We start from the raw sequence: 44,560 nt of genomic DNA, 5'->3' as shown, positions 1-44,560 counted from the left end.
CGTCCGCCGCTCGTCAGCGGGGTGCAAGCACCCCCTGTTACCGCTCGACTTGCATGTGTTAAGCCTGCCGCCAGCGTTCAATCTGAGCCATGATCAAACTCTTCAGTTTAAATCATACAAGAACCCGTAAGTTCTTAATTCTTGCTCAAGACAAAACTCAATTTCGACGAGTCACTGTCCTGATATTTCGCATCCGAAATACCTCGGCCAGCGCCCACACGAATTACTTGGTTAACTTGTTAAAGAGCGTTTGAGCTGCTGCCCAATCAAGGCCGCGTATTCTACATCGTTCCGCCGCCTTGTCAACCGTTGATTTCGAATAATTTCTGAAGCAATTTTTCGAATACTTTCAATCGGTTATCGCTGAGGTTTTGCTCCGTTTCCGGCGTTGCCCCTCAAGCGAGATGCGCATTCTACAGACCTGGCCGCAGGAGTCAACGGCCAATTTGAAAAAATTCAGACTGGCCGTTCACCCTCCTTATTCAGGCAACAATTACCACCCGCGCGATCTTCTTCTTGCCCGCCTGGATAACGCAGTCATCACCTTCGGCAAACATCCGCTCGCCTTCAAACTGGGCACCATCTATATAAACAGCACCGCGACCCAACACATCCCGGGCGGCCGCGCCGTTCTTGACCAACCCTGCCAAACGCAGCACCGCCGGCATTGGCAGACCTTCCTGCCCTTCCAGCGAAACTTCGACTACCGGAACATTTTCCGGAATCTCACCCAGGGCCACCCGGTTGCCCGCCGATTTATGCGCAGTTTTTGCAGCTTCCTCATCGTGGAAGCGAGTGATCAACTCTTCGGCCAACACCTTCTTATAGTCCTGGGGATTGGCCCCTGCCGCTACAGCAGAACGATATTCTTCAATTTCCGCCATCGGGCGGAAGCTGAGCAATTCGAAATAACGCCACAGCAATTCATCCGGCATGGACAACAGCTTGGTGTACATCTCACCCGGGGAATCACTCACACCTATATAGTTGCCCAGAGACTTGGACATCTTCTGGACGCCATCAAGCCCTTCCAGAATAGGTACTGTGAGAATCGCCTGCGGTTTCTGGCCATAGTGCTTCTGAAGAATCCGACCCATAAGGAGGTTGAACTTCTGGTCGGTACCGCCGAGCTCGATATCAGCCTTCAACTCGACCGAGTCATAGCCCTGGATCAGCGGATACAGGAACTCGTGGATTGCAATCGGCTGCTCGGAACGGTAGCGCTTGGTGAAATCGTCCCGCTCCAGCATCCTGGCGACGGTGTACTGCCCCGCCAGCCGGATCATGTCAGCCGCAGACATCTTGCTCATCCACTCGGAGTTGAACACAACCCGGGTCTTGGCGGGATCCAGGATCTTGAACACCTGCTCTTTATAGGTGATCGCATTCTGGCGCACCTGATCTTCGGTGAGCGGCGGGCGGGTAGCACTTTTTCCGGTCGGGTCACCGATCATGCCGGTGAAGTCGCCGATCAGGAAAATCACCTCATGGCCGAGGTCCTGGAACTGACGAAGCTTGTTGATAAGCACGGTGTGGCCAAAATGGAGATCCGGCGCAGTGGGATCAAAGCCGGCCTTTACCCGCAAAGGGCGACCTTCCTTTAATTTTTCAACCAGTTCCTCTTCGGGAATCAGCTCGTCAATACCGCGCTTGATGATAGCCAACGCTTCGTCTAGTGATGCCATGAACCTTTTGTCCCCAGTTTTTAGGTGCAACAGGGCCTGCCGGTTACAGAGATCTACAAAAGAAATCTGCGCGTTACCGGCTCCCTTGGTAAAGTAGCCTTTGATCACAAATCGATCAGACTGTATATAATAAGGCCGGCATTATATCAGCGGCATAGCAGGTTGTACGACCAACCAAAGGCGCGAACTGTAATGTTGCGCACTGTCCTGTTTATGTCATATGCGGTAATCTGATGGTCTATACTTGAACTGGCGCTTTAATTAGCCGGCACAAATTACTGGAATACCGATTAAAACGGGTGAGCCACGTGCTGAAAAAATTTCCCAAGACACATATTACTCTGGCTGCAGCCGCCACCGTGGTTGTTACCACCGCTGCGCTCATGAGCCCCAGCGCCGATGTTGAAGCCCGGCGCATGTCTTACACCATCGACCTTGAACAGGGTGCCGCACTGGGTAACCCGGTTCCCATCAAACAAGCCGTCAAACAACCGGAGTCTGCCGAAGCTGCCGCAGAAACCGCAGCCGAGACAGCCGAACTGCCGGCCACCAGCGAAGTGCCCGCGGTTGTTGGTGCCGAGCCGACGCTGAACTGGAAAGAGTTTGATATCAAATCCGGCGAGACGCTGTCGTCCCTGTTCAAAAAGGCCGGCTTTAACGATGGCGTGATGCTTTCCGTCATTCACGGTGACGGCGAAGCCGACAAGCTTCAGCGCCTGTACGCCGGTGAGCATATCCGCTTCGGCATCGATGACGAAGGCAGCCTGGCCGCTATCGAATTGCAACGCAGCCTGCTGGAAACCCTGAAGATTGAAAAGACCGATTCCGGCTTTGTTGGCGAAACCGACATCCGCGAACCGGAAGCCCGTCCGGCGTTTGCATCCGGCGTTATCGATGGCTCCCTTTACCTGGCAGCCCGCGATGCCGGCCTTGATGACCGCCTGACCATGGAACTGGCCGGTATTTTCGGCTGGGATATCGATTTTGTTTACGATGTTCGAAAAGGCGACATCTTTGAAGTGGTCTACGAAGAGCTGTATGTAGACGGTGAAAAGTTCAATACCGGCCGCATTCTGTCTGCCCGCTTTATCAACCGGGGCAAAGAAAACGTTGCCCTGCTGTACACCGACACCAACGGTGACAGCGACTATTACACGCCGGAAGGCCAGAGCATGCGCAAGGCGTTCCTGCGGGTACCGATCAATGCCCGGTTATCGTCGCCCTTTAACCTGCAGCGCCGGCACCCGGTTCTGGACGTGGTTCGCCCCCATGAAGGCACAGACTACGCAGCGCCTCCGGGTACACCGATCAAAGCCGCCGGTAACGGCCGTGTTCAGTTTGCCGGTTGGAAAGGCGGCTATGGCCGCACCGTTGTTCTCCAGCATGGTGACAACATTTCCACCCTGTACGCCCACATGAGCAAGCTGGGTAAAGGCATCAAGAACGGAACCCGTGTAAAACAGGGTCAGACCATCGGCCACGTTGGCTCATCCGGCATGGTTACCGGCCCGCACCTGCACTACGAGTTCCGGATCAATGGCGTAGCCAAGAACTCCCGGACCGTAAAACTGCCAGACGCCCAGCCGGTGCCCAGCACCGAGATGGCCCGCTTCAAGCAGTTTACCGAACAGCGCCTGGCGCAGTTCAATGTGTTCCGCGAAAGTGGCCGCCAGCTGGCACTCGCTTCGGATAACTGATCATGACACTCTGGCTCGGCCTGATGTCAGGCACCAGCATGGACTCAGTCGATGCTGTGCTGGTGTCCTTCGGCGAGCCAGGCGTAAACATCCACAGCACGCTCTCCCTGCCTTACCCTGAACAGCTTCGCCACCGCCTGCTGCAGGCGGTGCGCAATCAGGCCGACCCGGATGAAATTGGCGAACTGGACACCCTCACCGGCCAGCACTTTGCCAAGGCCGCCAGCGACCTTACCCACCAGTCCGGAGTCAACCCGCAAGAGATCCGCGCCATCGGCAGCCACGGGCAGACTATCCGCCATCAACCGTCCGGCGCCGCGCCTTTCTCCATGCAGATTGGCAATGCCGCCTGGATTGCCGAGGCCACCGGCGTAACCACCGTTGCCGATTTCCGTTCGCGGGACATGGCTGCCCATGGCCAGGGTGCCCCCCTGGTTCCGGCCTTTCATCGCTGGCTGTTCGGTTCGGCGCAGCAGGATCGCTGCATTTTGAATCTTGGGGGCATTGCGAACATCACCTGGCTTCCTGCCGGGCAACGCAAACCGGTGATCGGTTTTGATACCGGGCCGGCGAACGCACTGCTCGATGCCTGGTGCCTGGACCAGACCGGCCGACACTATGATGAGAACGGCCACTGGGCCCATGAAGGCGCCACTAACCCGGACCTTCTGGCCAGCCTGTTATCAGATGCCTATTTCAGCAAGGCTCCGCCCAAGAGCACCGGCAAGGAGCGCTTCAATCTCGACTGGATTCACACCCACCTCCAGCGTTTTCCGGATTTGCCACCGGAAGACGTGCAAAGAACCCTGCTACAACTGACCATAACCACCATCCTCCAGCAACTGCCCCAGGAGAATGCCGACATGGCAGTGTTCGCCTGCGGCGGCGGCACCTTCAATCCGGTATTGATGAATGAGTTGAGACTGGGTTTGGGGTCGGTACACCTGGCCACAACTGCAGAGCTGGGGCTGGATCCGCAATGGGTGGAACCGGTAGCGTTTGCCTGGCTGGCCCGGCAAACCATAGCCGGCCTGCCGGGAAATCTGCCTGAGGTAACAGGCGCTTCAGGGGAAAGAATTCTGGGCGCGATTTACCCGGCCTGAATGCTCAGATAGAGAAGGAACTACCACAACCGCAGGTGGAACTGGCGTTCGGGTTTTGTACCACGAACTGAGAGCCCTGCAGTCCTTCCTGGTAATCGATGGTTGCGCCAACCAGGTACTGGTAGCTCATGGAGTCCACCAGCAGTTTCACGCCATCCCGCTCGATCACCGTATCGTCGTCTTCCTGGTTCTCATCAAAAGAGAAACCATACTGGAATCCGGAGCAACCACCGCCCGTAACAAATACGCGCAGCTTGAGACCAGGATTCTCTTCTTCCTCGATCAGCTCACGCACTTTGGCAACGGCGTTGTCACTGAAGAACAACGGGGTGGCCATTTGTTGGACTACACTCAAGATCTGCCTCCGGCAACGTATGACTGACTCACGATTATGGTATTCCTGACTAAAACAATCAACTATTCGGATTTACCCTCATCGGCTTCGGCCTTTGCGCCGTCATGAGTCAGCAGGCCACTGTTTTCGGTTTCCCGAACCAGGTTGCCGTTTACCGAAGCCCCCATGGCCATTTCGACCAGTTTGTAATAGACATTACCGGTGATCGACGCTTTTTCCGCCAGCTCAAGGTGGGCAGAGGAACGCACGTCACCCTTCACCTGGCCATTGATGATGATGTGCGGGGCAATCACATCGCCGGTGATCTCGCCAACTTCCGATACCCGGACTACCGCGTCGCTGCCTTCCTCGGCAATGACGCGGCCGTGAATCTTGCCGTCCACATGCAGGCCACCGGAAAAGTGCACATCACCTTCGATGGTGGTCCGGGACGAAATCAGGGTATCGAACTGCCCGGTCGCGCGGCGCGGTTTCTGTTTTTTCTTGCCCATCATCTATTCAGTACTCCGCTATCTGTTGCCAGTCGAAGGTGCGTTCAGCCTGTGACGCCTTGCGCCCTTCAGCCTGAGCCACTACCTGGATTTCAAGGGGTTCAAAGTTTTCAGGAAGCATCAGGCTGCCTTCTACATCCTGAAAATACCGGAACCGGAATGCCACGCCGAGGTCTTCGATTTCATCGGACAGGTCCCGCAGCGCGATCACTTCTTTTTCGCCGTCAAGGTTACCGATAACATTCACCGCCACAACCCCGGAAATGTAGCTTTTGTTATCTCCCACCTGGGTCAGCACCAGCTTGAAATCGAAGGCCCGGTTGTCCCGCCCGGGCAGCAGGGTAAAGCGGTCCACCTGCAGGCCCTCGGCCGCTTCTGAGGGTGCCATGATGTTGCGGTAGAAGGTCAGGTCCGCTTCCAGCTCGGAAATCCGGGTTTCCAGGTTGACCATAGTGTTCCGGGCTTCCCGGAGCGCGTGCTCGTCAATCGCCCGACCCCGCTCCAGGTTGACCATGTTCTGCCGGGCCTCACGATATTGACCCCGCAACGTCTCTACTTCTTCAACCAGTTGCTCGCTGGATGCCTCGACCGAAGACAGCCGAAAGCCGCCCTGTGCCAGCCCGGCCACGTAGCCTGCCACGGCAGCAACCACGGTGAAGGTGAGCAGAATCACCGTCCGGCGCAGGCGGTGGCCCGGCCGGTGGCGGATAACAACATATTCTTCGGAAGGTTTGCGCGTGTCGCTCACAACTCAGAGCCTCAGGGCAGCAATGCCGGTGCTTGCAGCCCCAGGGTCTCATCCAGGCCGAACATGATATTCATGTTCTGCACCGCTTGCCCGGCGGCACCCTTCACCAGGTTGTCGATCACCGAGGTTACGATCACGATGTTGCTCTGTTCCTGGCGGTGCAGGGCCATTCGGCAGCTGTTGGCGCCGCGCACACTGCGGGTTTCCGGGTGGCTGCCAAAGGGCATGACATCCACGAACGGCTCGTTGCGGTACCGCTCTTCATACAGCGCCTGCAGGCGGTCGAAATCAGCGGCATCAGACAACTCGGCGTACAGTGTTGCTTCAATACCGCGAATCATCGGCACCAGGTGGGGCACAAAGGTAACACCCACGCCGGTTCCTGCGGCTTGGCTCAGGCCCTGACGGATCTCCGGCAGGTGACGGTGCCCGGAAGCACCGTAGGCCTTGAAGCTTTCCCCGACTTCACCATGCAACATGCCGATCTTGCCCTGCCGGCCGGCACCGCTGGCACCGGACTTGGCATCGGCAATCAACCGGGACGGATCCACCAGCCCGGACTCCAGCAATGGCAGGAAGCCAAGCTGCACGGCTGTCGGATAACAACCGGGATTAGCCACCAGCTGCGCCTGGCGGATTTCATCACGAACCACTTCCGGCAGGCCGTAAACGGCTTTCTCGGCCCACTCCGGGCTTTCATGGGGCATGCCGTACCAGTCGGCCCAGACATCCAGGTCTTTCAGGCGGAAATCCGCCGAAAGATCCACCACCCGCACGCCGGCTTTCATCAGCTCTGGCACTGCGCGCATGGCTACACCGTGGGGCGTGGCGAAGAAGACCAGGTCGCACTCCGCCAGCACCGCGGGGTCCGGCTCGGAGAAAGCCAGGTCATAGTGACCACGCAGGTTGGGGTACATATCAGCCACCGGCATACCGGCTTCTGAACGGGAAGTGATGCAGGTAACTTCCGCTTCCGGATGAACTGCGAGGATTCTCAGCAGTTCCACACCTGTGTATCCGGTACCACCCACAATGCCTGTCTTTATCACACTAATCTCCAAGGTGTTCTGGCCAGAATTTGCCTGTAGTCTACCATGATAATCCAAGGACTTATTGCAGCCTTCAGACCCGAAGCTACAATGTCCGCCCAAACCCATTGACCAAGCCGTGTCAGCAACCGGAATCCCGCGCCAATGCGTAGTATCAGGCAACAGATTACCGAACACCTGATCCCCGTTTTCCGGCGGAGACTGTCCGGTGTGGATGCCCTGCCCCAACTGGCAGTTCTGGGCCTGTTATCCGGCATTGTCACCGGTGTGGTCATCCTGCTGTTCCGCCTCGCCATCGAATGGCCGCTGGAGCACTTCCTGCCGGGGACCGGTTCCGAGAACTTCGAGCAACTGGATATCCTTACCCGGGGCCTTCTGCCCCTGGCCGGCGCGCTGGGGCTCGGGCTGCTGCTGCACCGGCTCGCCATCCACGATCGCAAGGTCGGGATCGTGCACATCATGGAGCGCCTGAATTACCACCAGGGCTACATTTCATTCCGCAGTGCCGTGGTGCAGTTTGTCGCCGGTGTGGCGACCGTGGTCAGTGGGCAGTCCGCCGGCCGGGAAGGCCCGGCGGTGCACCTGGGGGCTGCGTTTTCCAGCCTGCTCGGCCAGTGGATGCGCCTGCCCAACAACAGCATTCGGACCCTGGTGGCCTGTGGCTGTGCAGCGGCCATTTCCGCCTCGTTCAACACGCCCATTTCCGGCGTTATCTTCGCCATGGAAGTGGTGATGATGGAATACACCATTGCCGGATTTACCCCTATCATCCTGGCCGCTGTGAGCGCCGCCATTGTCACCCAGGTGGTTTACGGTTCCGAACCGGCGTTCAGCGTGCCTGCCCTGACCATGAACTCGATGCTGGAAATTCCCTGGATTATCGCCATTGCGGTGATTATCGGCATTGCTGCAGCGGCGTTTATCCAGCTGGTGGACAGCATGGGGCGTTTCCATCACCGGCCGGTGCTGTTGCGCATTGCCATGGCCGGCCTGCTGATGGTGCCTTTTGCTGTATTCATCCCGGAAACCATGGGCATCGGCTACGACACGGTCAGCCAGACCATTCACGGCGAACTGGCGTTCTGGCTGCTGCTCGGAGTGGGTGCCGCCAAGCTGATCATTACCGGCATTTCCATCGGCCTGGGCATGCCCAGCGGGGTGATCGGCCCCACGGTGTTTATGGGCGCCACCCTCGGCGGTGCCATGGGGCTGATCGGGGCCCAGATTTTTCCGGAGCAGGCGTCATCTGTGGGTTTCTACGCCATGCTGGGAATGGGCGCCATGATGGGAGCCGTGCTGCAGGCTCCGCTGGCGGCCTTGATGGCGCTCATGGAACTTACCCGTAACCCGAATATCATACTGCCGGGCATGCTGATCATTACCACCGCCAGCCTGGTAACCAGTGAAGCCTTCGGCAAGAAATCGCTGTTCCTGACGATCCTGAAAAGCCAGGGGCTCAGCTACCAGAACTCCCCGGTGATCCAGGCCCTGCGCCGGGTTTCCGTGGGCGCCATCATGGACAGGAGCATTCTGCGCACAGAACGGGAACTGACGGTTGAGGAAGCCAGGAAGGCGCTCAAGTCCGAACCCAAGTGGCTGTTGATCGACGGCAGCAACGGCCCCACCGCACTGCTGCCGGCGGTAGACCTGGCCCGCTACCTTGAAGATACCGCCAAGCAGGTGGCCGAAGAAGGTATAGAGGCCCCGGAAAGCGTTGACCTGATGGAAATTCCAGCTAACCGGCGGGACGTTGCCCCGGTACAATACCAGGCCACCCTGGAAGAAGCCCTGAACGAGTTCGACAACTCCCAGGCCGAAGCGCTATACGTACAACGCCATGTGGCTCCGATGATCCAGCGGGTTTATGGTGTGGTACTTCAATCCGATATCGAAAGTTATTACCAATACCGACGGAGCTGACAGATGCTGTGGGTTAAAGCCTTCCACATAATTTCCCTGGTGTGCTGGTTTGCCGGCATCTTCTACTTGCCCAGGCTGTTTGTGTATCACGCAGCGTGCGAAGACAAACCCGGGCAGGAACGCTTCAAAATCATGGAGCGCAAGCTGTACCGCGGTATTACCACACCCTCGATGATTGCCACGGTGATCTTTGGTGTATGGCTGCTCAGCTATAACGTATCCGGTTATTTCAGCCAGGGCTGGTTGCACGTAAAGCTGTTACTGGTGACCCTGCTGATCGTCTACCACTTCTATTGCGGCCACCTGGTGAAGGTGTTCCGTGATGACAAAAACCACCGCAGCCATGTGTTCTACCGCTGGTTCAACGAAATCCCGGTATTTATCCTGCTGGCCGTGGTGATCCTGGCCGTTGTTAAACCTTTCTGAGGAGGCACAGCATTAACAATTACACCCGCCCCCACGTTCTTGTACTGTCTGGCCTGGATCCTTCCGGCGGTGCCGGCATCCAGGCTGACATCCAGGCCATTACCTCACTGGGCGGCCACCCGTTACCGGTTGTTACCTGCCTGACGGTACAAGATACCCACAACGTGTATGGCGCCGAAGCCGTTGACGCCCAGCTGATCCGCCAGCAATTGCAGTGCCTGGACAAGGACATCACCATCCACGCGGTAAAAACCGGAGCCCTGGGCAACGCCGCCATTGTCGCTGTACTGAAGGACTTCCTGGACAGCCAGGATGACGAACTGCCCCTGATTGTCGATCCGGTCATCAAGGCCGCCGGTGGTGGCGACCTGGCCGATGACGAGCTGGTCCAGGCCATGAAGGACAAACTGTTCCCTCGCGCGGAAATGATCACCCCGAACGGCGAGGAGCTGACACAACTCGGCGGCAGCGATGATGCCGACCAGGCCGCCTTGAACCTGCTGCAAGCCGGCTGCCGTTCCGTACTGGCAACTGGCGGCCACGGCACCGGCATTCACATTACCAACACCCTGTACAACCACTCCCCGGAACCCATGCACTGGGAAGTCGAGCGGGTTGGCAGTAACGAATACCACGGTACCGGTTGCACCCTGGCCGCCGCCATTGCCACCGGGATGGCCAGTGGGTTATCAGCCCGGGCGTCCATCTCCCAGGCCCAGAACTATGTACACCGCACGCTGCTGCATGCCCTCACCGTGGGTCAGGGCCAGCGGGTTCCGGACCGGGGCATCCTGTGGGAACGCTGAGCCAGAAGTTGCAACCGGGGCTGTATGCAATCACCGACAACCGGCTGACACCCCCGGAAACCCTGCTGGATTCCGTTGAAGCCGCGCTGCGCGGTGGTGCCGTGCTGGTGCAATACCGGGACAAGGGATCATCCTCTGCAGAACGGCTGCGCCAGGCTGCAGACCTCAACAGCCTGTGCCGCAACGCCGGCGTGCCCCTGCTAATCAACGACGACCCGGAGCTGGCACACCGGGTTGGCGCGGCAGGCGTTCATATGGGCCAGGACGACGGCGCTCCGGACGAAGCCCGCCGCCTGCTGGGCCCGGAGGCGATTATCGGCATCACCTGCCACCATCGCCTCGACCTGGCCCAGGCAGCAAAATCCGCCGGCGCCGATTACCTGGCCTTTGGCCGCTTCTACAACTCCGGCACCAAGCCCGGGGCGCCGGCGGCCGAAGCAACCGTGTTGACCGAAGCGAAAACACTGGCCTTGCCGATTACCGCCATTGGGGGCATAACCGCCGATAACGCCGAGCCGCTGATTCTGGCCGGCGCAGACCTGCTGGCCGTGGTCGGCGGTCTGTTCGGCGGCACTCCAACCGAGATTGAAACCCGGGCAAAGCAATTCTGCCAGCTGTTTGCCCGGCACCATCCGCTTTACACACATTCCGACTGACAGGAGCTCACTGTGACTCATTCTGAAGATCTGTTTGAACAGGCCCAGAAATACATCCCCGGCGGCGTTAACTCTCCGGTGCGGGCATTCCGTGGCGTGGGCGGCACCCCGGTGTTTTTCAACCATGCCGAAGGCGCCTACCTTTACGATGAAGACGGCAAGCGCTACATCGATTACATCGGCTCCTGGGGCCCGATGATCCTGGGTCATTCCGACCCGCGCATCAAAGCGGCACTGCACGCCCAGGTCGACCTTGGCGTTGGCTACGGTGCGCCCACCGCCATCGAAACCGAGATGGCCAAGAAGGTGTGCGAACTGGTGCCGTCCATTGAACTGGTGCGCATGGTCAACTCCGGCACCGAGGCCACCATGAGTGCCATCCGCCTGGCCCGTGGCTACACCGGCCGCGACAAGATTGTGAAGTTTGAAGGCTGCTACCACGGGCACGTGGACTCGCTGCTGGTGAAAGCCGGTTCCGGCGCTCTGACCCTGGGCGTGCCCAACTCCCCGGGCATCCCGGCCAGCCTGGCCGAGCACACCATTACCCTTACCTACAACGACATCGGCAGTGTGCGGGAAACCTTCAAGGAGATCGGCGACCAGGTTGCCGCGATCATCGTGGAGCCGGTGGCCGGCAACATGAACTGCATCCCGCCGGTCCCGGGCTTCCTGGAAGGTTTGCGGGAAGTGTGTGACGAGCACGGCACCGTGCTGATTTTCGACGAAGTGATGACCGGTTTCCGGGTCTCCCTCGGCGGCGCTCAGGGTTACTACGGCATCACCCCGGACCTGACCGCACTGGGCAAGGTAATCGGTGGCGGCCTGCCAGTCGGCGCCTTCGGCGGCAAGCGAGAAATCATGGAGCACATCTCTCCGCTGGGCCCGGTTTACCAGGCAGGCACCCTCAGCGGTAACCCGCTGGCCATGACCGCCGGCCTGACCACCCTGAATGCCATTTCCGAGCCCGGCTTCCACGACAAACTGATCGAGAAGACCAACAAGGTGCGGGACGGCTTCAAAGCTGCAGCAGACGAAGCAGGCATTCCGCTGACCGTGCAATCCGCCGGCGCCATGTTCGGACTCTTCTTTACCAAAGAGGACTCCGTTACCCGCTTTGACCAGGTCATGGAGTGTGACGTAGAGCGCTTCAAGAAATTCTTCCAGGGCATGCTGGCCGAAGGCGTGTACCTGGCACCGTCTGCGTTCGAGGCAGGTTTTGTGTGTGCCGCGTTGTCTGAAGAGGACATCGAGTTCACCATCGCCGCTGCGCGCAAGGTAATGGCTACCCTGTAACGGGTAAGCAATCAGTCCCGGCCCGGGTCATAACCGGGCCGGGGCAACCTGTTGCTTTCAGAATACCCCTTCCAGCGAGACCGTCAGCGTATGCCGGTCGTAGTCATACCGGTCAATTCCACTGTCCTGGTTGCGATACAGCCACTGGTTGCGCACCAGCCACTGCCGGTTCAGCCAGTATTCCGCCATCAGCCCCAGTTCCAGCCGGGTGTCCTTCCGCCTGCGCTCCACCAGCACATCCTGTTCCAGCCACTGGTGTGGTGAATCATAGCGGCTATGCCGCAGCGCGCTCTCTGCGCCTACCAGCAAATCCGGGTGTAAAGGGTATATCGCCTCGATGCCGATTTCATGGTGGCGTGGCGAGACACTCACCACATAGCCTTCCTGGCTGAAATTGTCCCGGTTGTTGGACTCCCAGCGGTAGAAACCCTCAAGCAACCAGCCTGCAAGGGTCCGGTCCGCCCGGGCTTCAAACAGATACCACTGGCCATCGTAGGCGCTATATCCGGGGCCGCCGTTTACCTGCTCTGCCGCCAGCTCAAAGGAACAACCGTGCAACAGGGCCGCCCCAGCACAGGCATCGGTGCGGGCCAGTAACGCTAGGCCGGCCCGGGTTTCCAGTTCATCGCCGCCAAGCCAGGCCCTGGTGCCGCCCCCACGTATTCCCAGTTCCCAGACATCGACCACCTGCAAAGCGGTTATCCGCGCCTGCAGTACCGAGGTGTCATAGTCGCTGTCGTGGTGATAGTCCTGGCCATAGAACACACCATCCCAAACCAGTCGCCAACGCTCCGTGGCCTGGTAGCCAAGGCTGCCAGCCGCCACCAGCTCGGCAAAGGCGCTGCCGCGATTACTGGGAGAATCCTCGGGCACCCCGGCCATGTTGCTGTCGTAGCCCAGACCCGCAGAGAGATAGCCCTGTCGGGCCAACATGGACTGTTGCCGGGAAGCGTTGTCCTGAACTGAAAGGTCCGCAAGCTGGCGCTCCGCAAGCTGCCGCACTTTATCCGGTGCGTCATCGGCTGCCGCCTGGCCAAACCAGTCGCGGGCCTGTCCGGGCTGGCCCTCAGCCAGTGCCACCAATCCGAGGTTATAACGGGCCAGGGCCTGGCTGTCACCATTGAGTAACGTCGAAAAATGATTACGGGCCGCAGCATAGTCGCCGGTTTTGTAGCAGACCACGCCCAGGTTGTAGCGGAGTGCGGGCGTGTCGGCACCCAGCGCCAGCGAGCGCTCAAAGTGCTCCCGGGCCAGCGGGTAATTGCCTTCGCGGAATTGTTCGATACCGGCGGTCATCGCTTGCCCGGCAGAGTTATCGTCACTGGCACAGGCAGCACCGGCCAGTACCAGCAGGCTCAGAACAAGCAGGAATCTGAACAACAGGAAACCCCGAGGCTAGTGATTAGCAGATAAGCCCGGGTAAGGCCGGGCTGTCAGGGTTTTGAGGTTACCATAAGTGAGAAATTACGGACGTGACGATTGTGGCGGCATATCTGGCTTGCGCTCACGGGCATCCAGAGCCGGCTGTGGCAGCCGGTCAATTCCCGGTTCCGGCTTTTTTTCCCGAGCTTCCCTGGCCCGTTCAGATACTGACTGGCCAAAATCACGGCCACGCTCGCGGGCATCTTTTGACACTTCACGCCCCGGAGCATCCGGACGAGCCTGTCCCTGGTCGCTTGCCTTGCCCTGCAACACCGGTAATTCCGGCAGGCGGATTTCGCGGGTAACCGAATTGGTCAGGTCTTCGCTGTCTTCCACCATACGCATGGTGACATCCAGGTCATTCGCCGCCGCCAGGGGCGCCACAACCAGCAAGCTGGTGGTCAGCAGCCAACCGCCAAACGTTAAGTTTTTACCAACACTCATGTTGCCGGCTCCTCCTGCTCATTGGGCACAATGTTGCCGGGATGCTGGGGCACAACCGCCCGGAACACCTTCTGTCGCCCGTTGGCATCCAGTTCTGCAATCAGCTCACCGGCACCGGGAAACAGGATTTTCAGGGGCAGGGCCAGCACGTTATCGCCCTGTTCAAGGTTGACCTGCCAGCTAACCCGGCGCTGGCCCGGCAATCCGGACAGTTCCACATGGGGCGGCAACGCCAGGGTAAGCGTGACATTATCCAGGGGCTCACCGGCCGTGAAGGCCAGCCGTACCGTTCTGTCCACGGGCTCCGGCATCGGGCCAGCACTCTGCTCCTCCGGCGCCGGCTCACTGGCCAGTTGCGGCACAGGGTCCGGCTCCGGCATTCCACGCCCCAGCATCAGCCCGAGTACCAGGGCGGCAGCTACCGCACCACCCCAGGCCAGGTGAACCTTGCGGCCCTGACCGGAACCGGATGCCGCGGCCAACACCCGGCTTTCGAAATCCGCCGAAGCGGCCGGTACCGCATAGCGACTGGCCAGCTCGTCGTTCAGGACCGCTTCGATCTCTGCCTGCCGGGCACAGGACTGACAGTGTTCCAGGTGCGCGCGCACCTGCTGCGCCTCCCCGGAAGCCAGCTGATTCCTGACAAAGTCAGGCAATTGTGATCGGATTTGCGAACAGGACATAGTCATCACCTCACAGTTCCTGACGCCCGGAACCGGGTTCCGGTTCCATGCATTCCTGAAGAAATTTTCGCAGGTTGGCCCGGCACCGGTGCAAGCGGGATTTTACCGTTCCCACCGGCACACCCAGCACCTCGGCAACATCTTCCTGGCGCCAGCCATCCACATCGTGCAGCAGCAACAACGTGCGCTGGTCCGGTGACAATCGTGCCAACGCCTTGTCCAGCATCGGGCCCAGCTGCGCCTGCCCCAGGGCCAGTTCCGGTGAATGGTCGTCCGCTTCCAGTGAATCCAGCCAGTCTGACTGGCTGTCGGCGTCCATCAGGTCACTCACCGGCTGGTCCGCCTGGCGACGCTTCTTGCGCAGGCCATCAATAAACTGCCGGTACAGAACCCGGTTCAGCCACGGGCGCAGCTGGTCTACGGATTCGAGTTCATCAAGCCGGGGGTAAAGTTTGACCACCACATCCTGCACAAGGTCTTCGGCATCCTGGCTGTTGCCGGTCAGTCGCCAGGCGAAGCTGTGCATAGCTTGCAGGTGCGGCTGCACCAGCCGCTGAAAACGCTTCTGGGCTGAGGGACGAAACGGAAGGATTGCCAAAAAACGACTGCCTGGTTGCGGTTTCGGGAAGCGCGCAGTCTATAACAGCTGCGCCCGCCATGCACTTGCCACGCACTATGGCCAAAACATGTGCAAATGTTAATCAAAGTGATGGAACCCCACCCGCAACGGCTTCGTGAGCTCAATACTGGCGACCACAACGCCGGACTTACAACGGAAAGAATACAAACCGGAGGATTTATGAAGAATTCAACCAAGGTATTCGCAGTTTCCGCCCTCGCCGGCGCCCTGGCTGCCTGCGGTGGCAGTGGCAGCGACGGAGGCAGTACCGGACAAACAGGTACAGTTTCGGTAGGACTGACAGATGCGCCTGTAGACCATGCCGAGGCCGTAAACATCGAAGTCACAGCTCTTGTACTCAAGCACCAGGATGGTTCTCCGGTGAGATACGAGCTGGAGATTCCCGAGCCGGTCAACCTGCTTGATTACCAGAATGGTCAGGTAAAGGCACTTCTGGACCGGGAAGAGCTGGATGCCGGCGAGTACCAGTGGGTAAGACTGGAAATCGGCGAAAACAACAACATCGTGATTGACGGTGGGGAATACCCGCTGACCACTCCCTCAGCCCGGGGCATTCAAACCAGTGGATTCACTGTGCCTGCTGGCGGCGAAGTGGCAATCACCATTGATTTTGACGTCAGGAAGTCGATCGTTAACCCCCAGAACGACCCGAACAGTTACAAGCTGAAGCCAGTACTTCGCCTGGTTGATAACGCCCAGGTTGGGACCATTACCGGTACAGTCGCTCCGGAGCTGATCACCGAGTACTGTGGCGGCGTAAGCACCACAGAAGGCTTTCTGGGCAATGTGTATGTACACTCAGGCCCGGATCTTTTGCCGGACGACATTGGCAGCGATAACGAACCACTGGTTGTTGTGCCAGTTGAAGGTAATGACGAATACCGCTATCAGGCAAGCTTTATCCCCGAAGGCTCATACACCGTCAGCTACACCTGCGACAGCGATCTGATCGAAGATGCCGAAGGCGAGCCTTCAAATGATGATCTGCTCTTCACCGACGGACAGAACGCCACTGTATCGGCTGGCGAAACAACCATCATAAACTTCTGAACCGCTACGGGGCTGCCAATTAGCAGCCCCGTTCAGCCTTACAACGCCCGTGCCCGATCCTCCGCCTGGCTGGCCCCCGCAACATTTCCCCTCGCCCGACGGATATCCGCCAGCAACAGCCAGCCTGAACGCTGCAGGCTTGAGTTGTTGCCCGCCAGCGACAGCCCCTTCAGGGTGAACTGCTCCGCCGCACCCAGGTTGTCACCGGCCACATAGGCTTCTGCCAGCTTGAAATAGACCTCTGCCGAACGGGGCGCGATTCGCTGTGCCCGCTCCAGACTGGAGATTGCTCCGGCAGAATCCCCTTGTTGCAAACGCTGGTCGGCATCCCGAATCAGGGTTACCGCCGCTGCAGGCAGGGCGTCCCCGGATTCCCGGTAGCTAGGGGTACGGGACGGCTGTTCCGGCTCGCTCACGGCGGGCTCTTCGCTTTTGCGCCAGACACGAGGCTCCTGTTCAGAATTCTGTTCAGGCTCCGCAGTTCTCGGCGGCTCGGGTGCCCGGGAGGGTTCGCCGCCGCCCATAGGCACATAAATGGAACCACCACCGGGGCCGCTGGCACAGCCCGCCAGGGACAGCGCCAGGGCAAGCGGTGCGAAACGGATACTGGTTACTTTTATCATTGGAACAATCCTTCAAACCAACTGCGAATTTGCCGGCCGATATTGCCGTTGCAATCTGTGCTCATCGCCGGCTCGCTGCCGGCGATAAATGGCACCAGCCGGGCATTGGCACAGCCCTCACCGGTCAGGGCCTGTGCCTCGGCATCTACCCAATGATACTGCACGCCGTCCGGCATTACCGGTGAAAACCCGTGCTGGGGAATCTGCGACATCATGGATGACCACACCGGCAGCGCGCCAGAGGCGCCGGTCAGCACCGTTGGCCCGTTGTCGTCACGGCCCACCCAGGCCACCGCCAGCAAGTCGCCGCTGAAGCCGGCAAACCAGGCATCCCGGCCATCGTCGGTGGTACCGGTTTTACCGGCCAGGGTAAGCTGTTCGGGCAAGGTATAGTAGGCAGAGCGGCCGGTGCCTTCCTGCATGGTTTCCTGCATGGCGTACTGCACCAGGTGAACGGCGGCCGGGTCTGCCACCTGGTCTACTTTCAGGTTGTAGCGGGACAACGGCTCGTTGTCGGCATCGGTCACTTCCCGAATGGTGCGCAAGGGGGTGTTGAAACCGCCGGTGGCCAGGCCCTGATACAGCTGGGCCACATCCACCGGAGCCAGGGACACAGAACCCAGTAGCATCGACGGGTAATCGGATATCGGCGTGGTCACCCCGAAATCCCGGAGTGTTTGCTGAACATTCGGAATGCCGATATCCAGCCCCACCCGCACCGCAGGCAGGTTATAGGATTTGGACAGGGCCAGGTGCAAAGGCACTTCGCCGCGCTCTTCCTTATCAAAGTTTTTCGGCTGCCAGAGCCGGCCGTCATCGAATTCCAGGGTGAACGCCTGGTCTTTCACCGGCGTGATCAGCGTGTAGCGATCCGGCTGTTCCAGGGCGGTCAGGTAAACAAACGGCTTGATCAGAGAACCCATCGGCCGGTGGGCATCCACCGCCCGGTTAAAGCCGGCAAATTGCGGATCCTTGCCACCCACCAGTGCCAGTACCTCGCCGGTATCCTTTGCGGTGACCACCAGTGCGGCTTCCAGTTCATCCGCATTGGCCAGTTTCGGCAGGGTTTTGCTGACCGCTGTTTCCGAAGCATGCTGCACTGCAGGGTCCAGTGTGGTGAAAATACGCAGCCCCTCACTCTGCAGGCCTTCCTGCTGGTAATCCCGGGCCAGGTGCCGGTGCACCAGGTCGATGTAGGCAGGGTAACGGTTCTCGGTAAACGAAGGCTTTGCGCTCACACCCAGCGGACGTGATTTCTGCTTCGCCAGCTCCGGTTCGGCCAGCAGCCCGGCCTCGGCCATTTCATCCAGCACCAGGTTCCGGCGCGACGTGGCCCGTTCCGGGTGTCGGCGAGGATTGTAATAGCTGGGGCCCTTTACCATACCAATCAACAGTGCCAGCTGGTGCGGGGCCAGGTCTTTCAGGCTTTCACCGAAATAGAACTGGCTGGCCAGGCCGAAACCATGAATGCTGCGGGTGCCCGCCTGCCCCAGATACACTTCGTTCAGGTAGGTTTCCAGGATGTCGTCTTTGTCGTAATGCAGCTCCAGCAAAATCGACATCAGGGCTTCGTTGCCTTTACGAACCAGTGTCTGCTCCCGGCTCAGGAAGAAGTTTTTCACCAGCTGCTGGGTCAGGGTACTGCCGCCCTGAACAATCCCGCCCGCCTTGATATTGGCCAGCATGGCCCGGGCAATGGACAGCGGCGCAACGCCAAAGTGATCGTAGAAACGGCGGTCTTCCACCGCCATCAGGCCCAGCGGCAGCAATTCCGGAACCTCTTCCAGTTGCACCAGTACCCGGTCTTCCCGATGGGCCGGGTAGATACCCCCAATGCGTGCCGGTTCCAGCCGCACAATCGCAGCCGATGGCCCCGCCAGTACTGAGAACGAGCTGACCCGGTCGCCACTCACCACCAGCGATAACCGGCGCCGGGCTTCTTCACCGTCCGGGAACAGGAAACCACGGGTACTGATGACAAAACGGCCACCATTACGCTGATAAGTGCCGGCCCGCACGCCATCACCCGGCCGATAACCGGACAGCTCCAGTTCACGCACCAGGCTCCCTGCGCTTACGCTGGCGCCGTCATACAGTTCCAGTGGCCGGGCATACACCCGGGATGGCACCTCAAAGCGCCGGCCTTCGAAACGGGAGGTGACCACCGCATCCAGGTACACCATCCAGCCGGCCAGCAACACCAGCCCCAGGGCACCGGCCCGGAACATGAAACGCCAGAAGCCGGATTTCTGGTTTCCGGAGCGGGATTTGGGAGATTTTTTACGGGAAGAAGATGATTTACTCATGCCGCGATTATAACGAAGCCACATGGGCGACCGGCAGGCCTGTAATGTGTTATTTCTGTAATCTGCCCGCTATGATAGGCCAAGAAAAATCAACGAGTTCAGGGAACCCAGGAGAACAATGTGAGCGAGAACGCCCCGGATACACTGGTCAAGGCACTGCAGAACCCGGAATTGTACGACCACCCGGTGAAGGATTTCCGGGTTATCGAAACCCATATTTCCCAGGTTCTGCTGACCGGCGACTACGCCTACAAGATCAAGAAGCCCATGGATTTCGGCTTCCTCAACTTCTCTACCCTTGAACGCCGCAAACACTTCTGCGAAGAGGAGCTTCGGCTTAACCGCCGGCTGGCCTCGGAGCTTTACCTGGATGTACTGCCCATCACCGGCAGCCCGGAGCAACCGCAAATCGGCGGTGCAGGCGAGCCCTTCGAATACGCCATCCGCATGCGCCAGTTCAACCAGGACGAGCTGTTCGACCGTCGCCAGGAACGGGGCGAGCTGACGGCCGAAATGCTGGCCAGCGTGGCAAGGCAGTCTGCACAGTTTCACGACAGCCTGCCCCCCATTGCCGATGACAAGCCCCTGGGCACACCGGAAGCAGTCTACGCCGCCATGCAGGAGAACTTCGACCAGGTCCGCCCCCTGCTGACCGACAAGGCCCTGCTGACCCAGCTGGACGCCCTGGAAGACTGGACCCGCACCACATTTGAACGCCACCGCGAGCTGATCACCAGCCGCCGGGCCAACGGCCTGGTACGGGAGTGCCATGGCGACCTGCACCTGGCCAATATCACCGTATTCAACGACAAGGTAACGGTGTTCGACTGCATCGAATTCAACGAGCCGTTCCGCTGGATTGATGTGATTAACGACCTGGCCTTCCTGCTGATGGACCTGGAATCCCGGAACGAGCCGGCGCTGGCCAACCTGGTGCTGAACACCTACCTGGAATACCGCGGCGACTTCGAAGGGCTGGCACTGCTGCCCCTGTACAAAGCCTACCGCGCCATGGTTCGGGCCAAGATTGCCCTGTTCACCATGGGCAACCCGAGCCTGAACGAGCAGGAGCGGGAAGAACTGATGCAGCGTTATCGCGGCTACGCCCAGCTGGCGGAAAACTACGGCGCCATTCCCAACCATTACCTGCTGGCCACCACCGGGCTTTCTGCCAGCGGCAAGACCTGTGTAAGTGCCGCCATGGCCGGCGAGTTGGGGCTGATTCGCCTGCGTTCGGATGTCGAGCGCAAGCGCTTGCATGGCCTGGGGCCGCTGGACAGCAGCAAGTCAGGCCTGGGTGAAGACCTGTACAGCCCGGAAGTGACAGAGCAAACCTATCAGCACCTGGCGAACCTGGCCGGTGACCTGCTGGCCTCCGGCGCCTCCGTGATCGTGGATGCCGCCTGCCTGAAGGAACATGAACGCAACCTGTTTGCCAGTGTCGCGGAAAACCAGGGCGTGCCCTTTGCACTGCTGCACTGCGAAGCACCGGAACAACTGCGCCGGGAATGGGTGCGCAAACGCAAAGGGGATGCCTCCGAGGCTACCGAAGAGCTGCTGGATGCCCAGCAAAGCTGGTTCGAACCCCTGACCACGGAAGAGAAAACCCACACCGTGCACCTGCACACCGAGCAGGAGCATGTGGCCGAGGCAGTGGCAGACCGCATCCGCCAGCACCTGGGCCTGGCTCCGGCCCAGTAAGCCCTCAGGGTACCGGTCAGGGCTCCAGGTTGACCGGTACCGCTTCTGTCAGGTCCAGCCGGCCGGTGGGGTTACCATCGTCACCGGCCAGGGCAGACCGATAAGCCACCACTTCCACCCCCGCTTCACAAGCCTGGCGCAGTAACTGGCCATAACGGGCGTCGATGTGGTCTGCCGGGCGTACTTCTTCGATACCGGTGTGGTTCACCAGGAAGAACAGCACCCCACGGTCGCCCTTTGCCACCTGCGCCATCAACTCACGCAAGTGCTTCTGGCCCCGCTCGGTGACCGCATCCGGAAAATAGCCCCGCCCGCCTTCGGCCAGGGTGACATTCTTGACCTCCACCCAGGCATCCGGCTCGCTGGCATGGCCGGAGAGCAGCAGGTCAATCCGGCTTTTTTCCTCACCGTACCGCACTTCGCTACGAACCGTACTGTACCCGGCCAACTCCTCTACCACGCCGCTTTCAATGGCATGCCGGGCCTGTGCATTGGGCCGCGCCGTATTCACACAGGCCAGCACCCCGGGTGAGGTTTCCACCAACTCCCAGGTGTATTGCAGCTTGCGCTTGGGGTTGTCGCTGCAGCTGAGCCACACCCTGGCGTTCTCCGGCTGGCACCCCAGCATGGAACCGGTGTTGGGGCAGTGAGCGGTTACCTCCTCGCCACCGGGCAGGCGGACATCCGCCAGAAAGCGTTTGTAGCGCCGGATCAGGCGCCCTTCCACCAAAGGTTCAGGAAACTTCACGTGATCTCCCCATAAAGTCGGCGTTACAGGGCTGGCACCCCCGTAACTTATCTGCTATTTTCCGCAAACTCCCGATTCAGGACGAATGCTTTATCCAGGGTTAAACCGCGCAGCCACGCTGGCGCGGCGGAAGCAAAGCGTTCTTGTGAAGTACAAACAAGAGGCCGGGTTCAATGGCAAACACTGCAGAACAACCACGCGAACGTTTTACCAACTTCACCCCTTATGAAATGAAGAAGGGTGAAGAGTATATGAGTGCTGACATGCTGCAGCACTTCAAAGATCTTCTCCTGCAATGGAAACAGGAGCTGATGGAAGAAGTGGACCGCACCATGCACCATATGCAGGAAGACGCCGCAAACTACGCGGATCCCAGCGATCGCGCAACCCAGGAAGAAGAGTTCAGCCTGGAACTGCGCACACGGGACCGTGAGCGTAAACTGATCAAGAAGATTGACCAGACCATCGACCGCATCGACAAAGACGACTACGGTTTTTGCGACCAGTGCGGTGTGGAAATCGGTATTCGCCGGCTGGAGGCCCGCCCGACAGCCACGCTCTGCATCGACTGCAAAACCCTGGCAGAAATCCGCGAGCGCCAGACTGGCATCTGATCACGCCTCAATGGCCGGCAGCACCCGCTGCCGGCCAGATGACTCCCTATGAAGCAACCCCGCTACCGCGGGCGCTTTGCGCCTTCCCCAACCGGCCCCCTGCACTTCGGCTCACTGGTTACGGCCCTGGCCAGCTGGCTGGAAGCCCGAACCGCTGGCGGTGACTGGCTGGTACGAATCGAAGATCTGGACCCCCTGCGGGAACCACCCGAAGCCACCGGACAAATCCTCCATTCCCTGGACTGCCACGGCCTGTTCCCGGACGAACCGATACGCTTTCAGTCAAAGCGCCATGGCGCCTACCAGGCCGCCATCGCCCAGCTGCTGGAATCCGGCAAGGCATATCGCTGCCGCTGTTCCCGCAAACAACTGCAAGCCCATGGTGGCCGGCACCCGAACCACTGTCGCAACGGCACTGCCGGCGTTGGCAACGAGCCTTTCGCCATCCGCCTTGCCCTGCAGGACGAAACCAGCCACTGGCATGACCAGCTGCTGGGCCCGCAGCAACAGCAGGTACATGCGGAAATCGACGACCCGGTCATCCTGCGCAAGGAAGGCTTCTACGCCTACCAGCTGGCGGTGGTGGTGGACGACATCGACCAGGGCATCACCCACATTGTTCGTGGCTCAGACCTGCTGGACATGACCGCCCAGCAGCAACAGATCTACCGGGCCCTGGGCGCACAGCCGCCCCACTGGCTGCATATTCCGGTGATCCTGAACGACCAGGGCCAGAAACTGAGCAAACAGACCCATGCCCCGGCACTGGACGATACCCGCCCGGCAGAGAACCTGGTTCAGGCACTGCAGACGCTGGGACAAAATCCGCCACCGGAACTGGCCGCTCGCGGTGTGGACGCGATACTGGCCTGGGGCCGGGCAAACTGGCAGCGACAGGCTATTCCCCTGACATCCCGGCAGGCCCGTGGTATAACCCCCGGTACACACACCCGTTCGGACCACTGAGCCGATGTACATTTACCGTCTGGTTTTTCTGCTGGTACTGGCCATCTATATTTTTTCCCCGAACATCCTGGATTGGTGGACGTCGCCGGATAACGTCTGGTATAGCCCCTATGTGATCTGGGGCGGGCTGATAGCCATCGGCGTCTGGCTGGAATGGCGACGGGATCCCAATGAGTTTTAGTGCCACCGGCCTGTTACTGGCCAGCCTCCTGTACCTTGTCCTGCTGTTCGGTATTGCCTGGGGCACCGAGCAGGGCACGCTGATGCGCCGCTGGGTGCGTCACCCCCTGGTGTATACCCTCAGCCTCGGGGTCTACGCCGGCATCTGGGCCGTGTATGGTGCCATTGGCATGGCGGCGGAGTCCGGCTACGGCTTCCTGGCCTATTACCTGGGCATCAGTGGTGCCTTTTTGCTGGCACCGGTGCTGTTAAACCCCATTCTGAGAATTGCCCGGGCCTACCAGCTCACATCCCTGGCCGACCTGTTCGCCTACCGGTATCGCAGCCAGTGGGCGGGCACCCTGGTAACCCTCTGTTCCGCCGCCGCTATCCTGTCCTTGCTGAGCATGCAGATACAGGCGGTTACTGTATCTGCCAGCCTGCTGGCGCCGGCCACCTCACCGGAAGCCATCAGCGTGATGTTTGCCCTGATCGTGGTGTTGTTCACCATGCTGTTCGGGGCACGACGGCATCAGAGTTCCGGCAACCATCAGGGCCTGGTACTGGCCATTGCCTTCGACTCGCTGGTGAAGGTCATCGCCCTGCTGGTGCTTGGCGGCGTCATCCTGTTCGGTGTCTTCGATGGCACCCGCGGACTGGACGACTGGCTGGCGCAGAATTCCCACCCGGAAGCGGCCATGACCATGGCGATCAACGACGGCAGCTGGCGCGCCCTGCTGCTGATGTCCTTCGCCGCCGCCCTTGTGCTGCCACACATGTACCACATGACCTTCAGCGAAAACCCGTCACCCCGGGCGCTGGCCAAGGCCAGCTGGGGCCTGCCGCTTTACCTGCTGCTGGTGGGCCTGCCGGTTCCGTTGATTGTCTGGGGGGCACAGGCACTGGACGTCACCTCGCCGCCCGCCTTCTTCAGTATCGGCGTTGCCCAGGCGCTGGGCAGCCCGGCCCTGACCATGCTGATGTACATTGCCGGTTTGTCTGCCGCCAGCGGCCTGATGATTGTCAGCACCCTTGCCCTGGCCGGCATGGTGCTGAACCACGTTGTGCTGCCCCTGAAAACCCCGAGGGATCAGGGCGACATCTACCGCTGGCTGCAGTGGGTCAAGCGCCTGCTGATCGCCGTTATCCTGTTCCTGGCCCTGCTGTTCCACGAAACCATCGGCCAGAAGCTGGACCTGTCCATTCTGGGCGCGATTTCCCTGTCCGGTACCCTGCAACTGCTGCCCGGCGCGCTCGGAGTCATCTACTGGCCGGAAGGCAATCGCCGGGGGCTGGTCGCGGGACTGGTTACCGGCCTGACCATCTGGCTGTTTACCCTGGTACTGCCGTTCTCGTCTGCCACGGATCTTTTATACTGGCTCGACCTGCCCATCAACCCGGGCTACGACAACTGGCACATCTTTACCTTTATCAGCCTGACGGCGAATATCTCGGTCTTTGCCCTGGTCTCGATCATCAGCCCCGCGTCGGCGGAAGAAACCAGCGCTGCCCAGGCCTGTTCCATGGGCGCACTGTCCCGGCCCCAGCGCCGGGAACTGCTGGCGGCATCCTCCCAGGAATTCATCCAGCAACTGGCGGATCCGCTGGGCCAGAGCGTGGCACGGCGGGAAGTGGAACGGGCCCTGGCCCAGCTGAAACTGCCCAATGTGGAGTTCCGGCCGTACCAGCTGCGCCGGCTGCGGGACCAGATCGAAATCAACCTGTCCGGCCTGCTGGGGCCCTCGGTGGCCCGGGATATTGTAAAGCGGCATCTGGGCTTCAAGCCTCTGACCCACGGCGTCACCGGCCAGGATATCCGCTATGTGGAGCGGGCGCTGGGGGATTACCAGAACCAGCTGACCGGCCTGGCCGGGGAACTGGACAACCTGCGCCGGCATTACCGGCAAACCCTGCAGAACCTGCCAATCCCGGCGTGCTCGGTGGGCGAGGACGGCGAAATCCTGATGTGGAACCACGCCATCGAAGCACTCACCGGCATTTCCGCTGACGAAGTGGTGGGCGCCCGGCTGATGGCCCTTCCCGAGCACTGGCACACCCTGCTGGATGACTTTAACCGGGGCTCGGAGCTACACCGCTACAAGCACCGGCTGGACCTGCGGGGCAAGCCCCATTGGCTGAACCTGCACAAAGCGGCCCTGAGCGGCCCGGACCACACCGAAGGCGGTTCCATTATCCTGGTGGAAGACCAGACCGAAACCCGCCTGCTGGAAGACGAACTGATGCACAGCGAACGGCTGGCCTCTGTTGGCCGCCTGGCCGCTGGCGTGGCCCATGAAATCGGCAACCCGGTCACCGGCATTTCCTCCCTGGCCCAGAACCTGAAGCTGGAAACCGACGACCCTGGCATCCTGGAAACCGCAGACCAGATACAGCAGCAGACCCGGCGCATTTCCGCCATCCTCCAATCCCTGATGAACTTCGCCCGCACCGGCAACCATGCCCACGCAAACCGCTATGAACCGGTCAACATTCACCGCTGCGTGGAAGAATCCATCAACCTGCTGTCGCTCAGCGAACGGGGCATGGGCATCCGCTTTGTTAACGACTGCCCGCCCTCCATGCAGGTGCTGGGCGACGAGCAGCGGCTGGTTCAGGTATTTGTTAACCTGCTGGCCAACGCCAGGGACGCCTCGCCAGACGGAGGTACCATAACGGTCAATGGTAAGGGCGACGGCTACTCCGCTATCATCGAGGTGATTGATGAAGGCTCCGGTATACCGGCAGATCAGCTGGACCACATATTCGAGCCCTTTTACACCACCAAGGCCCCCAACAAAGGCACGGGCCTGGGGTTATCCCTGGTGTACAGTATTGTTGAAGAACACTATGGCAACATCCAGGTAGAAAGCCCGGCCGACAAAGCCACCGGCCGCGGCACCTGCATGAGGCTGCGCCTGCCCGCCTACGAGCCAGAAACCGATACCGGCAACAGCAGCCCGAACGAAAGGTCGTGAACGCAATATGCCCCGTATTCTGATAGTTGAAGACGAAGACATTATCCGCTCGGCAGTCCGAAAACTGCTGCAGCACGCCGGCTACGAAGTGGCCGATGCCGTCTCTGTAGAAGAAGCCGAAGGGCTGGACCCCGACAGCTTTGACCTGATCATCACCGATCTGCGACTGCCCGGCGCGCCCGGCACCGAAATGATCACCCGGGCGCCGGACACCCCGGTGCTGATCATGACCAGCTATGCCAGCCTGCGCTCCGCCGTGGACTCCATGAAAATGGGCGCTGTGGACTACATTGCCAAGCCCTTCGACCATGACGAAATGCTGGCTGCCGTGGAGAACATCCTGGCCCGCGGCCACGAGCCCGCCAGCAGCCGGGCCGATGAAGACCCTGACCGAACCGCAGACACCCCATCCGGTGACCCGTCGACCGTCATGTTTGGCACCTGCGAGCCTATGCAGCGGGTATTCACCCTGATCCGCAAGGTAGCCCCCACAGAAACCACGGTGCTTATCCAGGGCGAATCCGGTACCGGTAAGGAACTGGCCGCCCGGGCCCTGCACCTGCTCAGCCCCCGGGCCAACAAGCCCCTGATTTCGGTAAACTGCGCCGCCATCCCCGAGAGCCTGATTGAATCGGAACTGTTCGGCCACGAAAAGGGCGCCTTTACCGGTGCGGTTTCAGCCCGTACCGGCCTGATCGAAGCTGCCGACGGTGGCAGCCTGTTCCTGGACGAAATCGGCGAATTGCCCGCCGAAGCCCAGGCCCGCCTGTTGCGGGTACTGCAGGAAAGCGAAATACGCCGGGTAGGCTCTACCCAAAGCCAGAAAGTAAACGTGCGGATGATCGCCGCTACCCACCGCAACCTGAAAGCGATGACCCGCACCGGCGAGTTCCGGGAAGACCTTTATTACCGCCTGAACGTGATGCAGATCCGTATTCCGCCACTGCGGGAACGCCGGGGCGATGTGCTGGGCCTGGCCAGCCGGTTCCTGAAACGGCAAGCAGAGAAACTCGGACGCCCGGACCTCAGCCTGAGCCCGGAAGCCATGCAAGCCCTGGAGCGTTACCGCTGGCCTGGTAACGTGCGGGAACTGGAAAATGCCATCGAGCGGGCGTCAATCCTGACCGATACCGACGTCATCACCCCCTCTGTGCTGGACCTGGACAGTGATTACGGCGACGAATACATCCCGGAAACCCTGGTGGAAGGCGACAACGAACAAACGCCCACCCGCGACGCAGATTCTGCCAACGACTTGTCCCTGGAAGACTACTTCCAGCACTTTGTTCTTGAAAATCAAGATCGTATGAGTGAAACCGAGCTGGCCCAGAAACTCGGCATCAGCCGTAAATCGCTGTGGGAGCGCCGCCAGCGGCTGGGCATTCCCCGTAAAAAAGGCGCGGGCAGCTAACCATCCGAAAGGTAACAAATGAGCCCTCGTTCATTTGTTACCTTCCTGTTCCTCACGGTAACACTCCCTCCCCAGATAACGTGACACAGGTAACACTTCCACCGGGTACGGGGTAACACTTATATCTGCATTTTTTCGTAACTCGCTGTTAATAAACACTTTTCAAAAACTGGCACGCCCCCTGCAACCTATTAAGCGCACAACAACAAAAACAAGAGTGACAACGCGGCGTCAAAACAAAAACAAAAAGCTGCAAGAGCGTCCGGTAACAAAAACAAAAACAGGACGCGAGCGAACTGAGTGTTTTGGGTACTTTGCTTTTTTAGTGGTCCCACAACATGCGCGAGTTGTAGAAGTGGAGAAGAATCGTCTTCCAGGCGACACCGCAACTGCTGTAAAGCCCGCGCCATGTTTCTGACTGCTCATGTATTCAAAGCTTTCCGTTTGCGTTGCTTATAAGCCCTGACTTTGGGGCAACACGGTGGGGTAGAAAAATCAAAAAGAATCCCGACAACAACAAGAACAATGCAGATCGTCAACGCTTTCAGGGCGGGTTCGTAATCGCGAACCCGCCTTTTGATTATCTGGCTTCCACAAAAGCCGAACACCTTCCCGAAACACCCCCTGAAACGACTTTATTGCCAGCGATTCCCGCCAAACGTGTGCAATTCCTGCGCAAACCGTTAAAATCCCCGTTTTTGCGGCTCGCAAACACGGAATTCCATGCCTAGACGACTAGTAGAAAAACTCCGCTCTTTCATGCCCGGCAACGGGAAAAAGAAAGCCAGACACTACCAGCGGCAAGAGATCCCGAGGGATCAGCACAACGTGTCCCGCTCGATGATCAGCGAGCCGGCCAAGAAAGTGCTGCACCGGCTGAACAAAGCTGGCTACGAAGCCTACCTGGTGGGTGGCGGCGTGCGGGATATCCTGCTCGGCGGCAAACCCAAAGACTTCGATATCGCCACCAATGCCACCCCTGAAGAGGTCCACGACCTGTTCCGGAACTCCCGCCTGATCGGCCGCCGGTTCCGTATTGTGCACGTGGTGTTTGGCCGTGAAGTTATTGAAGTCACCACCTTCCGGGGCAACGCCCGGGATGCAGAAGACGATGTTGCCGACGACGAGCACCGCACCAGTGAGCACGGCCTGCTGCTGCGGGACAACGTATACGGCAACCAGGAAGAAGACGCCCTGCGCCGCGACTTCACCATCAACGCGCTGTACTACTGCATCCGCGACTTCAGCATTATCGACTTCGCCAATGGCGTGGAAGACCTGAAAAATCACCAGATCCGCCTGATCGGTGATCCGGAAACCCGCTACCGGGAAGACCCTGTGCGCATGCTGCGGGCCATCCGCTTTGCCGCCAAGCTCGGGTTCGAGATCGAACCGGAAACCGAGGCCCCGATCCGCGAGCTGGCGCCCCTGTTGAGCCACATTCCGCCGGCCCGGCTGTTTGATGAAGTGCTGAAACTGTTCTCCGCCGGCCATGGCGAAGCCACCTATAACCTGCTGCAGCAATACAACCTGCTGGAGCCGCTGTTCCCGGAGACCGCCCGTGCCATTGAAGCCGGCGAACCCGACGAACTGATCCTCCAGGCCCTGCGCAACACCGATGCCCGCATCGCCCAGGGCAAGTCGGTAACACCGTATTTCCTGTTTGCCGCCATGCTGTGGCCTGCCCTGCAGGTGGAATGGCGCCGCCGCCAGGACAACGGCGACCCAGTGCAACCGGCCCTGCACGGTGCTATCGGCAAGGTTATCGGCCGCCAGGTTCAGGCCACATCCATTCCCAAGCGTTTCTCCGGCCCCATGAAAGAAATCTGGGAAATGCAGATGCGCCTGCCCCGGCGCCAGGGCAAGCGGGCCTTTGCCACGCTCACCCACCCCCGCTTCCGGGCTGCCTACGACTTCCTGTTAGTACGGGAATCTGCTGGTGAGATTGAACCCGGCCTCGGCCAGTGGTGGACCGAATTCCAGAGAGTGGACGAGCGCGGCCAGGAAAGAATGCTGTCCCAGCTTGGCTCGGCCACGGCGCCCCGCAAACGCCGGCGCAAGCGCAGCCCGGTGAAACGGCCGCCTCAGTCATGACGGTGCTGGCTTACGTCGGCCTGGGCAGCAACCTGCAGGACCCCGCTGCCCAGCTTGCTCGCGCCGTTGCCGAGCTGGCCAGCCTGCCGGACACCACACTGATGGCGCAGTCGCCGTTCTACGCCAGCCGCCCCGTGGGCCCGCAAGATCAACCGGATTTTGTGAATGGCGCTGTCCAACTGCGCACGACCCTGCCGCCACACCAGCTGCTGGACCACCTGCAAACTATCGAACAGGCCCACGGCCGGGAGCGGCTGCGTCACTGGGGGCCACGCACCCTGGATCTTGACCTGCTTCTGTATGGCGACCAACAGCTGGCAGATGAGCGGCTGACGATACCCCACGCCGAGCTGGCAAACCGGGACTTCGTGCTGCAACCCCTGCTGGACCTGAACCCGGAACTGAGCCTGCCCGATGGCCGCCGAGTCGATCAGCTGCGTTCCCAGTGCCCGGACAATCAGCTGCGCAAACTGCCACCCACAGGCGGAAGCAACTGATTAACAGCTGGCAACTCCGTGCTACTCTTGTAACAGGTATACCCCGGCATTCATCTAATCAAAGGCAAGGATTCTATGGCAGTTACCATCAACACCCTGCGGGAATACAAGCAAAAGGGCGAAGCCTTTTCTGCCCTCACCTCCTATGACGCCACCTTTGCACAGGTGGTCAGTGAAGCGGGCGTAGACGTGATCCTGATTGGTGACTCGCTCGGCATGGTCCTTCAGGGCAATGACAGCACCCTGCCGGTAACCATGGAGCACATGGTCTACCACACAAGCTGCGTTGCCAGGGGCAACCGTGGCGCGTTGATCATGGCGGACATGCCCTTCATGTCTTACGGCACCGTGGCCGACGCCCTGGACAATGCCGCAGAACTGATGCGTGCCGGCGCCCACATGGTGAAGCTAGAAGGCACCGACTGGATGCGCGACACCATCGAGGCCCTGAGCGAACGGGGGGTGCCGGTATGTGCTCACCTGGGCCTGACGCCGCAGTTCGTCAACAAGTTCGGCGGCTACAAGGTACAGGGCCGTGACGACAAAGCCGCCGAGGCGATGATCGAACACGCCTGCGAACTGGAAGCCGCCGGCGCCGACGTCATCCTGCTGGAATGTGTGCCCGCTCCGCTGGCTGCCCGCATCACCCAGGCGGTCAAAGCCCCGGTCATCGGCATCGGCGCCGGCAACGGCACCGACGGCCAGGTGCTGGTGCTGCACGACATGCTCGGCGTCACCACTGGCCGTAAGCCGCGCTTTGTGAAAAACTTCCTGGCAGAGACCGACTCCATTCCGGAAGCCATTGCCGCCTACGCAAAAGCCGTTAAAGACCGCTCATTCCCGGCCGAGGAGCATACGTTCAAGGCATGAGAACCGTACATTCACTGAAAGAACTGCGCAGCATCCTGAAGGCGTTCCGTCAGCAGGACAAAACCATTGCGCTGGTGCCCACCATGGGCAACCTGCATGAGGGCCACATTTCCCTGGTGCGCAAGGCCACAGAAGCCGCTGATATCGTGGTCACCAGTATTTTCGTGAACCCGATGCAGTTCGGTGCCAGCGAAGACCTGGACAAGTACCCTCGCACCCTGGCAGAAGACCAGGCCCAACTGGAAGCTGCCGGCAACACCCTGGTGTTTGCGCCCACGGTTGACGAGATCTATCCGGAAGGCCTGGCCAACCAGACCAAGGTAGTGGTGCCGGAAGTCAGCGAAGGCCACTGCGGCGCCAGCCGCCCCGGGCATTTCGAAGGCGTAGCCACGGTGGTGACCATGCTGTTCAACATGGTACAGCCTGACATCGCCATCTTCGGCGAGAAGGATTTCCAGCAACTGGCGGTGATCCGCAAGATGGCAAGGGACCTGATGATGCCCATCGAAGTTATTGGCGCCCCGACCATCCGCGAAGACGACGGCCTGGCCAAGAGCTCCCGCAATGGTTACCTGTCTGACCAGGAGCGAGCCATCGCTCCGGTGGTATACAAAACACTCACCAGCGTCGCCAGCCAGCTGGAGCAGGGCCGTTCGGACTTCAACACGCTGGAGCAGGAAGCCAAAGAGGCTCTGGCCGGTGCCGGGCTGCGCCCGGATTACTTCAATATCGTGAACAGCCTGACCCTCAAACCCGCAGCGGAAGCCGACCGCGAGCTCACTCTGCTGGTCGCCGCCTTCCTGGGCACCACAAGGCTGATCGACAATATTTCCGTAACCCGCTGAACCCGGAACTGCCGCCTGCCCGAACGGGGAAGGCGGCAGACAGAAAGGACACTCTGATGCCAGACAACACGGCAGCACTGACCCAAAAGCCCGAGTGGCAGGCGCTGATCCGGCACAAAGAAAAACTTGCCGAAACCCCGATGCGAGACCTGTTCCGGGACGATCCCACGCGCGCCACCCGCTACCTGGTCGAAGCTGCGGGCCTGACCCTGGATTTCTCCCGCAACCGGCTGACCGATGATACCCTCAGTGCACTGGCCGACCTGGCCCGGGCCTGTGGCCTGGAGCAGCGCACAGAGGCACTGTTTACCGGCGGCATCGTCAACATCACTGAAAACCGGCCAGCCCTGCACACGGCACTGCGCCAGCCGGCAGATACCGACGTACAGGTAGATGGCTGCAACATCATGCCGGAAGTGCACAGCACACTGGCCCGCATGGAGCAGCTGGTTAAAGCGATACACAGCGGCCAGCACCGTGGCCACACCGGCAAACGCTTTACCGATGTAGTGAGCATTGGCATCGGCGGCTCCTTCCTGGGCCCGAAACTGGTGGTTGAGGCCCTGAAGCCTTACTGGCAGGGCGGCCTGAACTGCCACTTTGTTGCCAACATCGACGGCACCGACATCTCCGAAACCCTGAAGGCCCTGGACCCGGAGACCACCCTGTTCCTGGTGCAGTCCAAATCCTTCCGCACCCAGGAAACCCTTGATAACAGCCTGGTGGCCCGGCAATGGTTCCTGGCCAATGGCGGCTCCGATACGGCTATCGCCAGCCACTTTATGGCGGTCACCACCAACATCGAAGCAGCAACCGGCTTTGGCATTGCCGCTGACAACATCTTTCCCATGTGGGACTGGGTGGGCGGCCGTTATTCCCTGTGGTCGGCCATTGGCCTGCCCATCGCGCTGACGCTGGGCATGGAACACTTCCGTTCCCTGCTGGCCGGCGCCCATGCCATGGACTGCCATTTCCGCAACACCCCGGCCGAGCGAAACCTGCCGGTGGTGATGGCCATGCTGAGCGTCTGGTACAACAACTTCTGGGGTGCCGGCAGCCACGCGGTACTGCCCTACGACGAGTACCTGAAACACCTGCCGGAACACCTGCAACAGCTGGATATGGAAAGTAACGGCAAGCGGGTAACCCAGCAGGGTACCCCGGTGGACTCCACAACCGGCCCGATTCTCTGGGGCGGTGTGGGCGCCAACGGCCAGCACGCCTATCACCAGCTGATCCACCAGGGCACCCGGCTGATTCCCGCCGACTTTGTGATTCCGCTGAAGTCCCACAACCCCGTGGAACACCACCACGCCACCCTGTTTGCCAATTGCCTGAGCCAGGCACGGGCCATGATGGCGGGGAAAACCCGGGAGGAAGCCGTTCAGGAGCTGCGGGATAGCGGCATGGCTGAGGCTGCAGCGCAGACGCTGGCCCCGCACAAGGTAATCCCCGGCAACCAGCCCAGCAACATCCTGATGATGGAACAGCTAACCCCGGAGACACTGGGTGCGCTGGTTGCGCTGTATGAGCACCGCACCTTCGTGCAGAGCGTTATCTGGGACGTGGACTGCTTTGATCAGTGGGGCGTGGAGCTGGGCAAGCAGATTGGCAACGAAATCCTGCCGCGCCTGCTGGGCGAAAAGAGTGACGGCACTGCAGGCGACAGCGCCACCGATCACCTGATTGAGCGGTTCCGGTCAGCCAACGGCCTGTGAAATCCGGCGCCCCTGCCAGGTGAAATCCACCGGCCAGAGTTTCTGGTCGGTGCTATAGGCCTGCCACAGTCGTCCATAGCTTTCGCTACACACCGGATGTACATCTTCAGGTGCGATATCCGCCAGTGGACGCAGCACAAAGGCATTCTTCAGAATCTCGGCCCGGGGCAATTCAACGCCATCGGTTACGCCGGTAACATTGCCCCAGGTCAGGATATCCAGGTCCAGGGTTCGCGGGCTGAACTTGGGAGCATCCGGCTTGCGCCCGTTTTCCCGCTCCAGCTGCTTGAAACGGGCAGATAATTCGCCAACCGGCAAGTCGGTCTCCACCCCCACCACCAGGTTCAGGAAGTCCGAACCGTCAAAGCCCACCGACTCGCTCTCGTACACCGGCGAGATCACCAGCTCACCAAACCACTGCTGCAAGGCATCCAGTGCTGCCGTTACGTGCCGGTAGCGGTCGATGTTACTGCCGATACTGATATACACCCTGGCCATCACCGCTCTCCCCTTTCAATTTTTACACCCACCGCCCTGGCCGCCGGCACGGCGCCAGGCTTTCGCAGGGTTAATCGCAACCAGCGTACCCCGAACTCATTCTGCAGCACCCCGGCCAGCTCTTCCGCCGCCCGCTCCAGCAGCTTTGGCTGCAGCGCCTGCAGCACGGCAGTTACCCGCTCGCTCACCGCAGCATAGTCCAGGGCATCGGCCACATCGTCACTGGCACCCGGGCGACGGTTGTCCCATGCCATTTCAAGGTCTACCAGCAGCCGCTGGGTGACGTCGCGTTCCCAGTCGTACACGCCGATAACGGTCTCTACCGCCAGGCCTTCGATGAAGACGATGTCTGTTGAAGCATCTGCCAAACCGGACTCCAGGATGTTCCACTCAAGGCTGATTGAATAATGCACAGGCAAGCGATACTGTGGCTGTTCGCCTGTCTGCCGGATTTAAGGGGCGGCATTTTCTCACAGAACACCCGGTGCCGTCTGCGCACCTGCGATGCAGCCATGGATGTAACCAGCAACCCGATTGTGATTGTACTGCTCTGCTTCGGTGCCTACCTGGCCGGCTCGGTGCTGTTTGCCGTGCCCGTGTGCCGCGCATGGCAGTTGCCCGATCCGCGGGCGCTGGGTTCCGGCAACCCCGGAGCCACCAACGTGTACCGGGCCGGCGGCTGGAAACCGGCGCTGATCACCCTGGCACTGGATGCCTTCAAGGGCTGGCTACCGGTGTGGCTGGCGCACCTGGCGGGACTGTCCATCCTGGTGCAGGCCATGGTGGCCCTGTGCGCGGTAACCGGCCATATGATTCCGCTGTTCTACCGGTTCAAGGGTGGCAAGGGCGTGGCAACAGCCCTCGGGGCCGGCCTTGCGCTGGCGCCGGTCACAACCCTGATCATAGCCGGCATCTGGCTGGTGATCATGTGGCGCTGGCGTATCTCTGCGCTGGCCTCATTGATTGCCATTGCCAGCGGGCCGGTCATCAGCGCCCTGCTGGAGCCGGATACCCTGCCCCTGTTTGGCCTGCTTACCCTGCTGATTGTGGTGCGCCACCGCAATAACCTGATCCGCCTGGCCCAGGGCCGGGAAACCGGTTTGTAATACTCAGTCTACAAGGCCGTTAGCCCGGGGCTCATTCACCGCCGGCAGGGTGTTCATCGGCCAGCGCGGCACCGACACAATCCGTTCACCGTCACGCTGCCCGGCCCGCAGCCGCTGGGCACCTGCGTAGGCAATCATGGCCCCGTTATCGGTGCAGAATTCCGGGCGGGCATAGAACACAGAGCCGCGCAGCTTCGCGGCCATCTTCTCCAACCCGGCCCGCAGCCGCTTGTTCGCGCTCACGCCACCGGCAATCACCAGCCGCTTGCAGCCGGTCTGCTCCAGTGCCCGCTTGCATTTGATGGTCAGGGTATCCACCACCGCCGCCTCGAAGGCCAGGGCGATATCGGCTTTTACCTGCTCGTCCAGGTTGCCGTTATCCCGGGCCGCATTCACGGTATTCAGGGTAAAGGTTTTCAGGCCGCTGAAACTGAAGTCCAGGCCGGGGCGATCGGTCATCGGGCGCGGAAACCGGTAGATGCCATCGCGGCCCTTTTCGGCCAGCGCCGCCACCCGGGGGCCGCCGGGGTAATCCAGGCCCAGCATCTTGGCGGTTTTATCGAAAGCCTCACCGGCGGCGTCGTCTACCGATTCGCCCAGCATTTCATACTCGCCAATGCCGTCTACCCGCACCAGCTGGGTGTGGCCGCCGGATACCAGCAGCGCCACAAACGGAAATTCCGGCGGGTTGTCTTCCAGCATGGGCGCCAGCAAATGGCCTTCCATGTGGTGCACACCCAGTACCGGAATATCCAGCGCAAAACCCAGGGCGTGGGCCACCGAGCCGCCCACCATCAACGCGCCGATCAGGCCCGGGCCGGCGGTGTAGGCAATGCCCTCAAGATCCTTGCGGGTTTTGCCGGCCTCGGCCAGCACCTGGTCGCACAGGGGCAACAATTTGCGCACGTGATCCCGCGAGGCCAGCTCCGGCACTACCCCGCCGTAGTCGGCGTGCATGTCAATCTGGCTGAACAGGGCGTGGGCCAGCAGCCCCTGCTCGTCATCAAACAGGGCAACGCCGGTTTCGTCGCAGGAGGTTTCAATACCAAGAATCAGCATAGTCAGGCCGTATCCGCAGGAGGAGAAATGAAAGCTGGCGGCATTTTAGCAGAAACCCGAATGCCTCCGGCAGTTTCGTTGAACAATGATTGACCTCGGCAGGCCCAGCCGTTATCATTGCCGCCCTAAATTAGCACTGGTCGAGTTTTAGCCAATCTGACCAGGGATCGAGCCCGCATGGCAAAGGCCGGCGGAACCAATTGAAACCGAATCTATCAGGTAGGTGATTTTCGAATGCCAGCTGTTAAAGTGAAAGAGAATGAGCCGTTTGATGTAGCACTGCGTCGCTTCAAGCGTTCCTGCGAGAAGGCCGGTGTACTGTCTGAAGTACGTCGTCGTGAGCACTACGAGAAGCCGACCGCTGTACGTAAGCGCAAAGCAGCTGCCGCCGTTAAGCGTCATCTCAAGAAGCTTCAGCGTGAGCAGCGTAAGTTCGAGCGTCTGTACTGAGTTCAGAACGCATCGACAGCAAGACTGATTGCCGGAACGGCGTTTCGCCCTACCCGGCAAACTGAAAATGCCGCCGAGGCCTGGCTTCGGCGGCATTTTTGGCTATGGTGAATAGCGTTTTACCCCGGCACCCAGGCTGAAGTGGAGCCACCATGAGCGGACTGATCCCTCAACGATTTGTTGAAGACCTGCTGGATCGTATCGACCTGGCGGAGCTGATCGGTTCCCGCATTACCCTGAAAAAAGCCGGCGCAAATTACAAAGCCTGCTGCCCGTTCCACGACGAAAAAACACCTTCGTTCAACGTTCGGCCAGACAAAGGTTTCTATCACTGTTTCGGATGCGGCGCCCACGGCGATGCCATCAGCTTCGTTCGTGAGTTCGAGGGCCTCGGGTTTACCGAAGCAGTGGAAGAACTGGCCAGGCGCGCAGGGCTTGAAGTGCCTTACGACAAGGCCGCCAAGCAGGAAATGCAGCAGGCCCGGACGCTGACCGACGCGCTGGACTTTGCCAATCGCTTTTACCAGTCGGCCCTGGGCGGCCAGCAAGGCGCCTATGCCAGGGACTACCTGACACAGCGCGGACTGGATAATTCGATTATCCAGCAATACCAGATCGGCTTCGCCCCGGGCACAGGCACAGCCCTTTACGACGCAGCCCCGAAAGATCTGAAGGGCCCGCTGATTGAAACCCGGACGGTTTCCGATCAATACGGCCGCCCCAGAGACCTGTTTCGCAACCGGGTAATGTTCCCGATCCGGAACACCCGGGGCAAAACCGTCGCTTTCGGTGGTCGCACACTGGGCGACGACAAAGCCAAGTACATCAATTCGCCGGAATCGGACGTATTCCACAAGAGCCGTGAAATCTACGGCCTGTTCGAGGCCCGGCAAGCCATCCGCCAGCTGGACAAGCTGCTGGTGGTGGAAGGCTACATGGACGTGATCGCCCTGGCCCAGCACGGTATTCACTACGCCGTTGCTACCCTGGGGACAGCGACCAACCAGGACAGCCTGAACGCCCTGCTGCGGCAGGTAAGACACATCGTATTCTGCTTTGACGGCGACCAGGCCGGCTTCCGTGCTGCCGACCGGGCCATGGAAAACGCCCTGGAGCTGATGGCAGACGGTCTGCATCTGCAGTTCCTGATGCTGCCGCAAGGCGAAGACCCGGACACCCTGATCCGAAAAGAGGGTGCCGAGGCCTTCCAGAAACGCATAGACGGCGCTACTCCGCTCTCGCGCTACCTGTTTGACCGCCAGAGCGAAGGGCTCGACCTGCAACTGCCGGAACACCGGGGCGAACTGAGAGCCCGGGCCGAGCCGCTACTGAACAAAATGCCCCGCAGCACGCTGCGGGACGCCATGTGGCACGAAATGCTGCGACTGTGCGGCGGCCGCAACCAGTGGCAGAACCGCCAGCAAGGCCAGAACTACAAGGCCCGGGGCTGGCGCAACGAAGGCCAGAACCGGCCTTCAGAAGAACGTATTGACGTAAAACTCAGCAAAGACAGCACCTTGTGCCTGGCCCTGCTGGAGGCGCCGGAACTGGCCACGGAAGTGAAAGCCCTGGCGGACCGCACAAGGCAACTGGAGCAGGCCGGCCGACTGGCCCGCTGGCTGCTGGAAAACAACATCCAGACCCGCAAAGCACTGGTAGCGGGACTGGCAACCGATAAGCAGGCCCGCGACAGGTTCTACAACCTGTTCGACGGACTGGAGCACATACCGGCACGGGAAAGCACACTGGCTGCTGCCAGAGAGCTGCTAAGCCCGAACGAAGAAGCCGCGCGCCAGCAAAGACTGGCAACCCTGCTCCGGAACCTGGCAACGCTCACCCCGGAACAGCGGGAAGAGCTGAGAACCCTCAGTGCGGGTACGTTAAACCCGAAAGCCGGGCAGTAAAAACTTGAAACTATCGCAATTGATCACCATCTAACCGATTGGTGGCAGCAAAACCAAGCGACAGCTATAATGGCTGTTTAACTTTTTTCCTTTTTAAAAGCGAGTTCACAGGGTGTCTATGTCAGGCAATTCGCAGAAATCACGTTTGAAAGACCTCATCGCACGAGGCAAGGAACAAGGTTACCTGACTTACGCCGAGGTAAACGACCACCTGCCGGAAGATATCGCAGACCCGGACCAGGTTGAAGATATTATCCGGATGATCAACGACATGGGTATCCAGGTGTGCGAAGAAACACCGGACGCCGATACCCTGCTGATGACCGAAGGCGATTCCACCGCAGACGAAGCCGCTGCCGCAGAAGCTGCCGCAGCCCTTGCCGCCGTGGAAACCGACGCCGGCCGCACCACCGACCCGGTGCGCATGTATATGCGCGAAATGGGTACTGTTGAACTGCTGACCCGCGAAGGCGAAATCGTTATCGCCAAGCGCATCGAAGAAGGCATCCGCGACGTCATGGCCGCCGTTGCCCACTTCCCCGGCACAGCTGGCACCGTAATCCAGGCCTACGACCGCATCATCGAGAACGAAGGCCGCATCAGCGACATCGTAACCGGCTTCCTTGACCCGGACGACGCCGAGCCGTTCATGGGCGAAGAAACCACCGAAGATACCTCTTCGGACGATTCCGACAGCGATGACGATGACGACGACACCTCCAGCGATGACGACAACGACAACGGCCCGGATCCGGAAGAGACCCGCCTGCGCTTCGAGCTGCTGAAAGAAAAGCTCGACGCCGCCAACAAGGCCCTGGACAAGCACGGCCGCGGCCACAAGAAAACCCAGGAAGCCCTGAACGAACTGGGCCAGGTTTTCGCTCCGTTCAAACTGGCCAACAAGGCGTTTGACGAGCTGGTGAACGTGGTTCGCTCCACCAACGACCTGGTGCGCGAGAACGAGCGGGCGATCATGCAGATCTGCGTACGCGACTGCAAAATGCCCCGCAAAGACTTCATCAAGTGGTTCCCGGGCAACGAAATCGACCTTGAGTGGGCGAAAGAAATCGCCGCCACCAAGAAGCCATACGCCGCTGCCATCGGCGAGCGCATTGACGAAATCGTACGCCTGCAGAAACGCATCCAGAACGTTCAGACCGAAGTGGACCTGGACGTGGTCGACATCAAGGAAATCAACCGTCGCGTTTCTATCGGCGAAGCCAAGGCCCGCCGTGCCAAGAAAGAAATGGTCGAGGCCAACCTGCGTCTGGTTATCTCCATTGCCAAGAAGTACACCAACCGTGGCCTTCAGTTCCTGGACCTGATCCAGGAAGGCAATATCGGCCTGATGAAAGCCGTCGACAAGTTTGAATACCGTCGTGGCTACAAGTTCTCTACCTACGCCACCTGGTGGATCCGTCAGGCCATCACCCGCTCTATCGCGGACCAGGCCCGCACCATCCGGATTCCGGTGCACATGATCGAAACGATCAACAAGCTGAACCGCATTTCCCGCCAGATGCTGCAGGAAATGGGCCGCGAGCCCACACCGGAAGAGCTTGGCGAGCGCATGGAAATGCCGGAAGACAAGATCCGCAAGGTGCTGAAGATCGCCAAAGAGCCGATCTCCATGGAAACCCCGATCGGCGACGATGAAGACAGCCATCTGGGCGATTTCATCGAAGATATCCAGGCCCTGTCGCCGGTGGATTCCGCCACCGCTGAAGGCCTGCGCGAAGCGACACGCTCCGTGCTGGCCGGCCTGACCGCTCGCGAATCCAAGGTGCTGCGCATGCGCTTCGGTATCGAGATGAACACCGACCACACCCTGGAAGAAGTCGGCAAGCAGTTCGACGTAACCCGTGAGCGTATCCGTCAGATCGAAGCCAAGGCCCTGCGCAAACTGCGCCATCCTTCCCGCTCCGATCACCTGCGCGGATTTATTGACGATCAGGGCAACGGTTAATCCGCAACACAGTAGCGGGCGCCACCCCTCGCGGGTATAATGGCGCCCGTTTTCCTTTCAGGGCCTATAGCTCAGTTGGTTAGAGCAGGGGACTCATAAGTGCGCCGATGTGGGCGCATCAACGTTGTGGCTGGATAGTCACTGCCCTGCGGTAAAGGGGCATAAAGCACCGACTTATTAACGGATGAAATAGGCTGAATGGTCCTTCGCCGTTAAGACACCTAAGGGTGAAAGCCCAAGGGGAAAAGAGCACGTCGGTAAAAGGCATACGAGAGGTAGTCGCAATAACCTCAATAGGTATGTCAGCTAGGATGGATATGGTGAAAGCTAAACTGCTTGAATCCTAGACCAAGATGGGGAACTTCCCTCCCATTTGGCAAGATGCGACTTACGCCAAATTGCAGTTGATCGAGAGTAACGATTATGAGTACACTCGACGCCGCTCAACTGCCATCACCCCAAGTAGGGGAGAAACGGTCGAAAGGGGCACCTAAGTCCATAGCACGTTGATGTGATTAACTTCGGGATTACCTAAGGCGAGTAATCGCTAGAGCGTAGCAGACAACCGCTACAGCCGTGGTAACGGAGCCTTCGTAATACCCTCACGGAGGGCCTATAGCTCAATGGTTAGAGCAGCGGCCTCATAAGCCGTTGGTTGCCAGTTCAAGTCTGGCTGGGCCCACCATTCCTCGCGCCCTACTCCACCATGAAAGCTACCTTCGTATACGACGGGCTTAACAGCTCGTGAATGGGGAAGGGAGGCAGGTTGTCACTCTTCATGGACTGGAGGTTAACTCGGATGAGTTACAAAGATCTCACAAGAATTGAAGAAATCCGAAAGCTGAATGCTTCACGGTCGAACTGGGTCAATAAAAACCTGTACCGCCTGATGTATAAGCGTGACCTGTACATCGTCGCGTATGAACGCATTAAGAGCAACGCAGGTAATATGACCAAAGGGTCTGATGGGACAACAATTGATGGTTTCTCTCTTGAGACTATTGATAGGCTCATCAAAAGCATGCGGGACGAAACCTTCAAGTTCAAAGGAGCTAGGAGAGTCGAAATCCCCAAGGCGAACGGGAAAACGAGACCTCTAGGCATCGCACCGCCTCGGGATAAGGTTGTCCAAGAAGTCATGCGGATGATCCTCGAAGCAATATACGAGCCCACGTTTCATGACCTGAGCCATGGCTTTAGACCTGACCGAGGATGCCACACAGCCTTGAAGGAAGTCAGAAATGGCTGGTCTGGAGTAAACTGGGTCATAGAGGGAGACATCAAAGGCTTCTTCGATGACATCGACCACTCCATACTAATCCAACTGCTGCGTAAGCGCATTGAAGATGAGAGATTCCTAAATCTCATTCAGAAGGCACTAAAGGCAGGCTACTTCGAATTCGGAACGTTCAAGGATACCCTGGCGGGAACGCCTCAAGGCAGCATCGTTTCACCGATACTCGCCAACATCTGCCTTCACGAGTTCGATGAATTCGTGGAAAATCAGATAATCGAGGCCTACCAAAAGGGCAAGTCCAAAAAGCGTAATCCTGAGTCTCGTAGGCTGTCAGCTAAACTGGAAAAGCTGAGAAAGGGATTGGACAACTTGGAAGGCGAAGTACGCGCTCGCCGGATCAAGGACCTCCGTCTGATTAAGAAGCGATTGTTGGATATCCCATCATCTCATCCATCGGATGATAGCTTCATCAGAATCAAATACATCCGATATGCGGACGACTGGATGATCGGGGTGAATGGCTCACATGAGCTTGCCCATACGATTCGGGAAAAGGCCAAGGAGTTTCTTCGAGACTCCCTCAACTTGACCCTCAGTATGGAAAAAACCCACATCCGCCATGCCAAAACTGAAACAGCGTTCTTTCTTGGGACACTGATAAAGATAGGCAGAAGTGGAAACCAAAAGGTCATGAAAGTTAAGCGCGGCGGCCAGACCTTCACGAAAAGGGTAGCAGGATGGACACCATCAATGTTCGCCCCGACAGGAAAACTTGTTAGGGATTTGCATGCAAAAGGACTTTGTGACCCCGCTGGGAACCCAAAATCCAAGGGCGCTTGGACAGTGCTGGATGACACTCAGATAATCGAGATGTACAACGGCATACTGAGGGGCCTGCTGAACTATTATAGTTTCGTGGATAACTTCTCAGACCTAACTAGGGTTCAGTACATTGTGAAATTCTCGGCAGCCAAAACGTTGGCTGGCAAGCACAGGACAAGCGTCAGGAAAACCTTCAAGAAATTTGGAGACAGACTGACGGTGAAGGTATACGACGATCAAGGCAAAGTCGTTCGAGCGGTAGCGCTAAGCCTCTGCAAAAACTGGAAAGCCTCTCCCATGCGCTTTATGACTTCTGATCAGAATGCCATGGCAGGCCGACTAGTGTCCTTCTCACGGCTTCGAACACGCTCGAAGCTCTTTAGTCCGTGCGTAATCTGCGGTGAACCAAACGGGGTAGCAATGCACCACGTGAAACATATCCGCAGAATGGGAAGTAAGGTGAAAGGATTTACGAAATTGATGGCCACGATGAACCGAAAGCAGATTCCGGTCTGCAAGGATTGTCACCATAGCATCCACAACGGAAGCTACGATGGCCTCGCATTAAAGGACTTTAAACTTCCCCACATTGCCGCAGCATAATCAGGATGACAACTGGAGAGCGTAGTGCTTGGAAACCTGCACGCTGCGTTCGGAGGGAGGGGATTGCGCTCCTACACGTAGGACGTGGTCCTCGACCCTACTCCCTTGGTCGCTGGTTCGAGTCCAGCTGGGCCCACCAATAATTTCAACGACTTAGCCTGCTTTCGAGCGGGCTTTGTTGTTTCTGGGGCCACCACGGGGCACTCCCGGGGCACTGCGCCACCAACTTTCCCCAACCACCCTGTCAGTCTTCTTTACACTCCCAGGCTAGCTGCCCACAAAATTTTCTGCACTTTCAATGCCTTAGAAGGTTGGCCCAGACCTTGCAAATCCCTTGGTAACGTCCCGACACTGACCTTCCCTGCCAGGGGCTGGCGCATATCGGCAAAGGGCGGGGAATCGTCGGGATGCGGAATACCACCAGCAAAGCTGGTTTAAGGGAGATGTTCGAAATGAAAACAAAATATCTATTTGTAAGCGCGATTGCCGCCTTCAGCCTTAGCGCTGGCGCATCGGCGTACACAATCTCGGGCGGCACAGATGTTGGTGGGCTGGATGGATTCGTAGGGATGTCGACTACATTGCCTAATTCCGGGGAGACAACCGAAACAAACTGGGCCTCCGGCCTTGCCGGAACTACGCTGACATTTGCCAATAAAACCGAGCCGGCACACTTTTTCCTGACTGAAGAAGATAGCAATGTTGTAGCTTTCGAGCTTTACTCATCGCCATCGTACTTTCTGGTAAAAGACAGTGATACGCACGTGCTGTTTCAGAACGTGGCCAGCATGGACTGCGTATTCCAGACCAAGGTTGCCACTGATTCCAGACGAAGCCTGCCACCCATTCCACGCGAAAGCTGCCACTGATTCCACGGCAAAGCTGCCACCCTGGCAGGCTGCCTGATTCCCCCATCAAAA

The 44,560-nt window shown here is 59.4% G+C and carries 40 protein-coding genes, 1 tRNA gene and 1 rRNA gene; 26 read left to right on the top strand and 16 right to left on the bottom strand.

What is annotated here, in order from left to right:
* A 16S ribosomal RNA gene (locus LWH94_RS15840) occupies positions 1–109 on the bottom strand; the annotation flags it as partial.
* Positions 110–482: 373 nt separating this feature from the next.
* On the bottom strand, positions 483–1,685 hold the full coding sequence (gene tyrS, locus LWH94_RS15835) for a tyrosine--tRNA ligase (protein ID WP_232902829.1): 1,203 nt from the start codon (positions 1,683–1,685) through the stop codon (positions 483–485).
* A gap of 308 nt (positions 1,686–1,993) precedes the next feature.
* On the opposite strand from tyrS, the gene LWH94_RS15830 reads away from it, so the two are divergent.
* Positions 1,994–3,382 carry a peptidoglycan DD-metalloendopeptidase family protein gene (locus tag LWH94_RS15830; RefSeq protein ID WP_232902828.1) on the top strand — a complete coding sequence of 463 codons (1,389 nt, stop codon included), beginning with the start codon at positions 1,994–1,996 and terminating at the stop codon, positions 3,380–3,382.
* 2 nt (positions 3,383–3,384) lie between these two features.
* The gene (locus LWH94_RS15825) at positions 3,385–4,485 is read left to right on the top strand and encodes an anhydro-N-acetylmuramic acid kinase (protein WP_232902827.1); all 1,101 of its coding nucleotides are present in this window, start codon (positions 3,385–3,387) and stop codon (positions 4,483–4,485) included.
* Between the two features lie 4 nt (positions 4,486–4,489).
* Here the strand turns inward: LWH94_RS15825 and erpA are convergent, their stop codons facing one another.
* The 4 genes from erpA to argC form a co-directional block, all read right to left on the bottom strand.
* Positions 4,490–4,822: an iron-sulfur cluster insertion protein ErpA gene (erpA, locus tag LWH94_RS15820; protein WP_022990255.1), complete on the bottom strand. Its 333-nt coding sequence runs from the start codon at positions 4,820–4,822 to the stop codon at positions 4,490–4,492.
* Positions 4,823–4,902: 80 nt separating this feature from the next.
* The gene (locus LWH94_RS15815; RefSeq protein ID WP_232902826.1) at positions 4,903–5,334 is read right to left on the bottom strand and encodes a bactofilin family protein; all 432 of its coding nucleotides are present in this window, start codon (positions 5,332–5,334) and stop codon (positions 4,903–4,905) included.
* Positions 5,335–5,338: 4 nt separating this feature from the next.
* Complete coding sequence (locus tag LWH94_RS15810; RefSeq protein WP_232902825.1) at positions 5,339–6,079, bottom strand: DUF6776 family protein; 741 nt, start codon at positions 6,077–6,079, stop codon at positions 5,339–5,341.
* An 11-nt stretch (positions 6,080–6,090) separates the two neighbouring features.
* Positions 6,091–7,128, bottom strand: coding sequence for an N-acetyl-gamma-glutamyl-phosphate reductase (argC, locus tag LWH94_RS15805; RefSeq protein WP_232902824.1), 1,038 nt, complete (start codon positions 7,126–7,128; stop codon positions 6,091–6,093).
* A 144-nt stretch (positions 7,129–7,272) separates the two neighbouring features.
* Here argC and LWH94_RS15800 point away from each other — a divergent pair, with 144 nt between their 5' ends.
* Genes LWH94_RS15800 through hemL form a run of 5 tightly spaced genes read left to right on the top strand, consistent with a single transcriptional unit; the run spans position 7,273 to position 12,229 of the window.
* Entirely contained in the window at positions 7,273–9,048 is a 1,776-nt protein-coding gene (locus LWH94_RS15800) for a chloride channel protein (RefSeq protein ID WP_232902823.1), read from the top strand.
* A 3-nt stretch (positions 9,049–9,051) separates the two neighbouring features.
* The gene (hemJ, locus tag LWH94_RS15795; RefSeq protein ID WP_058339886.1) at positions 9,052–9,474 is read left to right on the top strand and encodes a protoporphyrinogen oxidase HemJ; all 423 of its coding nucleotides are present in this window, start codon (positions 9,052–9,054) and stop codon (positions 9,472–9,474) included.
* A 44-nt stretch (positions 9,475–9,518) separates the two neighbouring features.
* On the top strand, positions 9,519–10,280 hold the full coding sequence (gene thiD / locus LWH94_RS15790; protein WP_058339887.1) for a bifunctional hydroxymethylpyrimidine kinase/phosphomethylpyrimidine kinase: 762 nt from the start codon (positions 9,519–9,521) through the stop codon (positions 10,278–10,280).
* A complete protein-coding gene (gene thiE, locus LWH94_RS15785; RefSeq protein ID WP_269802628.1) occupies positions 10,277–10,936 on the top strand; it encodes a thiamine phosphate synthase in 660 nt (219 codons plus the stop codon). Before thiD ends, thiE begins: the two co-directional genes overlap by 4 nt.
* A gap of 12 nt (positions 10,937–10,948) precedes the next feature.
* Positions 10,949–12,229: a glutamate-1-semialdehyde 2,1-aminomutase gene (gene hemL / locus LWH94_RS15780; RefSeq protein WP_232902821.1), complete on the top strand. Its 1,281-nt coding sequence runs from the start codon at positions 10,949–10,951 to the stop codon at positions 12,227–12,229.
* Between the two features lie 57 nt (positions 12,230–12,286).
* On the opposite strand, the gene LWH94_RS15775 is transcribed toward hemL, so the two are convergent.
* The 4 genes from LWH94_RS15775 to LWH94_RS15760 form a co-directional block, all read right to left on the bottom strand.
* Positions 12,287–13,609 (bottom strand): tetratricopeptide repeat protein, encoded by a 1,323-nt coding sequence (locus tag LWH94_RS15775; protein ID WP_232902820.1) that lies wholly within the window; start codon positions 13,607–13,609, stop codon positions 12,287–12,289.
* Between the two features lie 84 nt (positions 13,610–13,693).
* Positions 13,694–14,095 carry a hypothetical protein gene (locus tag LWH94_RS15770; protein WP_232902819.1) on the bottom strand — a complete coding sequence of 134 codons (402 nt, stop codon included), beginning with the start codon at positions 14,093–14,095 and terminating at the stop codon, positions 13,694–13,696.
* Positions 14,092–14,784 (bottom strand): anti-sigma factor family protein, encoded by a 693-nt coding sequence (locus LWH94_RS15765; protein ID WP_232902818.1) that lies wholly within the window; start codon positions 14,782–14,784, stop codon positions 14,092–14,094. The genes LWH94_RS15770 and LWH94_RS15765 overlap by 4 nt, the downstream gene beginning before the upstream one ends.
* A 4-nt stretch (positions 14,785–14,788) precedes the next feature.
* Positions 14,789–15,376, bottom strand: a complete 588-nt coding sequence (locus tag LWH94_RS15760) for an RNA polymerase sigma factor (RefSeq protein WP_094625262.1) — start codon at positions 15,374–15,376, stop codon at positions 14,789–14,791.
* Positions 15,377–15,577: 201 nt separating this feature from the next.
* Here LWH94_RS15760 and LWH94_RS15755 point away from each other — a divergent pair, with 201 nt between their 5' ends.
* The gene (locus LWH94_RS15755) at positions 15,578–16,468 is read left to right on the top strand and encodes a DUF4382 domain-containing protein (RefSeq protein WP_232902817.1); all 891 of its coding nucleotides are present in this window, start codon (positions 15,578–15,580) and stop codon (positions 16,466–16,468) included.
* Between the two features lie 38 nt (positions 16,469–16,506).
* Here LWH94_RS15755 and LWH94_RS15750 read toward each other — a convergent pair whose 3' ends face one another.
* Positions 16,507–17,091 (bottom strand): tetratricopeptide repeat protein, encoded by a 585-nt coding sequence (locus tag LWH94_RS15750; RefSeq protein ID WP_232902816.1) that lies wholly within the window; start codon positions 17,089–17,091, stop codon positions 16,507–16,509.
* Complete coding sequence (gene mrcB, locus LWH94_RS15745; protein WP_232902815.1) at positions 17,088–19,397, bottom strand: penicillin-binding protein 1B; 2,310 nt, start codon at positions 19,395–19,397, stop codon at positions 17,088–17,090. The genes LWH94_RS15750 and mrcB overlap by 4 nt, the downstream gene beginning before the upstream one ends.
* Positions 19,398–19,517: 120 nt before the next feature.
* Between mrcB and LWH94_RS15740 the strand changes: the two genes are divergently transcribed.
* Complete coding sequence (locus LWH94_RS15740; RefSeq protein WP_232902814.1) at positions 19,518–21,098, top strand: bifunctional aminoglycoside phosphotransferase/ATP-binding protein; 1,581 nt, start codon at positions 19,518–19,520, stop codon at positions 21,096–21,098.
* A gap of 16 nt (positions 21,099–21,114) precedes the next feature.
* Here LWH94_RS15740 and sfsA read toward each other — a convergent pair whose 3' ends face one another.
* Positions 21,115–21,846: a DNA/RNA nuclease SfsA gene (gene sfsA / locus LWH94_RS15735; RefSeq protein WP_232902813.1), complete on the bottom strand. Its 732-nt coding sequence runs from the start codon at positions 21,844–21,846 to the stop codon at positions 21,115–21,117.
* A gap of 173 nt (positions 21,847–22,019) precedes the next feature.
* On the opposite strand from sfsA, the gene dksA reads away from it, so the two are divergent.
* The 10 genes from dksA to pgi all read left to right on the top strand — a co-directional run bounded on the left by dksA (position 22,020) and on the right by pgi (position 33,995).
* Positions 22,020–22,460, top strand: coding sequence for an RNA polymerase-binding protein DksA (gene dksA, locus LWH94_RS15730; protein ID WP_022990237.1), 441 nt, complete (start codon positions 22,020–22,022; stop codon positions 22,458–22,460).
* 48 nt (positions 22,461–22,508) lie between these two features.
* Positions 22,509–23,426 (top strand): tRNA glutamyl-Q(34) synthetase GluQRS, encoded by a 918-nt coding sequence (gluQRS, locus tag LWH94_RS15725; protein WP_232902812.1) that lies wholly within the window; start codon positions 22,509–22,511, stop codon positions 23,424–23,426.
* 4 nt (positions 23,427–23,430) lie between these two features.
* A complete protein-coding gene (locus tag LWH94_RS15720; protein ID WP_022990235.1) occupies positions 23,431–23,607 on the top strand; it encodes a hypothetical protein in 177 nt (58 codons plus the stop codon).
* Complete coding sequence (locus tag LWH94_RS15715; RefSeq protein WP_232902811.1) at positions 23,597–26,560, top strand: ATP-binding protein; 2,964 nt, start codon at positions 23,597–23,599, stop codon at positions 26,558–26,560. The genes LWH94_RS15720 and LWH94_RS15715 overlap by 11 nt, the downstream gene beginning before the upstream one ends.
* Positions 26,561–26,567: 7 nt before the next feature.
* Positions 26,568–27,971: a sigma-54-dependent transcriptional regulator gene (locus LWH94_RS15710; RefSeq protein ID WP_232902810.1), complete on the top strand. Its 1,404-nt coding sequence runs from the start codon at positions 26,568–26,570 to the stop codon at positions 27,969–27,971.
* A 723-nt stretch (positions 27,972–28,694) separates the two neighbouring features.
* Positions 28,695–30,065 (top strand): polynucleotide adenylyltransferase PcnB, encoded by a 1,371-nt coding sequence (gene pcnB / locus LWH94_RS15705; RefSeq protein ID WP_036220063.1) that lies wholly within the window; start codon positions 28,695–28,697, stop codon positions 30,063–30,065.
* The gene (folK, locus tag LWH94_RS15700; protein WP_232902809.1) at positions 30,062–30,562 is read left to right on the top strand and encodes a 2-amino-4-hydroxy-6-hydroxymethyldihydropteridine diphosphokinase; all 501 of its coding nucleotides are present in this window, start codon (positions 30,062–30,064) and stop codon (positions 30,560–30,562) included. Before pcnB ends, folK (LWH94_RS15700) begins: the two co-directional genes overlap by 4 nt.
* A 75-nt stretch (positions 30,563–30,637) precedes the next feature.
* Positions 30,638–31,432 carry a 3-methyl-2-oxobutanoate hydroxymethyltransferase gene (gene panB, locus LWH94_RS15695; RefSeq protein ID WP_058339899.1) on the top strand — a complete coding sequence of 265 codons (795 nt, stop codon included), beginning with the start codon at positions 30,638–30,640 and terminating at the stop codon, positions 31,430–31,432.
* Entirely contained in the window at positions 31,429–32,277 is an 849-nt protein-coding gene (gene panC, locus LWH94_RS15690; protein ID WP_232902808.1) for a pantoate--beta-alanine ligase, read from the top strand. The genes panB and panC overlap by 4 nt, the downstream gene beginning before the upstream one ends.
* A 56-nt stretch (positions 32,278–32,333) precedes the next feature.
* Positions 32,334–33,995 (top strand): glucose-6-phosphate isomerase, encoded by a 1,662-nt coding sequence (gene pgi / locus LWH94_RS15685; RefSeq protein ID WP_232902807.1) that lies wholly within the window; start codon positions 32,334–32,336, stop codon positions 33,993–33,995.
* Here the strand turns inward: pgi and folK (LWH94_RS15680) are convergent.
* On the bottom strand, positions 33,978–34,493 hold the full coding sequence (gene folK / locus LWH94_RS15680; RefSeq protein ID WP_232902806.1) for a 2-amino-4-hydroxy-6-hydroxymethyldihydropteridine diphosphokinase: 516 nt from the start codon (positions 34,491–34,493) through the stop codon (positions 33,978–33,980). The two genes, pgi and folK (LWH94_RS15680), sit on opposite strands and share 18 nt — an antisense overlap.
* A complete protein-coding gene (folB, locus tag LWH94_RS15675) occupies positions 34,493–34,861 on the bottom strand; it encodes a dihydroneopterin aldolase (RefSeq protein ID WP_058340008.1) in 369 nt (122 codons plus the stop codon). Before folB ends, folK (LWH94_RS15680) begins: the two co-directional genes overlap by 1 nt.
* Positions 34,862–35,005: 144 nt before the next feature.
* Between folB and plsY the strand changes: the two genes are divergently transcribed.
* Positions 35,006–35,599, top strand: a complete 594-nt coding sequence (plsY, locus tag LWH94_RS15670) for a glycerol-3-phosphate 1-O-acyltransferase PlsY (protein WP_232902830.1) — start codon at positions 35,006–35,008, stop codon at positions 35,597–35,599.
* A gap of 3 nt (positions 35,600–35,602) precedes the next feature.
* Here the strand turns inward: plsY and tsaD are convergent, their stop codons facing one another.
* A complete protein-coding gene (tsaD, locus tag LWH94_RS15665; protein ID WP_094625249.1) occupies positions 35,603–36,658 on the bottom strand; it encodes a tRNA (adenosine(37)-N6)-threonylcarbamoyltransferase complex transferase subunit TsaD in 1,056 nt (351 codons plus the stop codon).
* A gap of 234 nt (positions 36,659–36,892) precedes the next feature.
* On the opposite strand from tsaD, the gene rpsU reads away from it, so the two are divergent.
* The 6 genes from rpsU (at position 36,893) to LWH94_RS15635 (ending at position 44,509) form a co-directional block, all read left to right on the top strand.
* Positions 36,893–37,108 carry a 30S ribosomal protein S21 gene (gene rpsU / locus LWH94_RS15660; RefSeq protein ID WP_007153483.1) on the top strand — a complete coding sequence of 72 codons (216 nt, stop codon included), beginning with the start codon at positions 36,893–36,895 and terminating at the stop codon, positions 37,106–37,108.
* Between the two features lie 152 nt (positions 37,109–37,260).
* On the top strand, positions 37,261–39,012 hold the full coding sequence (gene dnaG, locus LWH94_RS15655; protein WP_232902805.1) for a DNA primase: 1,752 nt from the start codon (positions 37,261–37,263) through the stop codon (positions 39,010–39,012).
* A 118-nt stretch (positions 39,013–39,130) separates the two neighbouring features.
* Positions 39,131–40,978, top strand: coding sequence for an RNA polymerase sigma factor RpoD (gene rpoD, locus LWH94_RS15650; protein ID WP_058339905.1), 1,848 nt, complete (start codon positions 39,131–39,133; stop codon positions 40,976–40,978).
* A gap of 609 nt (positions 40,979–41,587) precedes the next feature.
* A tRNA-Ile gene (locus tag LWH94_RS15645) sits at positions 41,588–41,663 on the top strand.
* 114 nt (positions 41,664–41,777) lie between these two features.
* Entirely contained in the window at positions 41,778–43,640 is a 1,863-nt protein-coding gene (locus LWH94_RS15640; protein WP_232902804.1) for a reverse transcriptase domain-containing protein, read from the top strand.
* A 407-nt stretch (positions 43,641–44,047) separates the two neighbouring features.
* A complete protein-coding gene (locus tag LWH94_RS15635) occupies positions 44,048–44,509 on the top strand; it encodes a hypothetical protein (RefSeq protein WP_232902803.1) in 462 nt (153 codons plus the stop codon).
* Positions 44,510–44,560 lie beyond the last annotated feature (51 nt).

The organism is Marinobacter sp. G11 (assembly GCF_021282325.1).
Classification (GTDB): Bacteria; Pseudomonadota; Gammaproteobacteria; order Pseudomonadales; family Oleiphilaceae; genus Marinobacter; species Marinobacter vinifirmus.
Note: the sequence above shows the minus strand (reverse complement) of the source record. Positions and strands in the feature narration are given on the sequence as shown.

What these genes read in the sequence shown, in the direction of transcription:
- tyrS (WP_232902829.1), bottom strand. Translation starts at nt 1,685, where the DNA reads ATGGCATCACTAGACGAAGCGTTGGCTATCATCAAGCGCGGTATTGAC.
- LWH94_RS15825 (WP_232902827.1), top strand. Translation starts at nt 3,385, where the DNA reads ATGACACTCTGGCTCGGCCTGATGTCAGGCACCAGCATGGACTCAGTC.
- erpA (WP_022990255.1), bottom strand. Translation starts at nt 4,822, where the DNA reads ATGGCCACCCCGTTGTTCTTCAGTGACAACGCCGTTGCCAAAGTGCGT.
- LWH94_RS15815 (WP_232902826.1), bottom strand. Translation starts at nt 5,334, where the DNA reads ATGATGGGCAAGAAAAAACAGAAACCGCGCCGCGCGACCGGGCAGTTC.
- LWH94_RS15800 (WP_232902823.1), top strand. Translation starts at nt 7,273, where the DNA reads ATGCGTAGTATCAGGCAACAGATTACCGAACACCTGATCCCCGTTTTC.
- hemJ (WP_058339886.1), top strand. Translation starts at nt 9,052, where the DNA reads ATGCTGTGGGTTAAAGCCTTCCACATAATTTCCCTGGTGTGCTGGTTT.
- LWH94_RS15770 (WP_232902819.1), bottom strand. Translation starts at nt 14,095, where the DNA reads ATGAGTGTTGGTAAAAACTTAACGTTTGGCGGTTGGCTGCTGACCACC.
- LWH94_RS15765 (WP_232902818.1), bottom strand. Translation starts at nt 14,784, where the DNA reads ATGACTATGTCCTGTTCGCAAATCCGATCACAATTGCCTGACTTTGTC.
- LWH94_RS15755 (WP_232902817.1), top strand. Translation starts at nt 15,578, where the DNA reads ATGAAGAATTCAACCAAGGTATTCGCAGTTTCCGCCCTCGCCGGCGCC.
- LWH94_RS15750 (WP_232902816.1), bottom strand. Translation starts at nt 17,091, where the DNA reads ATGATAAAAGTAACCAGTATCCGTTTCGCACCGCTTGCCCTGGCGCTG.
- mrcB (WP_232902815.1), bottom strand. Translation starts at nt 19,397, where the DNA reads ATGAGTAAATCATCTTCTTCCCGTAAAAAATCTCCCAAATCCCGCTCC.
- dksA (WP_022990237.1), top strand. Translation starts at nt 22,020, where the DNA reads ATGGCAAACACTGCAGAACAACCACGCGAACGTTTTACCAACTTCACC.
- gluQRS (WP_232902812.1), top strand. Translation starts at nt 22,509, where the DNA reads ATGAAGCAACCCCGCTACCGCGGGCGCTTTGCGCCTTCCCCAACCGGC.
- LWH94_RS15720 (WP_022990235.1), top strand. Translation starts at nt 23,431, where the DNA reads ATGTACATTTACCGTCTGGTTTTTCTGCTGGTACTGGCCATCTATATT.
- LWH94_RS15715 (WP_232902811.1), top strand. Translation starts at nt 23,597, where the DNA reads ATGAGTTTTAGTGCCACCGGCCTGTTACTGGCCAGCCTCCTGTACCTT.
- LWH94_RS15710 (WP_232902810.1), top strand. Translation starts at nt 26,568, where the DNA reads ATGCCCCGTATTCTGATAGTTGAAGACGAAGACATTATCCGCTCGGCA.
- pcnB (WP_036220063.1), top strand. Translation starts at nt 28,695, where the DNA reads ATGCCTAGACGACTAGTAGAAAAACTCCGCTCTTTCATGCCCGGCAAC.
- folK (WP_232902809.1), top strand. Translation starts at nt 30,062, where the DNA reads ATGACGGTGCTGGCTTACGTCGGCCTGGGCAGCAACCTGCAGGACCCC.
- panB (WP_058339899.1), top strand. Translation starts at nt 30,638, where the DNA reads ATGGCAGTTACCATCAACACCCTGCGGGAATACAAGCAAAAGGGCGAA.
- panC (WP_232902808.1), top strand. Translation starts at nt 31,429, where the DNA reads ATGAGAACCGTACATTCACTGAAAGAACTGCGCAGCATCCTGAAGGCG.
- pgi (WP_232902807.1), top strand. Translation starts at nt 32,334, where the DNA reads ATGCCAGACAACACGGCAGCACTGACCCAAAAGCCCGAGTGGCAGGCG.
- folK (WP_232902806.1), bottom strand. Translation starts at nt 34,493, where the DNA reads ATGGCCAGGGTGTATATCAGTATCGGCAGTAACATCGACCGCTACCGG.
- plsY (WP_232902830.1), top strand. Translation starts at nt 35,006, where the DNA reads ATGGATGTAACCAGCAACCCGATTGTGATTGTACTGCTCTGCTTCGGT.
- tsaD (WP_094625249.1), bottom strand. Translation starts at nt 36,658, where the DNA reads ATGCTGATTCTTGGTATTGAAACCTCCTGCGACGAAACCGGCGTTGCC.
- rpsU (WP_007153483.1), top strand. Translation starts at nt 36,893, where the DNA reads ATGCCAGCTGTTAAAGTGAAAGAGAATGAGCCGTTTGATGTAGCACTG.
- dnaG (WP_232902805.1), top strand. Translation starts at nt 37,261, where the DNA reads ATGAGCGGACTGATCCCTCAACGATTTGTTGAAGACCTGCTGGATCGT.
- rpoD (WP_058339905.1), top strand. Translation starts at nt 39,131, where the DNA reads ATGTCAGGCAATTCGCAGAAATCACGTTTGAAAGACCTCATCGCACGA.
- LWH94_RS15640 (WP_232902804.1), top strand. Translation starts at nt 41,778, where the DNA reads ATGAGTTACAAAGATCTCACAAGAATTGAAGAAATCCGAAAGCTGAAT.
- LWH94_RS15635 (WP_232902803.1), top strand. Translation starts at nt 44,048, where the DNA reads ATGCGGAATACCACCAGCAAAGCTGGTTTAAGGGAGATGTTCGAAATG.